Source organism: Massilia sp. Root133, from assembly GCF_001426525.1.
GTDB lineage: Bacteria > Pseudomonadota > Gammaproteobacteria > Burkholderiales > Burkholderiaceae_D > Telluria > Telluria orientalis.
Window position 1 is genome coordinate 1 of the sequence record NZ_LMEW01000010.1, and the last position, 56980, is coordinate 56980.

Sequence of the window (56980 nt, forward strand, 5' to 3'; positions counted from 1 at the left end):
CCCTGGCACGTCATTATTTGACCGATTGCGTACGACCTCAGTTGGATCACCACGCCTTCCAGCTCGCCCTACTTACACTGATCAATTTGGTGCAGGTTGTGAAAATTTGAGGGGAAGGGTCAGGGTCAGAGCCCATTTTTTGGCACGATCTCGGCAGCAACTTGTTGAGGGTGACGGTGCCGGCCTGCCCGTCCAGATGGGCAGGCCGGCACCTGCATTCGGCGACTCGTGCACATCAGGACATTGATCTGAAATGTGCTCTGACCCCGAATTTGAGGCCGTTCATTCTTCGCATATCGATAAAACTTTCCTGCTGGCTAACGCGCGCTGTTCAAGAAAACGCGGCGATACACTTTGCCACGGCCGTTGTCATTCAAACACGAGCTTGCGCACTGCGGCCCCCGCCAGGCGCCAACTTCATAACAGAGTTCAGGAGAGCGAAACATGCAGAACAAGAACACCTTGAAAGGGCTGCTGGCCGTTTCGGCAGTGGCAGCGATGTTCGCCACCGTCGGCGTACACGCCCAGACGGCGGCGGTCAGCCAGACCCCGAGCCAGACCGGCACCAGCAGCACGCCCGGCAAACAGAACACGTCCGGTAAAACCACCCGCGAAGGCACCATCGACAACACCAACAGCACCGGCATGGAAAACCGCAGCAAGCAGGCGGGTGCGGCCGGCATGACCAATAAGAACGCCACCTCGAGCATGGGCGCCAGCGGCGCCGGCCAGTCGGCGGCAGGTACGGCCACCGGCGCGAAGCTGAGCACTGGCGACGCGAAGATTCTCAAAGATATGGCAATGGCCAATATGGCCGAAGTCGAGGGTGGCAAGCTCGCCCAGAGCAAGAGCCAGAGCAGCGAGGTGAAAGCGTTCGCCCAGCAGATGATCGACGACCACACCGCCAACCTGAACGAGGTCAAGGCGCTGGCCCAGGCGCGCGGCGTGACCCTGCCGACCGAGCCGGACGCCAAGCACAAGGCCATGGCCGCCAAGCTGGAACAGATGAGCGGCGACGCCTTCGACAAGGCCTACATGAAGCAGGCCGGCGTCCAGGATCACAAGGCTGTCCACGCCAAGCTGATGGCCGCGTCGAAGAAGGCCAAGGATCCGGAAGTGAAGGCCCTCGTCGACAAGACCGAGCCGGTCGTCGCGCAACACCTCAAATCGGCCGAGCAGATGCCGATGGCCAAGACGGGTACGACGTCGGGCAAATAAGCCGGCAAATAAGCACTGCCAGCGTTATCCCATCGCAGCCAGCACGCGCGCCCGGTCCTCGGACGTGCGGTTCTGGCTCATCTTGAATTTTGCTTCGAGGCGTTCGATGACGATCTCGATGCCGACGGTCGTCCGCACGACCTTGTCGATGAATTCGCGCGGCGCATCCTCGACCTTCCATCCGGCGCGTGCATTTTCATGACGCCTCGTCAGCCGCGTCATCTGGCCGAGGATCCACGCCGGATCGTCGATCGCACGCAGCCGCCCGTGCGCGTGCACGGCCTGATAATTCCACGTCGGCACCACGCGTCCCCCGGCCGCCTCGACGTCGTACAGCAGCGGCGACACATAGCTGGACGCGCCCTGGAACAGCGCGAGCACGGACGCATCGTCCGCCTGCCAGATCGGATTCGCGCGTGCCACGTGGGCACGCAGCAGGCCGTGCGGCGCGGCTTCCGTGGGCGCCACCAGCTCGAACGGGATGTGATCTGCTTCCAGCCCGCCGGTGCCGAGGCGCACGAGCGCGCCCAGCGGATTGGCGGCGATCAGGTCCAGCATGTCGGCCTCGTCGGCCACGGCAAATTGTCTCGGCACATACATTATTCGAATCCCTCCACGACGACGTCTCCCTTCAGCGAATTGGCGATGTAGCAGCGGGCATGCGCTTCATGATGCAGCTCGGCCAGCGCCGCGCGATCCGGCTGCCGTTCGCCGCCGAACGCGATGACGGGATCGAGCACGACGCGGGTGATGGCCGCGCGGCCGTCCGGACCGGTGTCGAGCAGGCCGACGGCGCGGTCCTCGTAGCGGTCGACGACGTAGCCGCGCGTGGCCGCGAGCGACAGGAAGAACAGCATGTGGCAGCTGGCGGCGGCCGCGACGAGGGCTTCTTCCGGATCGACGGCTGCCGGGTCCGACAATGGCACGGGCACGGACAAGGGCGACGAGGAGGCCGGCACGTCCAGGCCGCCGTCGAAGCGCCAGCGGTGCGCGCGGCTGTAGCGCAGGTCGGTGAAGGCCTGGTCGCCGCGCTGCCAGGCCAGGGTGGCTTCGAATCGTTTCATCATCTCTCCGTGTGCGAACGAGCTGTCATCTTAAGTTCAAGGATGGCTTGCTCAAATGACCAATTATCTGGAAGATGGGCGTACCAATCCTGACCATGTCCCATGCACGTCCACGACATCCTCGCCGCCGCCACGCTCGAGCGCGATTCCCCGACACCGCTGTTCCGCCAGCTGTACGTCCACCTGAAGGACGCGATCCTCGACGGCCGCATCGCCGCCGGCGTGCGCCTGCCCGCCACGCGCACCCTGTGCGGCCTGTTGAACGTGTCGCGCCAGACCGTGCTCGCCGCGTACGAGCAGTTGATGGCCGAGGGTTATCTGCAGGGCACGGTGGGGAAGGGCACGTTCGTCAGCGCGTCGCTGCCGGCCGGTGCGCGTGCGGGCGATGCCGCCACGGCGCCGATGGTGCGGCCGCTGTCGGCGCGCGGAGAACTCATCGCGGGCGGCATGGCGCGCGTGCTGCACCACGCGGGGCCGCTGCGCGCCTTCCGCGCCAGCATGCCGGGCCTGGACCTGTTCCCGTTCGACGTCTGGCGCCGGCTGGAGGCGCGCCACTGGCGCCATTCGACCGGGGCGCTCGGCTACGGTCCCGGCGCCGGATACGAGCCCCTGCGGGAGCTGCTGTGCGCTTACCTGAAAGCGTCGCGCGGGGTGCAGTGCACGCCGGACCAGGTCGTGATCACGTCCGGCTCGCAGCAGGCGTTGTACCTGCTGGCCCAGCTGCTGCTCGCGCCGGGCGAAGCGATGTGGATCGAATCGCCCGGCTACCAGGGCGCGGTGGCGCCGTTCACGGTGGCCGGTGCGCGCGTGTGTCCGGTGCCGGTCGACGCCGAGGGCATGGACGTCGCGTACGCGGCAAGGCACTATCCCGATGCGCGCCTCGCGTTCGCGACGCCGTCGCACCAGCTGCCGCTGGGCGTGACCATGAGCCTGCGCCGCCGTCTCGAACTGCTGCGCTGGGCCGAGGCGAACCGCGCGTGGATCGTCGAGGACGACTACGACAGCGAATACCGCCACACCGGCCCGCCGCTCGCGTCGCTGCAAAGCATGGATCGCGCGAGCTGCGTGATCTACGTGGGCACGTTGTCGAAGGTGCTGTTCCCCGCGCTGCGGCTGGGCTATGTCGTGGCGCCGCCCGCGCTGGCCGCGGCGCTGGCGCGGGCGAAGGCCGTCGTCGACCGCCACAGCCCCATCGTGCCGCAGGCGACGCTCGCCGACTTCATCGCCGGCGGCCACTTCGCGCGCCACATCCGCCGCACGCGCGACGCATATGGCGAGCGCCGGCAAGCCCTCGTCGATGCGCTCGATGCACGCCTTGGCGGCCGGCTGCGCCAGGGGCCGTCGGACGCGGGTCTCGACCTGTGCGTGCATTTCACCGAGAGGCTGGACGAGGAAGCGGTCGCCCGGCACGCCCGCGATGTCGGCGTGGACGTGCGCACGCTGGGCTACTATACGAATCCGCAGGCGGGCGCCGCCTGCGCCATCGATCCCGGGCTGCTGCTCGGCTTTTCCGCGTTCACGCCGGACGTGATCCGCGCCGGCGTGGCCGACCTGGAACAGGCCATCCAGCGGGCATCAGTGTGACAGCAGCCAGGCGCTCATGTCGATCGCATCGCGTTCCGACACGCCCAGCACGGGCATCGCGGTGTGCGGGTCGATCGCCTGCGGATCGCGGATCCAGCGCACGAGGTTCGCCTGGTTGTTCGGCAGCGTGCCGGCGATGATGGGACGCTTGGCCATGTCTTCGAGCGGCCGCCCCACATAGACCTTCGATCCGGTCACGCCCGGGATCATGTGGCATGCGCGGCAGCCGTACTGGGCGAGGGCGATCCGGCCGCGCGCGGCGTCGCCCTGCAGGCCGGCGGGGGCGCGGTTCGCTTCGCCGCAGCCGGCTTGCAGGAGCGCCGCGAGTACGAGGACAAGGACGAGCGCGAGCCGGTTCATTTCTTCGCCTCCGCCGTCATTGCCCGGTAATCGTCCGCGCTCTGCGTGGGCAGCTGCATGATGAACGCCACCGTGGACCACAGCTCGTCCTCGCTCAGGTGGTATTCCCAGCCCGGCATGCCGCTCATCTTGATGCCGTGCCGCGTGATCCAGTACAGCTCGCGCGGCTTCCAGTGGCGCGTGGCGTCCACCAGCGGACCGGGCACGGGCTGCATGCTCAGGCCATGCTTGCCGGGCGCCGTGCCGGGACCGCCGTGGCACTGGGCACAGTTGTCGCGGTAGACGGCCGCGCCGCGCAGCACCTGCTCGTGGTCGCCCAGTGCGGGTTCGGCCACGCTCTGCGCATGGCGCCGCACCGAGTAATGCATGGCTTGTTCGAGCGTGCTGTAGACGAACGGGAAGTGCTGCGTGGTGGCGCCGATGTCGTACCAGCCGGCGCGCAGCACGACGAAGCCGGCGAGCGCGGCGACGACCCCCGATCCCAGTAGGGTGGCGATGACGGTCATCATGACCAGGCGGGTGCGCGTGGCGGGCATGCGGGATTCCCAAACGAATCGTGTTAAAAAAAATGCATCGTCTCCGGTATTATAAAAGCCAACTCAACGTCGTGGATTCAACCGTGCCGACCTCGCTGTCACGCTCTTCCATCGCTGGTGCCGCGCTCGTATTGACGTGCGCGGGGCTGCTGTCCGGCTGCGGTGATGACGACTTGCGCAAGCCGTACATCGGCGGCGACGCGAAAGTCGGCAAGCAACTGGTCACGCAATACCAGTGCGGCGCGTGCCACAAGATCCCGGACGTCCCGGGCGCGGGCGGCGAGGCCGGTCCGGACCTGGAAAAGTTCGGGCGCTCGAGCTACATCGCCGGCGGCATTCCCAACGTGCCGCCGCGTCTCGTCGCGTGGCTGCTCGATCCGCCCGCCCTCAAGCCCGGCACGGTCATGCCGGCCATGGGCATGACGGAACAGGAGGCCAGGCACATGGCCGCCTACCTGTACACGCTGCGATGAATGGGACGCTGCAATCCGTCCTCCACCCGGCCGGCGCGGACGCCGCCGTCATCAGCCAGTTCGCGTGGATCCTGTTCGGGGCCGCCACCGTCATCTTCGTCGCCGTGATGGCGCTGATGGCGCTCAGCCTGCGCGACAACGCGCGGCCGCTGCGGCCCGGCCTGTGGATCGCGGGTGCGGGCGTCGCGTTTCCCGTGCTCGTGCTGTCGGCGCTGCTCACGTGGAGCACGTGGCGCAGCGCGCAACTGGTTCCGCAAGGCTCGCAGGCCGCGCTGTCGATCTCCGTCACGGCGCGCATGTGGTGGTGGGAAGTGCGCTACCGCGACCCGGCCGGCGGGCGCGAGATCGTCACCGCCAACGAGATCCACATCCCGGTCGGGCAGGCCGTGTACGTGGGCCTGAACGCGGCCGACGTGATCCACAGCCTGTGGGTGCCGTCGTTGTCCGGCAAGCGCGACATGATTCCCGGCCGCGTCACCGGCCTCACGTTGCGCGCCGACCGGCCCGGGGTCTACCGCGGCCAGTGCGCGGAATTCTGCGGCGCCCAGCATGCGAACATGGCCTTGCACGTGGTGGCGCTGGCGCCCGACGCGTTCCGCGACTGGCTGCGGCGCCAGGCATTACCGGCCCGCGCACCGCAGGGCGCGCTGCTGGAGCGGGGCCGCGCCGCCTTCCTCGAACAGCGCTGCCAGACGTGCCACACGATCCGCGGCGTGGCCGAGACGGCGCGCCTCGGTCCCGACCTGACGCACGTCGGCAGCCGCGCGCACATCGGCGCGGGCCTCTTGCAGACGCACCAGAACACGCTGGCCGGCTGGATCGCGGATCCGCAGGCCGTCAAGCCGGGCGTGTTCATGCCCGCCGCCGCCGGCACCGACGGCGACACGCTGGGCGCGCTGGCGGCCTATCTCGAGCACCTGCAATGACGGCCCGGGACGACGACCTCGCGCGGTTGGAAGACGTCTGGAGCACGCGGCGCGGCTGGCGCTTCTTATCGTCCGTGAACAACACGAACATCGGCCTGCTGTACATCGGCACGGCGCTGCTGTTCTTCATCCTCGCCGGCGTGCTGGGCCTCCTGATGCGCGTGCAGCTGGCCGTGCCGGACAACGGCTTCCTCGGCGCCGAGACGTACAACCAGGTGTTCACGATGCACGGCTCGGTGATGATGTTCCTGTTCGCGATCCCGATCGTGGAAGCCATCGCCGTGTACCTGCTGCCGAACATGCTGGGCGCGCGCGACCTGCCGTTCCCGCGCCTGTCCGCGTACGCGTTCTGGGCCTACGCCATCGGCGGCCTCGCATTCTTCTGCACGCTGTTCGCCGGCCTCGCACCGGACGGCGGGTGGTTCATGTATCCGCCGCTCACGGGTCTGAAATATTCGCCGGGCCTCAACGCCGACTTCTGGCTGCTGGGCATCGGCTTCATCGAGATCTCCGCCATCGCCGGCGCCATCGAACTGATCGTCGGCATCCTGTTTACGCGCGCACCGGGCATGACGTTGGGACGCATGCCCGTGTATGCGTGGGCCATGCTGGTCGTGGGCGTGATGATCGTGTTCGCGTTCCCCGCCGTGATCGCGGGCACGGCGCTGCTGGAACTGGAGCGCGCGTTCGACTGGCCGTTCTTCATCGCCGACCGCGGCGGCGATCCGCTGTTGTGGCAGCACCTGTTCTGGTTCTTCGGCCACCCCGAGGTCTACATCATCTTTCTGCCGGCCGCCGGCATGGTGTCGACGATCGTGCCGACCCTTGCCGGCACGCCGCTCGTCGCGCGCCGCGCCATCATCGCGGCCCTCGTCGGCGTGGGCGTGTTCAGCTTCGGCCTGTGGGCGCACCACATGTTCACCGCGGGCCTCGGCACGCTGGAAATGGGCTTTGTTTCCGCGGCCAGCATGGCGGTGGCGGTGCCCACCGCGATCCAGGTGTTCGCGTGGATCGCCACGCTGTGGAAAGGGAAAGTCGAAGCGAACGCGCCCACGCTGTTCCTGCTCGGCTTCATGGCCATCTTCGTCCTGGGCGGCCTGACCGGCGTGATGGTCGCCGTGATCCCGTTCGACTGGCAGGTGCACGACACGTATTTCGTCGTCGCGCACTTTCACTACGTGCTGATCGGCGGGATGGTGTTCCCCGTGTTCGCCGCGCTGTACTACTGGCTGCCGCTCGTGAACGGCAACCGGTTGTCGGAAGGGCTCGCGCGCTGGGTGTTCGGCCTGATGTTCGTCGGCTTCAACGTCGCGTTCTTCCCGATGCACGTGACGGGATTGCTCGGCATGCCGCGCCGCGTCTACACGTATGCGGCGGACCTCGGGTGGAATGGCCTGAACATGCTGTCGACCGTGGGCGCGTTCACGTTCGCGCTCGGCGTGGCGCTGTTCGCGTGGGATGCGTGGCGGTCGCTGCGCAGGCCGGAACGCCCCGTCGGCAACCCATGGAACGCACCCACGCTCGAATGGCTGCCGTCCGGGGACTACGGCAACCGCAGCATCCCGCGCATCGATTCGATCGACCCGCTGTGGGACCGTCCGGAACTGGTGCGCGAGGTGGAGGAGGGCGGCCATTACCTGCCGCGCACGGCGACGGGCGCGCGCGAGACCATCGCCACGAGCCCCGTCGCGGCGGCCCCGCGCTATGTGCTGATCCTGCCCGGCGACAGCTGGCTGCCCCTGATCGCCGCCGCCGGCACGGCCGCCTTCTTCCTGCTGCTGACCGTGAAGCTGCACGTGCTCGCATGGATCTGCGGCGTGGCGGCCATCGCGGCGGTGCTCGGGTGGATGTGGCAGGCGGATCGCGCGAGCACCGTCGCCGACGTGGACATCGGCCACGGCGAGTCGATACCGGTCGGCGCCACCGGCACGGCATCGCACGCGTGGTGGGCCGCCATCGTGATGCTCGTCGTCGACCTCAGCATCTTCGCGTGCTTCGCGTTCGCCTACGTGCACGTGACGATGCGCCTGACGGTGTGCCCGCCGCCCGGCGCCACGCTGCCGTCGCAGGACCTCGCGCTCACATCCGCCGGCCTGCTGGTGCTGGGCTCATTGCTCGTGTGGTTCGCGACGCTCGCCGTCGGCACGCGGCGCCTGCCGTGGCTCGTGCTGGCGGCGCTGGGCTGCGTGCTCGCGTCATGTGCGGTCGACGTGGGCGGCCTGCTCGATGCCGGGCTGGACCCGACCGCCACCGCATGGGGCGCGGGCGTCGCGGCATTGGCCTCCTACCAGGGCCTGCACGTCGTGACGCTCGCCGTGCTGGCGCCGTATCTCGCCGCGCGCGCATGGTGCGGCCTGCTGGGTGAGCGCAGCCGCGCAGCGCTCGACACCATCGCGCTCGTGTGGCACATGACCACGTTGCAGGGCATCGCCGGGATGCTCGTCGTGCGGCTCGTGCCGCTGCTGATGGCGTGATGGCCATGATGCCGCGCACCCGCGAACCGTTCTGGCGCCGCCTGCTGGCGGGGACGCTGCCGCTGCTCGTGTGGAGCCTGCACTTCGCCTTCGCCTATGGCCTCGCGGCGGCCCAGTGCACGCCGGCCGGCATGCGTCCCGGCGGGCCGGACCGCGCGCTGCTGGGCGCTGTCACCCTGGCCGCCATCGGCGCGTGCGCATGGCTCGCGTGGCGCGCGCGCGAGGTGCCCCGGCGCGAGGATGCCGGCCTGCTCGATTGGGCCCGCCTGGTGCTGGCCGTGCTGGCCCTCGTGGCGGTGGCGTGGACGGGCGTGCCGCTACTCCTGGTCACCGGTTGCGCCTGAACGCCGTATTGACATCTCTTGTAAAGAAATTACAACCATCGTTCCATGAAAGGCAACCAATGCCTTTCACTTGGCTCATCTGTACCGAAAATGAACGTGTGCTGAAACTGCTGTCAACCGTTTTGGGCAACGTTTAATGCAAAAAAATTTACGTTTCTTATTAACGGCGAGCACAGCAAATGGCGTATAGTGCCCGATTCGTAGAGGAAAAATCCTCACGAAACACACTAAATAAGAACCGCGCGTGGCCTCCGTTGCCGTGACGACGAGTTCGAACACACGTCTAAAACTAGTTAGAACGCGCACAATCATGAGTATTGTCGACGTCGATGTCCTGCTCGAGGATTTGGAGGAGACCGCCCCTTGCGGACCGAATCTCGAGTATGACCCCGCCTTCCTGGAGCTCGAGCAGAGTGTGCTCGGCAAGCCAGAAGTCCAGTACGGGGACACGATCGTCCCCGCCGTCCCCCCTGAATGGAAGCAAGTCAAGAAGCAGGCCCTCGAGCTGCTCGGCCGCACGCGCGACCTGCGCGTGGCGATGCCGCTCGTGCGCGCGCTGCTGGCGCTGCATGCGCTGCCCGGCTTCGCCGACGGCACGCGCCTGCTCGAACGCCTCGTGACCGAGCGCTGGGACCGCGTCCATCCCGAACTCGATCCGGACGACGACGACGACCCCACGCTGCGCCTCAACTGCCTGGCCCAGTTGACCGACCCGGCGACGACCCTGCGCGAGCTGCGCGAGACGGCCTTCGTCATGCTGCCCGGCCTCGGCGCCCTGACCCTGCGCGTGCTGGAGCAGGCGCACGGCGAGGCCCCCGTCCCGGACGGACAGACCGCGCTGTCGCCCGAATCGATCGACGCGGCGCTGGCCGACGTGTCCGACGACGCGATGCAGGCCGCCACCGGCGCCGTCAACGGTGCGCTGGACAGCATCGTCAGCCTGGAGGCCGCGCTCGCGCACCACGTGGGCAGCACCCAGTCGCTGAACCTCACCCCGCTCACGCGCCAGCTGCGCCGCATGGCCGACCTGCTGGCCAGCCGTGCGCAAGCCGCGCCCGAGGCGCCGGCCGCTGCGCCCGATGGCGACGAGGCCGCGGCGCCGGGCGGCGGCACGGCCGCACCGCGCGCCGCCGGCATCACGGGCGACGTGACCAGCCGCGCCGACGTGGTCCGCATGATCGACAAGATTCTCGCCTACTACCAGCGCTACGAGCCGTCGAGCCCCGTGCCGATGCTGCTGGAGCGGGCCAAGCGCCTGGCGCCGATGAGCTTCATGGAAGTCATGGAGAACCTCGCGCCCGACAGCATGCAGCAGTTGTATGTGATCCGTGGACCCCAGCCGGGCGAGTCCAACGGGTCGGACGATTATTGAATCAGCAGGCCGGTAGTTCATTCAAGGAGGAGTAAACGTGGGCAAAGAAAGTAGCCAGAAGTTCATCGCACGCAATCGCGCACCGCGCGTGCAGATCGAGTACGACGTCGAAGTGTACGGCGCCGAGAAGAAGGTGCAGCTGCCGTTCGTGATGGGCGTCCTGGCCGACTTGTCGGGCCAGTCCGCCGAGCCGCTGGCACCGGTCGCGGAGCGCAAGTTCCTCGAGATCGACGTCGACAACTTCGACGAGCGCCTGAAGGCCATGAAGCCGCGCGTCGCGGTGCAGGTGCCGAACACGCTGACGGGCGAGGGCAACCTGGCCGTCGACATGACCTTCGAAAGCATGGACGACTTCACCCCGGCCGCCGTCGCGCGCAAGGTGGATTCGCTGAACAAGCTGCTCGAGGCACGCGGCCAGCTGGCCAACCTGATGACCTACATGGACGGCAAGACCGGCGCGGAAGAGCTGATCTCCAAGCTGCTCGCCGAACCCGCGCTGATGCAGGCGCTGACGTCCGCACCGAAGCCCACCGAATAAAGAAAGACGGGAGAACAGAATGTCCGAAGCGTTAGCACAAAGCCAGCAGGAGTCCGGTACGCTCGAGATGAGCGACTTCGGCGCGCTGCTGCAAAAGGAATTCAAGCCGCAATCCGACAAGGCCAAGGAATCGGTCGAAGTCGCGGTGCGCACGCTGGCCGAGCAGGCGCTCGCCGGCACCAACCTGATCACCAGCGACGTGCTGGGCACGATCCAGAGCCTGATCGCGGCGCTCGACAAAAAGCTCACCGAGCAGGTCAACCTGATCATGCACACGGAGGAGTTCCAGAAGGTCGAAAGCGCCTGGCGCGGCCTGCACTACCTGGTGAACAACACCGAAACCGACGAGATGCTCAAGATCCGCGTGATGAACATCTCGAAGAACGACCTGGGCAAGACGCTCAAGAAGTTCAAGGGCACGGCCTGGGACCAGAGCCCGATCTTCAAGAAGATGTACGAGGAAGAATTCGGCCAGTTCGGCGGCGAACCGTTCGGTTCCATCGTGGCCGACTACTACTTCGACAACAGCGCGCCGGACGTCGAGCTGCTGTCGTCGATGGCCAAGGTGGCTGCCGCCGCGCACGCGCCGTTCATCGCGGCCGCCGCGCCGTCCGTCATGCTGATGGAGTCGTGGAACGAGCTGGCCAACCCGCGCGACCTGACGAAGATCTTCCAGACCCCGGAACACGCCGCATGGCGCTCGTTCCGCGAGTCCGAGGATTCGCGCTACGTCGGCCTGACCATGCCGCGCTTCCTGGCGCGCCAGCCGTACGGCGCCAAGAGCAACCCGGTCGAGGAATTCGACTTCGAGGAAGACACCAGCGCGGAAGGCAGCAAGAACTACACGTGGGCCAACTCGTCCTACGCGATGGCCGTCAACATCAACCGTTCGTTCAAGGAATACGGCTGGTGCTCGCGCATCCGCGGCATCGAGTCCGGCGGCGCGGTCGAAGGCCTGCCGGTGCATGCCTTCCCGACCGATGACGGCGGTGTCGACATGCAGTGCCCGACCGAGATCGCGATCTCGGACCGCCGCGAGGCGGAACTGGCCGCCAACGGCTTCATGCCGCTGGTGCACAAGAAAAACACGGATTTCGCCGCCTTCATCGGCGCGCAGTCGCTGCACAAGCCGGCCGAGTACGACGACCCGGACGCCAGCGCCAACGCCGCCCTGGCCGCGCGCCTGCCGTACCTGTTCGCGACCTGCCGCTTCGCCCACTACCTGAAGTGCATCGTGCGCGACAAGCTCGGCTCGTTCAAGGAACGCGACGAGATGGAGCGCTGGCTGACCAAGTGGATCATGCAGTACGTGGACGGCGATCCGGGCAGCTCCAGCGAAGCGACGAAGGCCCAGAAACCGCTGGCCGCGGCCGAAGTGGTGCTGGAAGAAGTCGAAGGCAACCCGGGCTACTACACGTCCAAGTTCTTCCTGCGTCCGCACTACCAGCTGGAAGGCCTGACCGTGTCGCTGCGCCTCGTGTCGAAGCTGCCGTCGGCGAAAGCCTGACCGTTTTTTGAAGTCCCGCGCGGAACAAACCGTCCGCGCGTATTCGGAAGTACAACCAACAAGGAGAAGAAGACATGGCATTGGATATGTTCATCAACATGGGCGACAAGATCAAGGGCGAGTCGCGCGACAAGGTCCAGGGTCCGAAGGGCGACATCGACATCCTGGCCTGGAGCTGGGGCATGAGCCAGTCGGGCACCACCCACATGGGCGGTGGCGGCGGCGCCGGCAAGGCCAACTTCCAGGACATCTCGTTCACCAAGTACGTCGACAGCTCGTCCAACGCGCTGATGACCGCCCTGGCCAAGGGTTCGCACCTCGACAAGGCCGTGCTGATGGTGCGTAAAGCCGGCGAAGGCCAGCAGAAGTACATCCTGATCACCATGGAAGAAGTCCTGGTGACCTCGATCTCGACCGGCGGCAGCGGCGGCGAAGACCGCCTGACCGAGAACGTCACGCTGAACTTCGGCAAGGTGACCTTCGCGTACACCCCGCAGGACAGCAAGGGCACCGTGGCAGGCGACAAGACCTTCGCCTGGAACATCGCCGAGAACGCGGCCGTTTAATCGGACAGCCGCGCATGGCTTGCCGCCGCCCTCGCGCGGCCGGCAAGCCGGTTACAGAATTATCAAGGGGACGTGCGATGCTCGCGCAACAGCTGATTCGTGATGGAGACCTGGCCGGCGCCCTCGCCGCGCTGCAGGATGCGGTGCGCAAGAACAGTGGCGACGCGAAGCTGCGCGTGTTCCTGTTCCAGCTGTTGTCCGTGCTGGGCCAGTGGAACCGCGCCCTGACGCAGCTGAACGTCGCGGGCGAAATGGATGCCGGCGCGCTGCCGATGGTGCAGACCTATCGCGAGGCGATCCAGTGCGAAGCCCTGCGTGCCGAAATCTTTGCCGGCCGCCGCGCCCCCGTGATCTTCGGCGAGCCGCAGCCCTGGATGGCCCAGCTGGCCGAAGCCCTCAAGCTGGATGCCACCGATCCGGATGCCGCCGCCGGCCTGCGCGCCGCCGCGTTCGACGCCGCGCCCGCGTCGCCCGGCACCATCGACGGCACGCGCTTCGACTGGCTGGCCGATGCCGACGGCCGCCTGGGCCCCGTGCTGGAAGTGATCGTCAACGGCCGCTACGTATGGGTGCCGTTCATGCGCATCGCGCGCATCGAGATCGACCCGCCGGCCGACCTGCGCGACGCCGTCTGGACGGCCGCTACCTTCACCTGGACCAACGGCGCCCAGGCCGTCGGGCTGATCCCGACCCGTTACCCGGGGAGCGTCGACGCGTCCGACGACGCGCTGAAGCTGGCCCGCAAGACCGAGTGGACCGGCGAGTTTCCGCTCGGCCAGCGCATGTTGACGGACGGCGGAAACGACTTTCCGCTGATGGACGCGCGCCTGATCGAATTCGACCCGAACGACAATACCGGCGACCATGGCTGAACTGGCACCGCGCGAGCGCCTGCAACCTTCGCTGCTCGACCGCCTCACCGACGATGAACCCGACCAGGCGGTCGAGTCGCGCGAACGGCGCGTGTTGTCGGTGCGCAGCCTGCGCGAAGGCGTGCTGCGCGACCTCGCGTGGCTGCTGAACACGACCAACCTGCTGTCCGTTTCCGACGTGCCGCGCCTGCCGCACCTGGCGAGCTCCGTCCTCAATTACGGCATGCCCGACATGTCCGGCGCGTCGCTGGCGAACATGAGCGCGGCCGACCTGGAACGTGCGATCCGCCAGGCCATCTGGGATTTCGAACCGCGCCTGATCCGCTCGTCCGTGACCGTCAAGGTCGTGCCGCAGCAGGAATCGATCAGCAAGATCATGTTCGAGATCCAGGCCGACATGTGGGCCCAACCGTATCCCGAGCGCCTGTTCCTCAAGACCGAACTCGATCTCGATCTTGCGCAGATCAGCCTCACCGAATTTTCCGGCGCACGGACATGACCAACCCACGCCTGCTTCGCTACTACAGCCAGGAGCTGCAGCACCTGCGCGAGATGGGCGGCGAGTTCGCGGTCCAGTACCCGAAGATCGCCGGCCGCCTCGGCCTGGAAGGCTTCGAGTGCGCCGACCCGTACGTCGAGCGCCTGCTGGAGGGCTTCGCCTTCATGGCGGCGCGCGTGCAGATGAAGATCGACGCCGAGTTCCCGCGCTTCACCCAGCACCTGTCGGAACTCGTCTACCCGCATTTCCTCGCACCGACGCCGTCGATGGCGATCGTGCAACTGCAGCCCGATCTCGCGAACCCGGCGCTGAACGCGGGCTACCGCATTCCGCGCGGCGCAGCGATGCGCAGCGTCCTCGGCAAGGACGACGCCACCGCCTGCGAATACCGCACGGCGCACGAGGTCACCCTGTGGCCGATCGAACTCGTCGAAGCGAAATTCTTCACGAACGGCGGCCGCATCGAAGGCGTCGACGCGCGCCTGCCCGCGAACGTGAAGGCGGGGCTGCGCCTGCGCTTGCGTACCACCAACGGCATGCCGTTCGCCAAACTGGGACTGGACCGCCTCGCGCTGCACCTGCGCGGCAGCGACGAGATGCCGGGCCAGATCTACGAAAAGCTGCTGGGCGCCGTCGAAGGCGTCCTCGTGATGCCGGGCAGCCGTCCGGCCGGGCGCCACGCGCTGTTGCCGAAGACGGCCCTGCGCCCGCGCGGCTTCGTGGAGGACGACGCGCTGCTGCCCAGCGGCCAGCGCAGCTTCCAGGGCTACCGCCTGCTGCAGGAATACTTCGCATTCGCGCAGCGCTTCCTGTTCGTCGAGCTGGCGGGCTTGCAATCCGCGGTGGCCGCCTGCGCGGAGCAGGAGCTCGAGATCATCGTACTCCTGTCGCGCGGCGATGCCCGCCTGGAGCAAGCGCTCGACCACAGCAATTTTGCGCTGAACTGCACGCCTGTCGTGAACCTGTTCCAGCGCCGCGCCGACCGCATCAACCTGACCGGCGACCAGTTCGAATACCACGTGCTGCCCGACCGCACGCGGCCGATGGACTTCGAGGTGCACCAGGTCGAGAGCGTGACGGGCTACGGTACCGGCACCGACGCCGAACAGGAATTCCATCCGCTGTACAGCGCGCGCGACCTGGGCGCCGCGACCGTGGCGGGCCAGGCCTATTACCAGATCCGGCGCGAGCCGCGCCTGCTGTCGCAACGCCAGCGCCAGCGCGGTCCGCGCTCGTCGTACATCGGTTCCGAGACGTTCATCACGCTCGTCGATGCCAGGGAAGCGCCATACCACCATAACCTGCGCCAGCTGGGGCTTGTCGTATGGTGCACGAACCGCGACCTGCCGCTGTCGATGTCGCTCGGCGTCGGCAAGACGGATTTCATCCTGGAGCAGGGCGGGCCGGTGCAGTCGGTGCGCGTGCTGGGCGGCCCGAGCCAGCCGTTCCCGTCGTTCGCCGAGGGCGGCGTGGCATGGCGCCTCATCAACCAGCTGTCGCTGAATTACCTGTCGCTGGCGGACACCGACCCGGACCAGGGCGCGCGCGCCCTGCGCGAACTGCTCGCGCTGTACTGCCATCCGCTCGACCTGACGAGCCAGCGCCAGGTGGAGGGCGTGCGCTCGGTCTCGTCGAAAACCGTCACGCGGCGCATGCCGGCACCGGGACCGATCACGTTCGGACGCGGCCTGGAGATCACGGTGACGATGGACGACGGCGCGTTCGAAGGCGCCGGCGCGTTCGTGCTGGGCGGGGTGCTCAGCCACTTCTTCACGCAATACGTGTCGATCAATTCGTTCGCCGAGACCGTCGTGCGCACCGTCGGCCGCGGCGAGATCATGCGCTGGAAGGCGGCGGAGGGCGCATGCGCGATCCTGTAGACGTCGAACGCCAGCTCGAGGACGCGGGCGCCGCGCTGGACTTCTTCCAGGCCCTGCGCCTGCTCGAGAACGCGCATCCGGACAAGCCGCGCATCGGCGCGTCGCTGCGCCCGCGCGACGACGCCGTGCGCTTCGGGCGCGATCCGTCGCTGAATTTCGAGCCCGGCGCCGTGGCCGGATTCACGCCCGCCACGGGCGACGCGCGCGCGCGCCTGGCCGTCAACTTCTTCGGCCTGTTCGGCGCCAACGGTCCGCTGCCGCTGCACCTGACGGAGTACGCGCGCGACCGCGCCCGCAACCACAACGACCACACACTGGTGGCGTTCATGGACGTGTTCCACCACCGGATGGTGTCGCTGTTCTACCGCGCCCGCGCCTCGGCCGACCCGGCCGTCAGCCTGGACCGCCCGGCCAGCGACCGCTTCGCCGATTACGTGGGCAGCCTGTTCGGCATCGGTGCGCCGGCCCTGCGCGGGCGCGACGAGATCGGCGACTTCGCCAAGCTGCACTTCGCGGGCCTGATGGCCAACCAGCGCCGCCCGGCGGCAGGCCTCGTGACCATCCTGCGCGCGTACTTCAAGCTGCCCGTCGAACTCGAACAGTTCGTCGGCCACTGGATGAAGATCCCGCTGGACGGCCAGACCCGCATCGGCATGGAAGACCGCGGCAACCGCCTCGGCACGTCCGCCGTGCTGGGGACGAAGGTCTGGGATTGCCAGCACAAGTTCCGGCTCGTGATCGGCCCCCTCGACTACGACGACTACGAGCGCATGCTGCCCGGCGGCGCCAGCATGACGCGCGTCGTCGACTGGGTGAAGAGCTATGCCGGCACGGTGCTCGACTGGGACGTGCGCCTCGTGCTCAAGCGCCCCGAAGTTCCTCCGCTCACGCTGGGCGCGCGCCGCCTCGGCTGGACCACTTATCTCGCGAGCGGCCCGGCCGTGCGCGATGCCCGTCAACTCTTGATCAACCCGACTGCCCGCCAGGGCTGACCCCACGCGAAAGAACCGATCATGGCCGAAATCTCCCGTGTCGCACTGTTTGGAAAACTCAACGCGCTGTGCTACCGCGCGATCGAAAGCAGCACGGTGTTCTGCAAGCTGCGCGGCAATCCGTATGTGGAGATGGTCCACTGGATGCACCAGATCCTGCAGCTGCAGGACTCGGATCTGCACCGCATCGTCCGCCACTACGAACTGGATGCCGCCGTGCTCGCGCGTGACGTGACGGCCGCGCTGGACCGCCTGCCGCGCGGCGCCACGTCGGTGACGGACCTGTCGTCGCAGCTGGAAGAGACGGTGGAACGCGCATGGGTGTTCGGCACGCTGATGTTCGGCGAATCGTCGGTGCGCAGCGGCCACCTCGTGTTCGGCATGCTCAAGACGTCCAACCTGCGCAACGCGCTGTACGCGATCAGCCGCCAGTTCGAGCGGATCAAGGCCGATGACCTGTCCGACCGCTTCGGCACCTTGCTGAAGGATTCGCCGGAAGCGAAGATGGCGGCCAGCGATGGCTTCCAGGCCGCCGCACCCGGCGAGGCATCCGGCGCGATCGCCCCGGCGCAGATGGGCAAGCAGGAAGCGCTGAAGAAATTCACGGTCGACCTGACGGAACAGGCCCGCAGCGGCAAGATGGACCCGATCGTGGGCCGCGACGACGAGATCCGGCAGATGGTCGACATCCTCATGCGCCGCCGCCAGAACAACCCGATCATGATCGGCGAGGCCGGCGTCGGCAAGACGGCCGTCGTGGAAGGTTTTGCCCAGCGCATCGCGCGCGGCGACGTGCCGCCGTCGCTGAAAGAGGTGCAGCTGCTGGCGCTGGACGTGGGCCTGCTGCAGGCCGGCGCCAGCATGAAGGGCGAGTTCGAACAGCGCCTGCGTTCCGTCATCGACGAGGTGCAGGCCAGTGAGAAGCCGATCATCCTGTTCATCGACGAGACCCATACGCTGGTCGGCGCCGGCGGCGCGGCCGGTACGGGCGATGCGGCCAACCTGCTCAAGCCGGCCCTCGCGCGCGGCACGCTCCGCACGATCGGCGCGACCACGTTCGCCGAGTACAAGAAGCACATCGAGAAGGACCCGGCGCTGACCCGCCGCTTCCAGAGCATCCAGGTCGACGAGCCGAGCGAGGAGCGCGCGATCCGCATGATGCGCGGCGTGGCGTCGACGATGGAAAAGCACCACCAGGTACAGATCCTCGACGAGGCGCTGGAAGCGGCCGTGCGCCTGTCGCACCGCTACATCCCCGCGCGCCAGCTGCCCGATAAATCCGTGAGCCTGATCGACACGGCATGCGCGCGCGTGGCCGTGAGCCTGCACGCGACGCCGGCCGAGGTGGACGACAGCCGCAAGCGCATCGACGCGCTGAACGTCGAGATGGACATCATCCGCCGCGAAGGCGCGATCGGCATCGAAGTGGGCGCGCGCGCGCACGAGACGGAGGTCGCGCTGGCGGCCGAGAAGGAACGCCTGGCGGGCCTGGAACAGCGCTGGAACGACGAGCGTGCGCTCGTCGACGAACTGCTGGCGCTGCGCGCGCAGCTGCGCGACGGCGCGCAGCCGGTCGAGGGCACGGGATCGAAGCTCGAAACGGCTGCCGCGGAACCGGCGCAGAACGAGGCTGAACGCGCCGCATTGAAGGAACAGCTGCAAGCCGTGCAGGAGAAGCTGACCGCGCTGCAGGGCGAGAACCCGCTGATCCTGCCGACCGTCGACTACCAGGCCGTGGCGGCCGTCGTCGGCGACTGGACCGGCATTCCCGTCGGCCGCATGGCGAAGAACGAGATGGAGACGATTCTCAACATCGCTTCCACGCTGAGCCAGCGCGTGATCGGCCAGGACCATGCGATGGAGATGATCGCCAAGCGCATCCAGACGTCGCGCGCGGGCCTGGACAACCCGAACAAGCCGATCGGCGTGTTCATGCTGGCCGGTACGTCCGGCGTCGGCAAGACGGAAACGGCGCTGGCGCTGGCGGAGGCCCTGTACGGCGGCGAGCAGAACCTCATCACCATCAACATGAGCGAGTACCAGGAAGCGCACACGGTGTCGACCTTGAAAGGTGCGCCCCCGGGCTACGTCGGTTATGGCGAAGGCGGCGTGCTGACGGAGGCCGTGCGCCGCCGGCCCTATTCCGTCGTGCTGCTCGACGAAGTGGAAAAGGCGCACCCGGACGTGCACGAGATGTTCTTCCAGGTGTTCGACAAGGGCTTCATGGAAGACGGCGAGGGCCGCTTCATCGACTTCAAGAATACCCTGATCATCCTGACGACGAACGCCGGCACGGACCTGATCGCGGGCCTGTGCAAGGACCCGGACCTGATGCCGGACCCGGACGGCATGGCCAGTGCGCTGCGCGCGCCGCTGCTGAAGGTATTCCCGCCGGCGCTGCTGGGCCGCATCGTGACGATCCCGTACTACCCGCTGTCGGACGACATGCTGGGCAAGATCGTCAAGCTGCAGCTCGACCGCATCAAGAAGCGCGTGGAGGCGCGCTACAAGATCCCGTTCGGGTACGGCGACGACGTGGTGAAGCTGGTCGTGTCGCGCTGCACCGAGAGCGAATCGGGCGGCCGCATGATCGACGCGATCCTCACCAACACGATGCTGCCGGCGATGTCGCGGGAATTCCTGACGCGCATGATGGAAGGCGCGAGCGTCGCCGGCGTCACCGTCGGCGTGGCGGATGGCGAGTTCTCCTATTCCTTCGCCTGACATGACCGGACCGGGTACGCGGATCTTTAATAACAAGGACAACACTCATGAATAAAAGCGCTGATGATCGACTGAAGGAAATCAAGGCCACCATCAAGAAGACGAGTTCGTCGTACAAGGGCGTCTTGCTGACACGCCTGGACACGGAGCTCGGCAAATTGTCGACGCAGGCCCGGACGGCGTTGAGCAACAGCCTGCATATGAAAAAGGAAGCGACGAAGGAGATCCGCGACCTGATCCGGGCCATCGGCCTGCTCGAAGCCTTGTTCATCCCGGCCGACAACCGTCGTTCGTTCACGCAGATCGTCAACGATTACAAAGGGGACCTGTCGTACCTGGTGCTGTCGAGCCTGAACAAGCTGATCAAGAGTCTCGATCCAGCCAATCCAAGCCCGCCGGACCTGGCCCGCCACCGTCCCCTGCTCATCGGCGTGAGCATCAGCGGCGGCAACCATCCTGGCCCCGGGAGCATCGCCTGTTTTGTGTTGTGTAACAAGACCGACCGGCCGATGATCCTCGGGAACGAGCACGTGATGCGCGCCGAATTCGGTTCCACCAACAAGGACAAGCCCATCATCCTGCAACCGTCGAAAGGGAATGGCGCCAGCGCTTCCGACAAGGTCGCGACCTATGACCGCGGCATCCTCGATCACCGCATCGATGCCGCCGTCGCTTATCTGGAGCCGGGGGTCCTCTTTGCGAACAGGACGCCCGAAGGCACGGCACTGCGCCTGAGCTCCAGCGTCGTGCGCGTCGGCGACGAGGTATGGAAACGCGGTACGGCGTCGCGCGTGACGACGGGGCGCATCGTCGACATCGCGGCGAACAAGACCGTGCCGCACGCGCGTTTTGGCGGCGACATCAACTTCGCGAGCCAGCTGGAAGTGAAGGTCACCGGGTTGCGCGAGGAATTCCAGATTCCGGGCGATTCCGGCTCGGCATTGTTCAACGCCGACAACGACATCATCGGCATCATGCACGGCGGCGGGAAGGATGGTGGCGGCATCGCGACGCCGATCGATGTCGTGTTTGACCTGCTCGACGTGCGTCTGCCCTGATTCATTCGTGCCCACCTGATCTGGAGACCTGGATATGAACCTGTTGACCGTGGTCGAGAAAGTCATCGACGACTGTGCCCAAGAGTGGGAATTTCACCAATTCGTCTCGGCAGTCCATGACGGGGAAGGCTGGGAGTGGATCTTTGCGCGGCGCGGCCTCAAAGGCGTCGTGACGCTCCCCGCCAACCCGTTGGAGGAGGTTCAATTGTCCGGCCCCGAGGCCGAGTGGCTCGTGCACAGGCTGGTCGTGACCAAGGGATGGAGCATGCGGGACTATGACTGCAATGGTCACGCCATTTCCACGTTTGGCAACATCAACACGGGCCGGTCCTATTTCGTCCGCCTGCTGGTCACGGCGCTGGGAAAAGGCATCGCGGCGGCGCGGTATGCCACGACCAATCCCATGCCCGGAAGATCGCTGGCTTCGCTGCATGAGACGGGCATCACCCTCACCAGCATCACGCACGGCGGCGGTTACCCGGCGTTCCGGCTGGCGGGGGACACGTCGAGAAACTGGAGCGGCCTGCAAACGGCAGAACAACGTTTCCTCGCCTACCTCGACGAGGAGAGCCATGTCCCGCCCAGCAAGCGGCTCTCGAAGCTGAATAAAATCCAGGCCGACCAGAAATTCTTTACCCTTGACGTCGACTCGGGCGGTTCGTGCCTGCTCGGGGCGATGGTGGCGGATATCGCCAACGCGTTCGGCCAGGTCCTGCGCGTGGTGAGCTTCACGGGCAACATGATGCGGCATAAACAGGTGTACTCGGCCCAGACGATGCGCAAGCAGGAAGGCGACCAGACCCACATGGAGATTTTCCAGTTCGAGCGGCTGGGCGTCCTACTGCGTCAGATCCTTGTGGCAGATACCGTCAGCTCGATCGACATCGCCATTCTCGGACTGAAAACGAACAAGGTGGTCTCGGAGAACGCGATGTGCGATGCATGCCAGGGTGCGCAGGTGACGAATCTCGACAACGTCCTGCAGGGCAGGACCGACAAGATCAAACTGGACGTCAGTTTCCTGTCCATCGCGTGAGAGAAAGCGTATGCCCAACCAGGTGTCCATGGGTGCGATGATGACCTGCACGTTCGGTGCCGCACCGTCGTCGCTCGTCGTCCTGCCCAAGAACAAGGTGCTCGCGGAGGGCCCGCCCGCCGCCAACATCATGGACCACATCCCGCTCGTGAACATCATGCCGTTCGGGGTGTGCAACTCGCCGGCCAATCCGACGGTGGCCGCGGCCACCGCCGCGGCGCTGGGCGTGCTCACGCCCATGCCGTGCGTGCCGGCGACGTCCGCGCCGTGGGTGCCCGGCGCGCCCACGGTCCTCATCGCCAACATGCCGGCGCTCGACAACGTCTCCAAGTGCATGTGCAACTGGGGCGGCGTGATCGGCTTCACGAATGCCGGCACCGTCAAGACCATGATTCCCTAACCCGTCCGTTTTTCGCATGCCCATCCTGCCCAACCAGACCCACCGCGAAGTCGCCGTCAAGACCGCCCTCGGCGCCGACGTCCTGCTGTTCAAGCGCATGCAATGCAGCGAGGCGCTGGGCCGTCTGTCGGAATTCCGCATCGAGCTCGCCTCCGAGCGGAGCGACATCAAGATCGCCGACATCCTGGGCAAGGGCATGACCGTGAGCCTCGACCTGCCGGAGGGCGGGCAGCGCCATTTCAACGGCATCGTGACGCGCTTTTCCTACCAGGGCTGGCGCGATGGCAAACCGTCCTATCTCGCGATCGTCCGCCCGACCCTGTGGCTGCTGACGCGTGCCACCAACTGCCGCATCTTCCAGCAAAAGGACGCGCTCGGCATCGTCAAGGCCGTGCTGGAGGCGTATGGCGTCGCGATCGAACTGGACCAGGGTATGCTGGCGTCTGCGCCGGCCGTGCGCGACTACTGCGTGCAGTACCGCGAGAGCGACTTCAATTTCGTCTGCCGCCTGCTGGAGGAAGAGGGTATCTACTTCTACTTCACGCACGCGGAAAGCAAGCACACGATGGTGCTGGCGGATGGCTACGGCGCCCACGCGGCCGTGAGCGGCTACGACACCATCCTGTTCCGCGACGAGGAAGAGGGACGCGCTCCGCTGGAAGAAGCGGTGACGCGCCTGGTCCCCGGTGGCGAGATCCAGCCCAGCGCGATGGTGCTGAACGACTTCGACTTCGAGAATGCGTCGTCCAGCGTCAACGGCGCCCTTCTGGTCAAGTCCCAGCTGGCGGCGCCGTTTTCGCAGGCGAGCTACGAACACTACGATTACCCCGGCCGCTACCAGGAGGCGGGTACCGGCAACGGCTTCGCCCGCGCACGCATGGAGACACTGCATGGCCAGGGTGAACGGATCGAAGCAGCCGGCAGCGCGCGCGGCCTGACGACAGGTGCGCTGTTCACGCTGTCCGAACATCCGCGCGCCGACGAGAACCGCGCCTTCCTGATCACGTCGGCCGAGACCGAGATCGCCGGTAACGAATACCGCTCGGATGGCGTACGGGAAGGCATCGATTTCCGCTGCCGGTTCGAGGCGATCGGCAAGGAGCACAGCTACCGCCCGCCGGCGACGGCGCGCAAGCCCATCGTGCAGGGACCTCAGACGGCGATGGTGGTCGGCAAGGCGGGCGAGGAGATCTGGACCGACAAGTACGGCCGCATCAAGGTGCAGTTCCACTGGGACCGCGACGGCAAGTCGGACGAGACCAGCTCGTGCTGGGTGCGCGTGCAGCAGGGCTGGGCCGGCAAGGGCTGGGGCATGATGTTCGTGCCGCGCATCGGCATGGAAGTCGTCGTCAGCTTCCTCGAGGGCGACCCGGACCGGCCGCTCGTGACGGGCTGCGTCTACAACGGCGACAGCATGCCGCCGTACACGCTGCCGGCCGACCAGACGAAATCGACCATCAAGTCGAACACGTCGAAAGGCGGCAACGGCTTCAACGAGATCCGCTTCGAGGACAAGAAGGACAGCGAGGAGATCTTCGTCCAGGCCGAGAAGGATTACAACCGCGTCGTGAAGAACAACGACACGCTGAAGGTCGGCTTCGAGAAGAAGGACAAGGGCGACCAGACGATCGGGATCGCCAACGACCAGAGCCTCGACGTGGGCAACGACCGCAAGGTACACGTCAAGAACGACCAGACCGTCGCGATCGACAACAACCTGTCCACGACGGTCAAGAACGACGAGACCCGCAAGGTCGACAACAACCAGAGCGTCAAGGTCGGCAACAAGATCGTCATCGAGGCGAATACGTCGATCGAGCTGAAGGTCGGCGGCAGCAGCATCAAGATCGAGCCCGCCAAGATCACCATCAAGTCGGTGGAAATCGCCGTGCAGTCGGATGCGAACATGGAGATCAAGGCCGGCGCGATGATGCAGGTGAAGTCGGGTGCCGTGATGACCATCGAAGGCGCGCTCGTGAAGATCAATTGAGGCTGCCATGCGTTACCGATTTTTTTTCATCTGCCTGCTGCTCGCCGCCGCCGCCCCACGGGCCGCGGAGCCCGCGCCGCGCACCGTGCTGACCCTGGCCGACCAGCCGCTGCGCCTGATCCGCGGCGCGGCCGTGTACAAGGCCGGCAGCGGGGTCGCCGTGCAGAAGGACGACATCCTCGAGACGGAGACCGCCGGCGCGCAGGTGGAGGCGGGCGCGGATGCGATCGTCGCGCTGGGCCCGCAGAGCCGCGTGCTCGTCGCGAACCTGGCGCCCGACGGCAAGTCGCCCGTCGAGCTGGAACTGCTGCAGGGCTGGGCCAAGGTGTATGCGAAAGGCCGCCGCGCCGTGGTCGTCACGCCCGCGCTGCAGGTGACCGTGCCGTCCGGATCGACCATCGTGCATGCGGGCGCAGGCCTGGATGCCGTGTTCGCGGAAGAGGGCGAGCAGCAGGTGGCCAGGGCCGGCACGGTACTGAAACTCGCCACCGAACAATACGCGGGCATCGACGCCGACAAGCAGCAACTGGTGACGAGCCGCCCGCCGCGCGCCTTCGTGAGCGCCATGCCGCCGGCCTTCCGCGACCACCTGGCGCGCGTGCCCAGCGTCAGGAATGCCGGCAAGGCGGCGCCCGTGAAGGAACGCGACGCCGCGTATGCCGATGTCGACGACTGGCTGGCGTCGACCTTGCCGGCGCGCCGGCGCTTCGTGGCGCGGTTCAAGCCGCGCCTGTCCGACCCGGATTTCCGCAGGCAGCTCGACCGCAAGCTCGGCCAGAGCCCCGACTGGAAGCCGGTGCTGTACCCGGCCCGTCGTCCGGACAATGGACTGTTCTGACGCCGCGCCACCAAGAATTCAATCAGGAGAACACAACATGAAACTTTCGATCGCCGCCAAATTCAACCTGGTGTTCGTGTCGATCTTCGCCGTCGGCTTCCTCGCCGCCGGCGTCGTCGCGGACCGCCTGCTCAAGGAGAGCGCGCGCGAGGAAACCCTGCAGAACGCACGCCTGCTGCTGGAAGCGGCCAAGAGCGTGCGCGGCTACACCGCGAGCCAGATCCAGCCGCTGCTGAAGAACCAGATGAAGTTCGAATTCCACCCGCAGTCGGTGCCGTCGTATTCGGCCGTCGAAAACCTCAACGTGATCTTGAAATCCTACCCGGACTTCTCGTACAAGGAAGCGACGCTGAACCCGACCAACCCGCGCGACAAGGCGTCGGACTGGGAAGTGGACGTGGTGCAGACGCTGCGCAACAAGCCGGACATGAAGGAATTCGTCGGCGAACGCGATACCGCGACGGGCCGCAGCCTGTACATCGCGCGCCCGCTGCAGATCAAGGACCCGGTCTGCCTGGGCTGCCACACGACGGCCGCCGACGCGCCGAAGACCATGGTCGACATCTACGGCCCGAACAACGGCTTCGGCTGGAAGCTGAACGAAGTGGTGGGCGCGCAGGTGATCTCGGTGCCGATGGCCGTGCCGCTGGCGCGCGCCGACTCGATTTTTAAAACGTTCATGGCGTCGCTGTTCGGCGTGTTCGTCGCCGTCTTCATCGCGCTCAACGTGATGGTGCATTTGTTCGTCACGCGCCGCATCAAGCGTCTGGCGACGGTCGCGGATGACGTCAGCATGGGCAAGTTCGAGGCGGACGAATTCGACGTCAAGGGCAACGACGAGATCAGCGGCCTGGGTCGCTCGTTCAACCGCATGCGTACGAGCCTCAATAGCGCGCTGAAGATGCTGGAAGAGTAAGCAGGACAAAGTAAATGGCAACGATCGACAGGATAGGCAAGTACCGCATCGACGGCGTGCTGGGCAGCGGCGCCATGGGTGTGGTCTACAAGGCGTACGACGCCGACATCGCGCGCACGGTCGCGCTCAAGACGATCCGGCACGAATTGCTGGACGGCCTGCAGGAAGCCGACATCGTCGCCCGCTTCCGCAACGAGGCGCAGGCGTCGGGACGCCTCGTGCACCCGAACATCGTCGCCGTGTACGACTTCGGCGCGTACGGCGAGACGACGTACATCGCGATGGAATACGTGGACGGCACGCCGCTGAACGCCTTCCTCGTGAAGGACGTGCCGATGGACCTCGCGGCCAGCATCACCTGCATCACGCAGCTGCTGCGCGCGCTCGACTACGCGCATGCGCGCGGCGTCGTCCACCGCGACATCAAGCCCGCCAACATCCTCATCACGGGCGACGCGCAGGTCAAGATCACGGACTTCGGCATCGCCAAGATCGAGTCGTCGACCCTGACGCAGGTGGGCGCCGTGATCGGCACGCCCAGCTACATGTCGCCCGAACAGTTCAAGGGCGAGACCGTCGACGGCCGCTCCGACCTGTTCGCCGTCGGCATCGTGCTGTACCAGATGCTGACGGGCGTGCGGCCGTTCAGCGGGCCGGCGTCGACCGTCATGCACCAGATCATCCACGAGATGCCGCCGCGCCCGAGCGAGCGCCAGCCGTCGCTGAATCCCGCGTTCGACGCGGTGCTCGCGAAGGCGATGGCCAAGCGCATCGAAGACCGCTACCCGAATGCGCAAGCGTTCCTGGACGCGCTGAACGCCGCCTACATGCAGCAGACGGGCGGCGTGCCGCTCACCGACGAGGACAACGAGCGCACCGTGCTCGCGTTCCAGCGTCCGGCCGTGCCCGAGCCGGCGCGGCCCACGCATCCCACCGGTGCGTCGCAGAGCATGCCGGCGACGGGCAGTGCGTCCAGCCTGACCAGTGCCCCGGAATGGCTGCACGGCCTGGCCCCGGACCTGCAGACGGCGCTGTCGACGCAGATCGGCCCCGTCGCGAAACTGGTGCTCAAGAATGCGGCGCGCGATGCGGTCGACCTGGACGATTTGTGCAACCGGCTGCTGCCGCACATCGGTTCCGATGCGGGCCGCACGCAGTTCCAGGACAGCGTCCGCGAGATCAAGAAGAAGCACGGCCTGTCCACGCTGGCCACGATGAGCGGCCGCAGCCAGGCCGGTGCGCCCAAGACGCAACTGACGCAGATGACGGGCATGCCGACCCTGCTGCAACTGAGCCCCGAGCAGATGGAGGCGGCGCAGATGAAGCTGGCCGTGTACGTGGGCCCGATCGCGAAGGTGCTGGCCAAGCGCGCAGCCAAGATGACGGGCAATGCCGACGAGTTCTATCGCCTGCTGGCCGAAAACCTGCCGGATCCGCAGGAACGGGCGCGCTTTTTGAAGGACGTGGGGCGGAGTTGAGTCACCATGCAACTGTATAATCGATCGATTCCTCCAGGACCCCAATGCCCATCACACTGAGCGTCTACATGTACCGCAATGCGGCGCCGGCCCAGGCGCTGACGCGGCGCTTCGACCAGCTGGGCGGCGCCATCGGCCGCGCGCCCGGCAACGACCTGGTGCTCGACGATCCCGGCAAGTACATCTCGCGCCTGCATGCGCGCGTCGAATACCGCGACGAGGACTTCTGGCTCGTCGACGTCGGCAGCAATCCGAGCCTCGTGAACGACCGCCCCGTCGGCGCCGGCCGCTCCGTGCAGCTGGAAGACGGCGACCGCGTCACCATCGGCGACTATCAACTGCTCGCGAGCGTGGAGAGCGAGGCGACGGCGTTCATGCCTGCGGCACCACCGCCGTCGCCCCTTCAGGTCGCGCCGCCACCGCCGCCTGTCACGCCCGACCTGCCCATGAATCCGGACGATTCGCTGGCCAATGCCGGCATCCTGGACGTGGGCGGCGATCCGCTGAACCCGAGTTTCGATCCGCTCGGCCTGAACCTGTTCGGCAGCCCCGCACCGGCGCCCGCACAGAGCGTACCGGCCTGGCGCGGCGCCGAGAGCGATCACGTGCCGCCGGAGCAGTTGCCGTTTGCGCCGCCACCGGTCGTGGCGGCATCGCAGCCGCAGCCGCAGGCGCAGGCCGCGGCGGCGATGGCGATTCCGGACGATTACGATCCGCTGGCGGACTTCCTGCCGCCGCGCGTGCAGGCCGCAGCGGCGCCAGCGCCGGCGCCGGCGCCGCTGCCGGTTGAAGAAGCCGAAGCAACCGCGTTCGTGCCGGCCGAGCCGCCCGTGCCTGCGGCACCACCACCGCCATCACCGCCACCACCGTCACCACCGCCCGTGCAAGCCGCGCCGCGCGCCCCGGGCACCGCGGCCGCGGACGACCCCGTGATCCAGGCCTTGATGCGCGGCCTGGGCCTCTCCGAACTGAACACGAAGCGCAGCGCCGAGGAGATCGCGGAGCTGGCCGGCGCCATGCTGCGCGAAGCGACGGCAGGCACGATGGGCGTGCTGATGGGCCGCGCCATGACCAAGCGTGAGAGCCGCCTGGACATGACGATGATCTCGGCCGCCGCCAACAATCCCCTGAAATTCTTCCCGGACGCCGACAGCGCGCTGACGCAGATGATCAACGGGACGATGCCGGGCTATATGCAGCCGGCGCGCGCGTTCGCCAACGCGTTCGACGACCTGAAGGCGCACGAGCTGGCGATCATGGCCGGCATGCGCGCGGCGCTGGAAGGCGTGCTCGCGCGCTTCGACCCGGCCGCCATCGAGGCGCGGCTGCAGGTGCCGACCGTGATGGACAAGATGCTCGCGGCGAACCGCAAGGCCAAGATGTGGGACCGCATGGTCGAGCTGTACACACAGATGGCCAGCGAGGCGGACAGCGATTTCCACCGCCTGTTCGGCGAAGCCTTCGGCAAGGCCTACGAGGAACAGGTCGCGCGGCTGCGCCAGGCGCGCCGCTGACCTCCCATCAACCGATACTCCAACCACTGCCAACGAATGTCCTGGAATAGTAAAGTCATCTGGTCGGAGGGCATGCTGCTGCAGCCCCAGCACCTGCAACAGCACGACCGCTACCTGCACGGCGTGATCGAACAACGCGTCGCGGGCGTGCGCGCTTACGCGTGGGGTTTCACGAAGCTGGTCATCGACGAACAGCTGCTCGCCCAGGGCAAGCTTGCGCTGCTGGCGGCGAGCGCCGTGCTCCCGGACGGCACCACGCTGAACCTGCCGCAGGACGACGCGCTGCCCGAGCCGCTCGACATCCCCGAGGATGCGCGCGACGCGCTGATCGTGCTGGCGCTGCCGCTGCGCCGCATGGGCATCGCGGAGACCGGCGACGATCCGGGCCCCGACAACTTCGCGCGCCACCGCCCCGTCGACTACGAGGCGATGGACAGCAATGGCCTCGACAACAGCGCGCTGATGCAGGTGGGCAGCCTGCGCCTGCGCGTCGCGCTGGAGAAGGACGTCGTCAACGCGTACACGACCCTCGGCATCGCGCGCGTGATCGAGCGCCGGCCGGACAACCGCGTCGTGCTCGATCCGGCGTACTGCCCGCCGTGCCTGGACTTCCGCGTCGCGCCGCGCCTGTCGGCCTTCGCCGATGAACTGGTCGGCCTGCTGGGCCAGCGTGCGCAGGCGCTGGCCGGACGCCTGAGCCAGCCCGGCGTCGCCGGCGCCGCCGAGATCGCGGACTTCCTGATGCTGCAGCTCTTGAACCGCAGCCTGCCGCTGTTCGGCCACCTGGCAGGCATGACGGGCCTGCATCCGGAGCGGCTGTATGCGGAACTGGCGCAACTGGCCGGCGAACTGTCGACGTTCAGCCGCCCCGACAAGCGCGCCGCCGCGTATCCCGTGTACCGCCACGACCGGCTGAACGAAAGCTTCGCGCCGCTGATCGAGGACGTGCGTGCGGCGTTGTCGCTCGTCGTCGACCCGCGCGCCGTCGCGCTCACGCTGGAGGAGCGCCAGTTCGGCATCCGCGTGGCCGTCGTGCCGGACAAAGAATTGCTGCGCACCGCGACGTTCGTGCTCGCCGTGAACGCGCACATGCCGCCGGAAGCCGTGCGCAGCGGCTTCCCGGCCATGGTCAAGATCGGGTCGATCGAAAAGATCCGCGACCTGGTCAACCTGCAGCTGCCGGGCATCGCCCTGCGCGCGCTGCCCGTGGCGCCGCGCCAGCTGCCGTTCCACGCCGGCTATACCTATTTTGAACTCGACAAGGCGGGCGAGCACTGGACCCAGCTGCAGAACTCCGTCGGCTTCGCGATGCACATCCCGAACGAGTACCCGGGCCTGCAGATGGAGTTCTGGGCCATCCGCAAGTAAGCCAAGTAAGCCAAGTAAGCAAATGAGCAGGAGGACCGCTTGAGCGATCCCGTGAACCCCATGCAGGACCCCGACCGCACCGTGCTGGTCCCCGCACCCGGCGGGCGCCGCACGGCGCCAAGCCAGCCGCCGGCTTCCGAGCCGCCGCGTCCCCAACCTGCCGGCGCACCGGCGCAGCTGCACGGCGTGGGCCTGAATCCGCTCGTGCGCGCCGCGAATCCGCTGCTCGACCTCGTGCCGCCGCTGCGCCGCATGGCGTCGCATCCGGACGTGGAAGCCTTGCGCATGCAGTTGATTCAAGCGATCAAGACGTTCGAGACCAGCGCCAAGGCCGCTCACGTGAACCACGACCAGATCGCGGCCGCGCGCTATGCGCTGTGCACCCTGCTGGACGAGACCATCTCGTCGACGCCATGGGGCGGTGGCGGTGTGTGGGCCAGCCGCAGCCTGCTGGTCGCCTTCCATAACGAGGCGTTCGGCGGCGAGAAGTTCTTCCTGATCCTGCAAAAGCTGTCGCAGTCGCCGAAGGACAACGTCGACGCGCTGGAGCTGATGTACCTGTGTCTCGCGCTCGGGCTGGAAGGGCGCTACCGCGTCATCGACAACGGCCGCAGCCAGCTGGACGCGCTGCGCGAACGCCTGCAACAGCTGATCGCGCAGCAGAAGACGTCCGTCGAAACCGAGCTGTCGCCGCACTGGAAGGGCGCCACCGGCAAGGGCGAGCCGCTGTGGCGCATGGTCCCCGTGTGGATCATGGCGGCTGGCGCCGCCGTCATCCTGATCCTGCTGCAGCTCTTCCTCGGCCACCGGCTGGGCAACGCGTCCGACCCCGTGTTCGCGAACCTGCTGTCGCTGAAAACGGCGCCGCCGCCGGTCGCGACGCCGGCCGCACCTGCGCCTACCGTGCCGCGTCTCGCTGGGTTCCTCGCGCCCGAGATCGCGCAAGGCCTCGTCACCGTCGTCGACAGCGCCGACCGCTCGGTCGTCACCCTGCGCGGCGACGGCGTGTTCGCGTCGGGCAGCGGCGACGTCTCCGGGGCGTACCTCGGCCTGCTGGGCCGCATCGGCGCCGCGCTCAAAACGGTGCCCGGCAAGGTGATCGTCGTTGGCCATACGGACAACACGCAGCCCGGCCTGTCGGCGCGCTTCCCGTCCAACTACGAACTCTCGAAGGCTCGCGCCACTGCCGTGCGCGACCTGCTGGCAGAACGCGCCGGCCCGGAAGCGCGCTACAGCGTGGAAGGCCGCGGCGACTCCGAACCGCTCGGGACGAACGACACGCCGGCCGGCCGCTCGCGCAACCGCCGCGTGGAGATCGTCCTGCTGACGCCTGCCACCGCCCCTTGAGACCAACACGACAACCGCAATGAAAAAGTTCTTCACCTGGCTGATCAAGCCCGCCGTGCTGGCCTTCCTGGGCGCGCTGCTGCTCGCCCTGGTCATCTGGTTCGAGTTACCGCTGGTGTCCTACGACGGCCACTATCCGTTCGCATCGGAGACGGTGCGCTGGACCTTCATCTTCATCGTCTTCGCCCTGTGGGCCGGCTGGCTGGGCTGGCGCTGGTTCAAGGCGTGGCGCGCCAACCGCGAATTGATGAAGAGCGTGGCCGGCGAGGATGCGAAGCCGGCGCCTGCCCCCGAGGAGGGCACCGCCGAAGTGGCGCAATTAAATAAACGCATGCAGGACGCGATCGCGATCCTGAAAAAATCCAGGACGGGCGCCAAGGGCGGCCTGTACCAGCTGCCGTGGTATATGTTCATCGGCGCGCCGGGCAGCGGCAAGACGACGGCGCTGACGCAGTCCGGCCTGAAATTCCCGCTCGCGGACGCGCTGGGCAAAGGTGCCATTGGCGGCGTGGGCGGCACGCGCAACTGCGACTGGTGGTTCACGGACGACGCCGTGCTGCTCGATACGGCCGGCCGCTACACGACGCAGGACAGCAACGCCGGCGCCGACAAGGCCGCGTGGACGGGCTTCCTGCAACTGCTGAAAAAATACCGCCGCCGCCGTCCCATCAACGGCGTGATCGTCACCGTGCCCGTGAGCGACCTGCTGCAGGACACGGAAGCCGGCCGGCAGGCGCAGGCGCAAGCGATCCGCGACCGCCTGAAGGAACTGCACGACCAGCTGGGCGTGCGTTTCCCCGTCTACGTGCTCGTGACGAAGTGCGACCTGCTGGGCGGCTTCGTCGAATTCTTCGATGCACTGGGCCGCGAGGAGCGCGCGCAGGTGTGGGGCATGACGTTCCCGCTGCAGGACGGGATCGACGGCGACGCCGCGCTGGCCGCGTTTCCCGCCGAATTCGAGCAGCTGGAACAGCGCCTGCAGGAACGCGTGCTCGCGCGCATGCAGCAGGAGCGCGACCCGCACAAGCGCGCGCTCGTCTACAGCTTCCCGCAGCAGTTCGCCGGTATCGAGGATGTGCTGAAGCGCTTCCTGGACGACGTGTTCGCATCGAACCGCTACGAACGCCAGGCCCTGCTGCGCGGCGTCTACTTCAGCAGCGGCACGCAGGAAGGCAGCCCGCTGGACCGCGTGATGAGCGCGATGGCCGCGTCGTTCGGCCTGGAGAGACAAGCGCTGGCGCCGAACGCCGCCAGCGGCCGCAGTTACTTTATCACGCATCTGCTGCAGCAGGTGATCTTCCCCGAGGCCGAATTGGCCGGGGTGAACCACACGCTGGAAAAGCGCCGGCGCATGATCCAGTGGGGCGCGGTCGGGGCCATCGCCGTCGCGTTCGTGCTGCTGGGTGCCGGCATGATCACGAGCTATGTGCGCAACCGCGCGTACGTCGCGGACATGGAAGCGAAATCGGCGGACATCGCCAAACAGGTGGCCGCATTGCCCGCGCAGGGATCGACGGTGCAGTTGCTGCCCGTGCTCGACGCGCTGCGCACGCTGCCGGGCGGCTACGACGACCGCGACAAGGGTGCGCCGTTCCTGAACCGCTTCGGCCTGTACCAGGGCGACAAGCTGGGCGAGGCCGCGCGCATCGCCTACCGCAAGGTGTTGCAGGACACGCTGCTGCCGCGCCTGCAGCAGCGCATGGAAGACCAGTTGCGCAGGAGTGCCGCCAACAGCCCCGAGTACCTGTACGAAGTGCTGCGCGTCTATCTGATGCTGGGCGACGCGAGCCACTTCGATGCCGAATCCGTCGCCGCGTGGGCCGCGCTGGACGATGCGCGCAACCTGAAGGACGCGAACGACGATCAGAAAGCAGCGCTGGCCGCGCACGAGCTGGCGCTGATGGAAAACTTCCGCGACGGCCAGGCGATGCCGCGCCTCGATCCGCAACTGATCAGCGATACGCGCTTGACGCTGGCGCGCATGCCGCTCGAACAGCGCGTCTACAACCGCCTGAAACGCCAACTGGTGCGCGAAAAGCTGCCGGAATTCAGCCCCGCCAGCGCGGGCGGACGCGAAGCCGCGAACGTCTTCGTGCGCAAGAGCGGCGAGCCGATCACGCGCGGCGTGAACGGCATGTTCTCGCCCGCCGGCTACGCGAAGTTCCTCGAGATGAGCAACGAGGCCGTCGACGACGTCGAGAAGGAACGCTGGGTGCTCGCGCAGCAGGAAGCGACGCAGGCCGGCAACCGCGACCAGGTCCGCCAGGCCGTGCTGCGCCTGTACTACGACGACTACATCGCGCAATGGGATGCGCTGCTGGCCGACGTGAGCCTGCGTCCGTTCGGCACGCTGGAGCAGGGCGCGCGCATCACGAACCTGCTGTCCGGCGCGGAGTCGCCGATGCGTAAATTCCTTGTCGCGGCCAGCAAGGAGACGACGCTGGGGGCTACGCGCGCACCGCTGGCCGCATCGGTCACGGCCGCCGTCAAGGGCAAGCTGGACGCGTACAAGAAGAAGCTGGAAAGCGCGATGGCCAGCACGGACGATGCCGCGCCTGCCGCACCGGTGAAGGCCGCGAACCCGGTCGACGCGCACTTCGAAGACCTGCACAAGATGACGACGGGGACGCCGTCGCCGCTGGACCAGTCGCTGGGCATGCTGAAGGACGTCGCCGTCTACCTGGACAGCGCCGCCGCCGCCAAGCGCACGGGCTCCCCGCCGCCGCCGGGTGACGCGCTGGCGAAAGTGAAGCTCGAGGCGGACGGCAAACCGGCGCCGCTGGGCACGATGCTGAAGTCGATCGACAACGGCGGCGCGGGCCTCACGTCCGGCAGCGAACGCGAACGCCTGAACGCCTTGTGGACGGCGGGCCCGGCGCAGTTCTGCCGCCAGGCCGTCGCGGGCCGCTACCCGATCGTGAAATCCGCCGCGCAGGACGTCACCGCCGACGACTTCGGACGCATGTTCGCGCCGGGTGGCCTGATCGACGACTTCTTCGCGAAGAACCTCGCGCAATACGTCGACATGGGCGGCGCCCAGTGGCGCTGGCGCGCGACCGCGAACGACGGCACGCTCGGCATCCCGCAATCGACGCTGGACGAATTCCAGCGCGCCGCGAAGATCCGCGACGCGTTCTTCGCGAACGGCGGCCGCCAGGCATCGATGCGCTTCGACCTGAAGCCGGTGGCGCTCGACCCGGCCATCACGAGGTTCGTGCTCGACATCGACGGGCAAGCGCTGACCGCGGCGCCGGGCGCGCTGGTGCCGGCATCGTTCCAGCTGCCGAGCGGGAAGGGCGGCGGGCAGGTACGTCTCGACGTCACGCCCGCGAGCGCGCACGGCTCGCTGCACACGGAAGGGCCGTGGGCGTGGTTCCGCATGCTCGACAAGGCCACCGTGGCGCCGACGGCGCAGGGGGAGCGCTACAACGTGACGTTCGACGCGGACGGCCGCAAGGCCACGCTGGAACTGACCGCGAGCAGCGTCGTCAACCCGTTCCGCCGCGCCACGCTGGAGCAGTTCCGCTGCGTGGACAAGCTGTGACCGGGTACTTCGGCAAGGTCTCCACCCTGGGCGACTTCGTGTCGCGCGGGCTGCCCGATGGGCCGGTCGCGGCCTGGGATGCGTGGCTGCAGCAGTGCATTCATGCGAGCCAGCAGCAGTTGGGAGATCAGTGGCTCAATCACTATCTCACCAGTCCGGTGTGGCGGTTTGCGATTGCGCCCGGGGTGCTTGGGCCGGAAGGATTGGGCGGCGTGATGATGCCGAGTGTCGATCGCGTCGGGCGCTATTTTCCGCTGATGATCGGTGCTGTCGGCGCGCCGCCGCTGCTGGACTGGTTTCACAAGCATGTGGCCTGGTATGACGCGGTCGAGGATCTGGCGCGGGCGTCGCTGGATCCGGCGTTCGGGCTGGTGCAGTTCGATGGCATGCCGGAGCCTGGGGTGGCGAAGGATGCGCAGCCCGTGCCGGTGAATGGCACGTGGCGGTTTGCGCTGGATGCGAACGTGGGCGAGCGCGTCGCCGCGGCGGCGTTGCAAGGACATGGCCTGTGGTGGACGGCGGGTTCGCCCGGCGTTGAACCGACGATGCTCACGTGTGCCGGGATGCCGCGAGCGCAAGGATTTGCAGCGATGCTGGACGGTACCTGGCACTGAACCATTGAGTGGTTCCCTTGAGACGCCCCAACTGCCGCCAAGGGTGGACGAGCAAAATTATCAAACCGTATATCCGGTTTGATTGAGGAGTCCATCCATGAACAAGCAAAGCGCATCAATCTGCAGTGGACTGTTTCTGTGCATCGCGGGAGCGCTTTCCGGGTGCGCGACGAACGGCATGACGCGCTCGGGATTTCTCGACACGTATGAGACGCTTGCGCCGACGCGGTACAAGCATGTATTGATGTTCCGCGAGGCCGGATTCGACCCGGGACGTTACGCCGAAGTTGTTGTGGAACATCCGTTGATCAAGACGAGTTCCGGCCGCATCGAAGGACTCGACGATGCGCAGCAGCGCGAAGTCCTGGATTATGTCGACACCGAACTGCATCGTCAGGTGAGCAAGATCCAGGCGGCGCCAGGTGCGGCAGGCCGGGTGCGGCTGCGCGTGGCGGTGACCGAACTCCAAACACCCAATCGGATGGTCAACGCGATAACGCTGCTGCTGGTCGGGCCAGTCACAACCGGCGGCGCGAGTCTGGAGTTCGAGGCCGTCGACGACAGCACCGGCCGCCGCATTGGCGCGGCGACCTGCTTCGATCACGGCAACGTCCTCACCGAATTCTTCGCCTCATACACGGTGCTCGGTCACGCCAAGGCGGCGATCACGACGTGCATCGAGCGTATCGATGGCGCGTGGCGGGATACAACACCCGTGAATACTGCACAGATATAATTCCTGGATTTTCACCGGAGAATTCATGTTCACGCGCGGTTTAGTTTCGACATCCATCGCCATGCTCGCCATGGCATCCACCGTCGCGCTGGCCCAGCCGGCAGCCGATACCGCATGGGATGCCGGCGCACGGGCCGCCGACAAGGCCTATTGGGAAGCCTATAACCGCGCGGATCCGGATGGCATGAACGCCTGGCTGGCGTCGGACGTCGAGTTTTATCACGACCGTGGCGGCAAGGTAATCGGCAAGAAGGCGCTGTCCGCGGTGAACGACGGCATGAAGAGCGCGCCGGTCAAATTGCGTCGCGAAGCCGTGCCGGGAACGATCCGCTTCTTCCCGATGCGCCAGGGCGAGACGCTGTATGGCGCGATCGTCACCGGCGAACACCGGTTCTATGCGCGGCCTGCGGGCGCACCCGAGACGCTGGCGGGGCATGCGAACTTTTCGCATCTGATGCTCTTGCAGGGAAAGCAGTGGCGCATCTCACGCATTTTCAGTTATGAGCACGTGGATGCGCCCGCACCAGCGAAGTAAACAGCCGGATTAGAACTCGTAGGCGCCGATATCGATGGCCGCGCCGCGGGGGCGTGCCACCAGCATCAGGTCGACCCGCGGTGCCGACGTCGACGTACCGCGGTCGATCGCCGGCGAGCTGCTCGACAGGCGATAGTTGCCGGTGCCGTTGGCCTGGTAGGCCACGAACAGCGGATCCGACGAAATCGTGCCGCTGACGCTGCCCGCCACGCGCATGGCGGTGCCGCTTTTTGCCACCAGGTTGTTCACATAACGGTTGTTACCGGCCATTTTGCCCAGTTCGACGATGCCGTAGGTCGTGTTGTCATACACGACATTGTTGGCGACGTAGTTGTTGGCCGAACCCGTGGTCGTGCCGGCATCGCCCTGGCCCAGCAGGATACCGTCCTTGCTGTGGAAGACCGTGTTGTTGACGATCGTCGACGCGGTCGCGCCGTGCCACTGTTGAATGCCGGCCATGGCAACGCCCGAGACGAGGTTGTTCGTGACGACATTGTTTGCATTCGCGATGTAGATGCCCTGCACCGTGTTGCACTTGCCGATCATCGAGGCGCCGATGTTGCGCACCACGTTGCGGTCGATGACGACACCGCCGACCGGGCCATAGGTATCAATGGCCGCGCCGCCGCTGCCGTTGCAACCGCCGCTGATGGTCAGGTCATGGATGAAGTTGTTGGTCATCGTGAGGTTCGCGCCGGCGGCCAGGATGCCGTGACGGCCCGAGCCGGAGATGTCGAAACCGTCGATATCGACGTAGCTGCCGCGCGAATCCCACGTGATGCCGGTGCCCGACACGATGATCTTCGCGCCCCATTTCACGTCCGAGACGAATTTGATACGGGCGGTTGCGGTACCGCTCTTGCTCGTTTTGATGCCGGCGTTGTCCAGCGCGGGCGCGGAGACGCGATACGTGCCTGCGGCAACGTGGATGACGGTGCCGGCGCTGGCGAGCGCATCGGCACGCGCGATCGACTTCACCGGCGCGGTTTGCGTCCCGGGGTTCGAGTCGGAGCCGGTCGTGGAAACATACAAATCCTTGGCGACGGCGGAAGCCATCGGGGCCGCTGCGAGCAGCACGACGGCGCCGCAGGACAGGAGAACGTTTGCACGGATGTTGGAAGCGAAAACAGCAGTTTTTTTCATCGGGAGAAGCCTGACTCAGCAAGTTAATGAGTAAGCTTTGAGGCAGGGAAACTTCCTAAGTTCACTTTTTTTAGCGAAAAATTTCTGTAGCGTAGCAATCCTTCAAGAAAGAAATCGTCGGGTAGTGAGACAATCTTTGCGAACACACCAACATCACCAGGAATTTGGAATGAATGACCGTATGACCCCAGCCCCGGACCAGGGCCTGCCGGCCCCATTGCTGGCCGAACTGCAAACCCGCTTCGGCCCCCGTTTCTCGACCGCCGCCGCGGTGCGCGAACAGCATGGCCGCGACGAATCGTCGTTCGTGGACGTGAATCCGCCGGACGCGGTGGTGTTCGCCGAGGACGTCGCGGACGTCCAGGCGCTGCTCGCGCTGGCGGGCCGGTACGCGGTGCCGGTGATCCCGTTCGGCGCGGGGTCGTCGCTGGAAGGTCATCTGCTGGCGGTACGGGGCGGCATCAGCCTCGACGTGAGCCGCATGAACCGCGTGCTTGCCATCGATACCGCGGACATGACGGCGACCGTGCAGCCGGGCGTGACGCGGATGCAGCTGAACCAGGCGCTCAAGGGCACGGGACTGTTCTTCCCCGTGGATCCGGGCGCGGACGCGTCGATCGGCGGCATGTGCGCCACGCGTGCCAGCGGCACGAATGCCGTGCGCTACGGCACGATGCGCGAGAACGTGCTCGCGCTGCAGGTCGTCACGGCCGCGGGCGAGATCGTGCATACCGGGACGCGTGCGCGCAAGAGCAGTGCGGGCTACGACCTGACCCGGCTGATGGTGGGCAGCGAAGGCACGCTCGGCGTGTTCACCGAGATCGTCGTGCGCCTGCACCCGCTGCCGGAAGCGCAGTCGGCGGCCGTGTGCTCGTTCCCGGGCATCGCCGACGCGGTAGGCGCCGCGATCGACATCGTCCAATCCGGCATTCCGATCGCGCGCATGGAGCTGATCGACGCGAACACCGTGCGGATGGTGAACCGGTACAGCAAGCTCGATCTGCGCGAAGAACCGATGCTGCTGATGGAATTCCACGGCACGCCGGCTTCCGTGCGCGAACAGGCGGAAACGGTCGAGGCCCTGGCGGGGGAGCACGGCGGCGCGGCGTTCGCCTGGGCGACCGACCCCGAAGCGCGGTCGCGGCTCTGGACGGCGCGCCACCATGCCTATTTCGCGGCCATCGCATCGATACCCGGCTGCCGCGCGATCAGCACCGACACCTGCGTGCCGATCAGCCGCCTGGCGGAATGCCTGCTCGAGTCGGTGCGCGAAGCGGACGAGATGGGCGTGCCGTATTCGCTGGTCGGGCACGTCGGCGACGGCAACTTCCATTTCGGTTACCTGATCGATCCGCACAAGCCCGAGCAGCGCGAACGCGCGGAACTGCTCAACGCCCGGCTGGTGGCCCGTGCGATTCGCCTCGACGGCACGTGCTCGGGCGAGCATGGCATCGGCATGCACAAGATGGATTTCCTGGTGCAGGAAGCGGGGCTGCCCGCGGTGGAACTGATGCGGGCCATCAAGCGGGTGTTCGACCCGCAGAACATCCTCAACCCCGGCAAGGTGTTGTGGGGCGCGGCCGGGCAGGGCGCGTTGCGGCGCAGCTGGGCTACGTCCGTGGCAACGCCACCCTGAACACCGTTCCCTTGCCGACTTCGCTCTTCACGGCGATCGTGCCGCGGTGCCCCTGCACGATCCCGTACACGATCGACAGCCCGAGCCCGGTCCCTTTGCCAACGGGCTTGGTCGTGAAGAAGGGTTCGAAGATGTGATCGAGGTGCGCCGGCGCGATCCCGCATCCGTTGTCCTCGATCTCGACCCAGACGACCTTCTCGTCATGGCCGGTGCGCACGATGATCGTGCCCTTGCCCTCGATCGCATGGGCCGCGTTGATGAGCAGGTTCAGGAAGACCTGGTTGATCTGCGAGGGCAGGCAATAGAGCTCGGGGACGCCGGCGTATTCCTTGACGACGTCCGCCTTGTACTTGATTTCGTTCCAGGCCACGTTCAGGGTGCTGTCCAATCCCTGCTCGAGATCGGCCATTTCCTTTTCCGTGCCGCCGGGCCGGGAGAAATCCTTCAGGTTCTGCACGATGTGTTTTACACGCTGCAGGCCTTCCCGCGATTCGGCGAACAGCGCGTCGAGGTCCTGGCGGATGTCGTCCAGCCCGATGTCTTCCTTCATGAAGGCGACCGGTGCGCGCGCGTCGCCCGGCAGCAGCCCTTCGACGCCTTCGAATGCGCTGATGAGCTTCAGGATGTCTTTCGCGTCGCGTTCGAGCGCGCCGAAATTCGAACTGATGAACGCGAGCGGATTGTTGATCTCGTGGGCGACGCCGGCGGCCAGCAGGCCGATCGAGGCCATTTTTTCGGACTGCAGCAGCTGGCCCTGCATGTCGCTCAGCTTGCGGATCAGGACCTGCTGCTGTTCCTTCTCCGCTTCCAGCCGCGCATTGGCCTCTTCCAGTTCCTGCGTGCGCTCGCGCAGGCGCTCTTCCATGAGCTTGCGCTGCGTGACGTCGTAGCCGATGCCGACGATGCCGTTCACCGCGCCGTCTGCGCCGCGCAGCAACACCTTGGTCGTGACGGTCCAGCCCAATTCGCCCGTGTCCTGGTCCTCGACCAATTCTTCGTAATCGAACAGCGACCGGCCGGAATCCATGACCTGCTTTTCGTCGGCGAAGTATTTGGCCGCCAGCTCGGCCGGGAAGAAATCGTAGTCGGTCTTGCCGATCAGTTGCGGCGGCGTTTCGACGCCGGCCAGGCGGGCCATGCGGTTATTCCCGAACAGGAACCGGCTTTCGCGGTCCTTGGCGTAGATGCGGAAGGGGATGTTGTCGACGAGGGTGTGCAGCAGCGTGCGTTCGAACGCCAGTCCTGTCGTCGACTGGTCCTGCCGGCTCTGTTCCCGCAGGGCCGCGTTCGTCAGCGCGATGGACGCCGCGGTGGCGAGGATGTCGAGCAGCGCGGCGTCGACTGCCTGCGCATGCTCCAGCACGACCATGCCGTCGCCTAGCGCGAAACAGGTCGTGTCTCCGATACAGGCCGTCTCGCCGGCGGCCGCCCAGTATCCACGTTCGGCGCCGCACAGCGACACCGCAACGGCCACCGTTTCCTGCTGCAGTGTCTCCACACTGGCGTCCGCGGCGAGACGACGTAATCCTTGCGCCAGCGCTGCGAGCACCGGCTCTTCGGATTTGCTTTCGGAGAACTTTAATTTCGACATGGTAATTTATTCTTGCAGGTTCCTCCCCGTAACTACAAATGGTTTCGACACGATGGGACAAATAGCCACACTCATGCGCCAAATCGATGACGATCTGTTCACACCTTGGCCGCGACAGTCTCCGCGCCTTGCTGGCGACGGCCGGCAGCCCGTTTGACCCAGTAATCGGCGCGCTCGATGCCCAGCGCGGCTGGATCGAATTCCGGATCCTTGCCGGCCGCGCGCTGCGCTTCGTAGTCGCGCAGGCATTTGAAGGCCACATTACGCAGCAGCAGGATCGCGGCGATGTTCAGCCAGGCCATCAGGCCGACGCCCAGGTCGCCCAGCGCCCAGGCCACGTCGGCCGTCTTCACGGCGCCGTACACGGTCGCGCCGATCATGCACACCTTGAGCACGAGCGTCATCCACGGGCGGTGCACGGTGCGGTTGATGTAGGCGATGTTGGTTTCGGCGATGTAGTAATAGGCGACGATCGTCGTGAAGGCGAAGAACAGCAGGGCCAGCGCGACGAACAGCGAGCCGAAGCCCGGCATCACGTTTTCCAGCGCGGTCTGCACGTAGCCCGGGCCCGAGGCGACGCCGTGGACGCCCGTATGGATCGCGGTGCCGTCGGGGCCTTCGACGTTGTACTGGCCGGTGATCAGCAACATGAAGGCGGTCGCCGAGCACACGAACAGCGTGTCGATGTAGACCGAGAAGCCTTGCACGAGGCCCTGCTTGGCCGGGTGGCTGACTTCCGCGGCGGACGAGGCGTGCGGTCCGGTGCCCTGGCCCGCTTCGTTCGAATAGACGCCGCGCTTGACGCCCCACTGGATCGCCAGGCCGACGATGGCGCCGAAGCCGGCATCGAGGCCGAAGGCCGAGCTGAAGATCAGCGAGAGCACGCCCGGCAGCTGCTGCCAGTTCAGGAAGATGATGACGCAGGCGACGATGATGTAGGCGAGCGCCATGAACGGCACGACGATTTCGGCGAAGTGTGCGATGCGCTTGACGCCGCCGAAGATGATGAAGCCGAGGGCGATGGCGAGCAGCGCGGCGGTGACGTTGGCGTCGATGCCGGTGGCGTTGCGCAGGCCCTCCGCGATCGAATTCGCCTGCACGCCCGGCAGCAGCACGCCGGTGGCGAACACGGTGACGACGGCGAAGATCCAGGCATACCACTTCATGCCCAGGCCCTTCTCGATGTAGAACGCGGGCCCGCCGCGGAACTCGCGGTCGATCTGTTCCTTGTAGACCTGGCCGAGCGTGGACTCGACGAACGCGGAGCTGGCGCCCAGGAAGGCCACGGCCCACATCCAGAACACGGCGCCGGGGCCGCCGAACGTGATGGCCGTCGCGACGCCCGCGATGTTGCCGGTGCCGACGCGGCCGGCCAAGGTCATGGCCAGCGCCTGGAACGACGATACGCCCTCGGCCGAGCTTTTCCCTTCCATCATGAGGCGCACCATCTCCCGTAGATGGCGCAGCTGCAGGAAGCGCGAGCGCACCGAGAAATACAGGCCGGCGCCCAGGCACAGGGCGATCAGGGCCGGGCTCCATACGATGCCGTTGATGGCGTTCACCAGGTCGTTCATTGCTTGCGTCTCCAGGTCAGGGATCAGAGGAAGTGCAGGGCCGCCACCGCGATCAGCGTGGGCGGTGTTGCGGCGGCGAGCAGCCCGAGGGGACTGATCGCGCGGTCGGGGAAGCTGTCTCTCAAAATCGCGGCGCCGGCCGGATTGGGCGCGTTGGCGATGAGGGTCAGGCCGCCGCCCGCGACGGCGCCGCCGACGAGGGCGGTCTTGTACGCGAGGCTGAGTCCGGGCACCTGGGCGCCGAGGTAGGTGAGGGCGGCATTGTCGGTGATGGCCGTGAGCGCGGTGGTGCCGAAAAACACGGCGTCGGCGCTCATGCTGGTCAGCAGCGGTGCGAGCCACCAGGCCTGCAGGCCGCCCAGCACCACGAGGCCGGCCAGGAAGAAGGCGACGAGCAGCGCCTCGCGCAGGATCAGGTTGTCCTGGTAGCGCTGGTAGGCGGCCGTGAAGCCGAGGAAGAACAGGAAGATGCCCATGAAGACTTGCGGATGATGGGCGAAGACGACGATCAGCACGAGGAACAGCAGGTGCGTCGCGATGACCGGCAGCGGCACCGGATCGGCCGCGGCATCCGCCGCATCGCCCAGCGCGAGGAAGGGGCGCCGGAACACGACGAGCAGCAGGATCGTGTTGGTCACGACGGCCAGCGCGGACTTCCAGCCGAAGGTCTGCAGCATGAAGCCGAGGTCCCAGCCCCACGTGGACGCGACCATCAGCACGGGCGGCGCGGCGAACGGCGTCAGGGTGCCGCCGATGGAGACGTTGACGAACAGGACGCCGAGGATGGCGTATTTCAGGCGCGGACCCGTGGCGCGCGCGAACACGCTGTCGCGCAGCAGCAGCGCGGCCAGCGTCATCGCGGCCGGTTCGGTGATGAACGCGCCCAGCAGCGGCACGAGGGACAGCACGACGAAGCACAGGGCCATCGTCCGCGGCAGCGGCAGCAGGCGCGCGCCGCTGCGCACGAGCAGGTGGGCGAAGTCGAGGATCGGCCGGCTCCCCGCCACGACCATGATCGCGAACACGAACATCGGCTCCGTGAAGTTGCGTGACTCGAGGTAGGCCACGGACTCGTGGCGGCCGGCGACGCCGAACATGAACAGCATCAGCACCATCGCCCAGAACCCGAACACGACTTCCACTTCGCCGAGCAGGTGCCAGATGCCGGCATGGCGCGGGTGCGTGTGCGCGAGGCGCTCGAAATACTTGACGGAGAAGGTGTGGAGGACGGCCACGCCGAACAGCGCGGCACCGATCATTTGCAGGGTCGTGGGTATGAACATAGGGTCGTGACAAGGCCGCGTGGCGGCCCGACCAGCGCGTAACACCTGTCACGCCGACATGGCGTGAACACCCCTTATCCCGCGAGTATAACGCACGGCTTGTAAATCTTGCAGCTGCGCGATGACAGCGCTACCATTCCCTGAATAACAATCAGGAGACGCCATGACACACCCGTTCGTCCGGCTGACGGCCGTGCTGCAATTCTCTGTATTGACGCTCGTGGCCTGCGCCGCGCATGCTGCCGCGCACTCTACCGATTCTGTCGACGTCCAGCTCGCCGGCCAGCCATCGAAGGCGGCCCGCGCTAGCAGCCTGATGGCGCCCACGCAGAACATCTACGCCCGCAGCCACGTGAGCCTGGACGGCCGCTGGAGCTACATCATCGACCCGTACGAGAACGGCTATTACGACTACCGGCACATGCCGTTCGACCAGTCGGACAGCGGCAAGGGCGGCTTCTACGACGACCGCAAGCCGAAGGACAAGACGGAGTGGGTCGAGTACGACTTCGACCACGCGCCCACGATGAAGGTGCCGGGCGACTGGAACTCGCAGGCGGAAAAGCTGCAGCTGTACGAGGGCACCGTGTGGCTGCGCCAGGCGTTCCAGGCCGATCCCAAGCCGGGCAAGCATTACGCGCTGTACTTTGGCGCCGTCAACTACGAGGCGCACGTCTACCTGAACGGTAAAAAACTCGGCATGCACAAGGGCGGCTTCACGCCGTTCCAGTTCGACGTGACGGACAAGCTGGCGAAAGGCCGCAACGTGGTCGTCGTCAAGGCCGACAACACGCGCCACCAGGACGAGATCCCGACCGTGAACACGGACTGGTGGAACTACGGCGGCATCACGCGCGACGTGCTGCTGGCCGAGCTGCCCGCCACGTACATCGCCGACTACAAGGTGCAGCTGGCGAAAGGCGACGCCCGCCGCGTCGAAGGTTTCATTCAAATGGCGGGGGACAGCAAGGCGCAGCAGGTGACCGTCAGCATTCCCGAGGCGGGCATCAGGACGACCGTGCGCACGGACGCGAACGGCCGCGCGGCGCTGAACTTCCCCGTCAACAAACTGACGTACTGGTCGCCAGAACAGCCGAAGCTGTACACGGTGGAACTCAGTGGAGGCGGCGACAGGGTCGTCGACCGCATCGGCTTCCGCACCATCGAGACGCGTGGCCAGGACATCCTCCTGAACGGCAAATCCGTGTTCCTGCGCGGGATCTCGATGCATGAAGAGAATCCGCTGATCCCGGGCCGTCCGCGCGGCGCCGGCGACATGCGCATGCTGCTGCAGTGGGCCAAGGAGATGAACTGCAACTACGTGCGGCTCGCGCATTACCCGCACAGCGAAGAGATGATCCGCCTGGCCGACGAGATGGGCCTGATGGTGTGGGCGGAAGTGCCCGTGTACTGGACGATCTCGTGGACCAATCCCGACACCTACGCCAACGCGAACGCGCAGCTGACGGACCTCGTCACGCGCGACAAGAACCGCGCGAGCGTCGTCGTCTGGTCGGTGGGGAACGAGACGCCGATCGGCGGCCCGCGCAATACGTTCATGAGCAATCTCGCCAAGACGGCGCGCGCGCTGGACGACACGCGCCTCGTGGCGGCCGCGCTGGAAATCCATCGCAAGGGCAGTGACATCACGGTCGAGGATCCGCTCGCGGACTACCTCGACCTCGCCAGTTTCAACGAGTACGCCGGCTGGTACTGGGCGAGCAACGCGGAGATGCTGAATTACCGCTTCGACGTCCGCTACAACAAGCCGGTCGTCGTCACGGAATTCGGCGCCGAGGCGCTGGGCGGCTACCACGCCGACGCCGACACGCGCTGGAGCGAGGAATACCAGGACACCTTGTACCGCAACCAGTTCAAGATGCTGTCCGCGATCCCGGGCTTGCGCGGGATGACGCCGTGGGTGCTCGTCGACTTCCGCTCGCCGCGCCGCCAGCATCCGTACTTCCAGGACTTCTGGAACCGCAAGGGCCTGGTCACGGACGCCGGCAAGAAGAAGCTCGCGTTCTGGACCATGAAGCAGTTCTACGACGACGTCCAGCGCAAGTACGCGCATTGAATCAGGCTCACGCCAGGCGCCGCACGAGGAGGGCGCCGGCCAGCGCGCAGCCGGCGCCGAGCAGGTAGACCGCGCCGTAGCCGAAGCGGCCCGCCACGATGCCGGCGGCCGGGCCGGCAAGGCCGTAGGCGATGTCGAGGAAGGCGACGAAGGCGCCCATCGCGCTGCCGCGGTTGGCGGGCGGCACGCGCTTCAGCGCTTCCACGCCGAGGGCCGGGAACACGAGCGCGCAGCCGAGGCCCGTGACGAGGGCGCCCGCCAGTGCCGCCGCCTCGGTCGGCGCCTGCCACAGCATGACCTGGCCGGCGGCTTCCACGGCGAGCGACCACAGGGCCACGCGGTAGCCGCCCATGCGGTCCGGCAGGTGGCCGAGGACGAGGCGCACGGCGATGAAGCCGATGCCGAACGCGGTCATCACGAGCCCCGCGTGACCCCAGCCGCGCAGCGCGAAGTACAGCGAGGCGAATGCGGTCAAACCCGCGATGCCGGCACCGGACAGCATCAGGCCCGCGCCCTCGCGCCAGATCTGGCCCAGCACGCGGTGGAACGGCAGCCTAGGCCCGGCCGCCATTGCGTACGGCTGCGCAGCGAGTGCGATGGCGCCGCCCAGCAGCGGCGACAGCACGCACGCCAGCATCGTGGCGCCCGCACCGGAGCGCGTAAACAGCGCCATGCCGGCCGGCGCGCCGACGGCCAGCGCGGCGAAGATGGCGATCCCCGTCCACGACATCGACATGCCGGCGCGCTGCGGCCCGACCGACGCGATCGACCACGCCACGCACCCCGTGACGAACTGGCTTTCGCCGAACCCCGCGGCCAGGCGGCCCAGGATGAGGATGGCCAGGCTGGCGCCGGCGGACAGCCCGTGCAAGGTCGCGACGAGGTACAGCAGCCCGCCGAGCGCCCACCACAGCGCGCCCTGCAGCGCGGCGCGGCGGCCGCCGTGCACGTCGGCGACGCGGCCGGCGTAGCCGCGCGTGGCCACCGTCGCGAGGAACTGGATGCCGATGGCCAGCCCGACGACGGCGCCGCCGAAGCCGAGACTGTCGTGGATGAACAGGGGCACGACGGGCAGCGGCAGGCCGACGGCCAGGCAGCCGCAGAACAGCGCGGCGATGACGGCCGGCGCCGGACGGTCGCGGCAGGCCGACGGCATCGGCAACGTTTCAGAGACCGGCATGCATGCCTCCCGCGGCCAGCAGATGGTCGCGCGACGCCGTGACGTCGGCGGCGAGGCGGTCGAGGTCGGCGCCGAGCAGCGTGCCGTTGCGCTTGCGCAGCCGGCCCGCGACCATCACCGTGTCCACGTCCGCCCGCTCGACCGCCTGCACGATCGTGCCGACGGCATGCGTCACCGGGAACACGGCGGCGCCGTTCGTGCGCACCATGATGATGTCGGCCTGCTTGCCCGGCGCCAGCGTGCCGGTGATGCCTTCCAGGCCGGCGGCGCGGGCGCCGTTGACCGTCGCCGCTTCCAGCACGGCGCGCACCGTGATCGGGGCCGGCACGTCCTGCTCGCCCCGGAAGCGGCGGTTGCGCATGGCGGCGCGCTGCTGGTGGAACAGGGCGTGCATCTCACCGAACATGTCGCTGCCGAAGGCGGTATCGAGGTCGATGCCGAGCGCCGGCGCCAGGCCGTGGTCGACCGCGCGCTGGTACGCGAAGCTGTCGTCGTCGAAGCCGAACAGCGCGTCCGAGCGCGGATTCACGGTGACGTTGACGCCGGCGTCCGCGAGCCGGCGCCACGTCGTTTCCGGCAGCCGCGTGCAGTGGTTGAAGATGTTGTGCGGGCCGAGGATGCCGGGTTCGGAAAACTCGGGGCCGAGCGTGGCGAGGTCGCCGATGAACTCCGTCAGGATGCGCATGTCGAGGCGGCGCGCGGCCCGCCACCATTCGAGATTGAACTGGCCGAACAGGCCCACGCGTACGAGGCTGTTATCGCCGTTCCACGTGCGCGCGAGGCGTTCCAGGTCGCCCGGCAGGTGGGCGGAGGATGCGCCCTTGTCCATCGCCGGACCGACCATGTGCAGCGCGCGGATGCCGCTCGCGGCGAGTGCGTCGAGGGCGGCGTCCGTGTGGTCCGGGCTGCGCGAACCGTGGCAGGCGTCGACGATCGTCGTGATGCCGGCGTCCAGCGACGCGATGGCCGTCAGGTGCGTGGACAGGTACATGTCGCGCGGGCGGTAGTGCCGGCCCAGCGTCTCGGCGACGACGCCGATGTAGGCGAACAGGTCATCCACGTCCGGCATCAGCCGGCGCAGGGCGCCCAGCCACGCATGGTGGTGCGCGTCGACGAGGCCGGGCAGCACGATGCAGCCGGTGGCGTCGATGATCTCGGCGTCGCCGGCCGGCAGCGCGGGCGCGATGGCGGCGATGCGGTCGCCGTCGACGAGCACGTCGCCGGTCGCGAGGTCGGGGACGGTGGCGTCCATCGTCACGATGGTGCCGTGTTTGAAGAGGATGGGGCGGGTCATGTCGGGCTCCTTGATCGGGCCGCGCGGGGTGCGCGGCATCCACGACAAGATAGGGCGCCATCGATTTTTGATTAAGATGGTGGCATGCAAATCATTTATGACGAAATTCAAAGGTGAGCCATGGATGGGAGATTGCTGGCGGAGATGAGCGTGCTGGCGGCCGTCGTCGAGACGGGCAGTTTTACGCGCGCGGCGGAGGTGCTGGGGTTGTCGGCGTCGGGCGTGAGCCGCTCGGTGGCGCGGCTGGAGGCGAAGATCGGCGTGCGGCTGCTGGAGCGGACGACGCGCGCGCTGCGCCTGACGGGCGAGGGCACGCGCCTGTACGAACTGGCGGCGCCGCACCTGTCGGGCATCGAGGAAGCGGCGGACGCGGTCGCGGGCGCGGCGGCACAGGTGCGCGGCGTGCTGCGCGTCAGCCTGAATCCGCTGTTCGTGCGCTACGTGCTGGCGCCCCGCCTGCCCGAATTCCTCGCGCGCCATCCGGAACTGGAAATCAGGATGCTGCCGGTGCCGGATGCGGCCGACCTGGTGGCGGAAGGCGTCGACGTCGCCGTGCGCTTCGGGCCGCAGCCGGCATCGAGCATGTCGTCGCGGCTGCTGCTGAACACACGCGTGCTGACGGTGGCGGCGCCCGCCTACCTGAAACGCCACGGCCGGCCGAAGGTCCCGCAGGACCTGGCGGGACACGAGTGCCTCCAGTACATCAACCCGCAGGACGGGCGCGTGTTCGACTGGGAGTTCCATCGCGGGAAGGAGGTGCTCGTCGTCGAGACGCGTGGCCGGCTGACGCTGACGGACGGCGACGCCCTCGTGCGCGCGTGCGTGGCCGGCGCGGGCGTCGCGCAGATGCTGGCGCTGGGCTTCGAATCCCTGATCACGGGCGGCGCCCTCGTCGACCTGTTCCCGGACTGGCCGGACGAGCGATTTCCCCTGTACGCGATCCGGCCGTCGCGGCGCCTGCCGCCGGCGGCCGTGGAAGCCTTCCTCGATTTCTGCACGGAGATCTGCCGCGGCCACGCGTGACTGTTGCGTAGCGGGCAACACGGTGCGCCCGCCCGCATGGCTTCTGGCCCGCGGTCTTCGTCTCTACGATGCATCCATGCCCGACCCCCGGGCCTCTTCCAGGAGACCATGATGCTTACCGTAGATTCCCCATTGCGCCCCGCCAGCCACGGCCCCGAAGAACTGGTACCGTCCCGTTACGCGCTGAAGGTCGGCGACATCGACGTGATGGTGGTCAGCGACGGCGTGCTGCCGCTGCCCGCCACGACGATGGCCACGAACGCCGATCCGGCCGACCTGGCGGACTGGCTCGATCACATGTTCCTGCCGCCCGATAAATTCGACTGGCCGCTGAACGTGCTCGTCGTGCGCAGCGGCGACCAGACCATCCTCGTCGACGCCGGGGTGGGCACGCAGTTCCCGGGCTTCCCGCGCGCCGGCCAGTTCCCGGCGCGGCTGGAGGCCGTCGGCATCGATCTCGCGTCCGTGACGGACATCGTCATCACCCACATGCACATGGATCACGTGGGCGGACTGCTGGCGCCCGGCGTAAAGGAAAGACTGCGTCCGGACGTGCGCATCCACGTGACCGACGCCGAAGTGAAGTTCTGGGCGTCGCCCGATTTCTCGCTGACGGTCATGCCGGAAGCGGTGCCGCCCGTGCTGCGCTCGACCGCCGCGCGCTTCCTGGCCGAATACCGCGACCGGCTGCTGGTCTTCAAGGAGCGCCGCGAGGTCGCGCCGGGCGTGGTGGCTCGCCGCACCGGCGGCCACACGCCCGGTCATTGCGTGGTCGACCTGGCGTCCGGCGGCAAGCGATTGATGTTCGCCGGCGACGCCGTCTTCCCCGTCAACTTCGAGCATCCCGGCTGGCAGAACGGTTTCGAACACGATCCGGAAGAAGCGGCCAAGGTGCGCGACCGCCTGTTCCGTGAGCTGATGATTGATGGCGGGCTGCTGGTCGCGGCGCACCTGCCGTTCCCGTCCATCGGGCGGGTGATGGCGGATGGCGACGCATACCGCTACGTGCCGGTGTTCTGGGATTACTGACGACGGCGTTCAGTCGCGCTCAGTCGCGGTCGGGTGCGCCCAGCGGGAACAACGGGCGGTAAGACCGCGCCTCGTCCACCGCGCGGGCAAACGACGGCCGCGCCAGCAGGCGCGCGCGGTAGGCGCGCAGCGTCGGGTAGTGCGGCCCGATCGCATGCGTCCAGTCCGCGTAGAACAGCGCGGGCGCCGCGGCGCAATCCGCGAGCGAGAACGCGTCGCCCGCCGCCCAGGTGCGCCCGGCCAGGTAGCCTTCGAGCCATTCGTAGGCGAGTTCCAGCTTTTCCGTCGCCGTCGCGACGGCGTCCGCGCGTTTGGCCGCATCGCCCGTCAGCGCGCCGTTCACCGCGTGCTGGACCATATTCATCACGTGCAGGTCGAAGAAGCGGTCCATGAAGCGCACGTCCAGCGCCGCGAGCGGATCGTCGGGCAGCAGGCGTACGGGCCCCGGATGCGTCAGGTGCAGGTATTCGATGATGATGCTCGTCTCGACGACGTTGCGCGCGCCGTCGACGAGGAGCGGGAATTTGCGCAGCGGCCAACGTTGCAGCCATTGCGCCGCGTGCTGCGGCGTGTCCGGCCCGAGGCAGCGGAACTCGAAAGGCGTGTCGTTCTCATACAGCGCGACGAGCACTTTTTGCGTGTACGACGAGAAGGGATGACCGTAGAGTGCGAGCGTCATGGAAGTTCTCAGCCGTTGCCCACGGCGCAGGGCATCCCGGGTTGGCGGGACTGTTCGGGGGGGGGCCAGTATCCCGGTGTGCTAACTTGTCGTCAATACAAATGTGTGACGCGGCAGGGACAACATGACGGACTGGAAGCCGATGACGGAACTCGAGTTATGGGACAAGATCATGGAGGCCGAGGGCCGGATGAGCCCTCGCGTGTTCCGCTTGTGGGAGACCATCCGGATCGTCCCCGAGAAGTGGCGCGAAGCGGCGTTTGGCGATCCCGGCGGGGGATTCTGGGTCGTGGCGATCATCGGTCGCAAGGCGCTCTGGTACAACGATATCGAAGACGGTTTCAATTGCTCGTCGTATTACGTGGTCGGGACGCTTGCGGAATACTGGTGCAACCAGGACGGACTCGAAGTCGCCGTCCAGAACCTGTTGTCGACGCTAGACGCCGGAGTCGATCCGGCCCTGCGGCTCGGCCTGCCCGTTACCGGTCCCTACCTGTCGGAGTGACGTCATCCTTTCAGTATCATGAAGGATTACATTACCGGTTTCATGCATGAATCGCCTGATAAACAGCCTGCCGTTGTTGCTTGCCGCACTGGCTTGTTCGTCGGCGTCGTCAGCTTGCGCAAGGACCTGGTCGGCAGGCGGGTGACGGTCGAGGTGGCGATCGAGCGGAATGCCGGCCGTATTGCCGGACCAGGCGACGGTGAGCGGATTCCTTTCGTTAAACACATCAAGTTGTTGAAATAAGAGGCCGTATGGATCATCAAGAATGGACGCCCGTTACCCACGCATCCTGCGACAACGTCCCGGGCCCTTTCTACCACGGCACCAGAATCCGTTTCCAGCCGGGCGACGTGTTAATCCCGGGCCACGCCTCCAATTTCGAGGAAGGCCGCGTCTCCAACAACGTGTATTTCAGCGCCTCCATGGAGGCCGCGATCTGGGGTGCGGAACTGGCGACGGCGCTCGGCGGCGCCGAGGGGCGGGGGCATGTCTATATCGTGGAACCCACGGGGACGTTCGAGGACGATCCCAACCTGACGAATAAACGCTTTCCCGGTAATCCCACGCGCTCGTACCGCACGCGGATGCCGCTCAGGATCGTCGGGGAGGTGGCGGATTGGCAGGGGCACCCGCCGGAGGTGATCCGGCAGATGCTCGACCACCTGGAAGAATTGCGGCGCGCTGGGCGTGCCGTGATCGAAGACTGATCAGTCGCGCGGGCGCTTCTTCGCGCGGCGGGCCGCCAGCAGCGCGGCCACGCCGGCGCCGGCCAGCCACAGCGTGCCCGGTTCCGGCACGTCGCCGTGCGGTTTGGTCGGGCTTTTGCCTGGATTTTTGCCCGGATCGTTGGGTTGGCCAGGCTGATCCGTCGGCAGCAGCGTGCCGGGGATCGTCGGGTTTTTCGTGCCCGGATCGGTGTTCGGTTGCGTGTCGCCGCCGCTGGGCGTCGTTCCGTCCGGTGTCGTTCCACCCGTCGTGCCGCCAGGCGTCTTGCCCGGATCGCCGCCACCGCCGGAACCGCCGGCGCCCGTGTCGGTCGGGATGCCGCCGTTGCCCGTGCCGCTGTCGGTACCGGTCGGCGTAGTGTCGCTCGACACCTTGGCCAGCGATACCGGCAAGGTGCCGCCATCCCAGATCGGGCCCATGCCGGCACCCTGGATGCCGTTCGGGCCGAAGCTGGTGCGCGTGGGCCCCGTGCCGCCGGTCTGCGCCGTCTCGCCGTTACCGAAGGTCTGCAACTGGTAGCCGTGGCCGGCGGGATTCGTTTCGGCCGCGTAGCCGACCTGTTCCATCGTGCCTTCGTCTTGCTGGGCCTCTTCGACGGACGAATCGAGTTCTTCCTCGCTCGGGCCCTTGGCTTCGACGGGCAACTGGGGCACGTCGGAAATGCGGTTGCCGCAGCGCGTGCGGATCTCGTTCTGGCCGTCGGACAGCAGCGTTTCGCCTTTGGCCAGCTGGAGTCGCTTCGCCGTCCAGAACACCTTGTCGCCCTTGCGGTACGAGACGTACACGGCGCGCGGCTTGTCGACGGTCCTGACGGTGGTCTTGCTTGCCTCGAACGCCGCGTAATGCGCCGCCACGACCTGGTCCACGGCGACGGCATGCGTGAGTTCCTTGCGGTCGAGGACGCCGCCGGGCACGATCGAATACGGATAGACGCGGCGCGTCTTCTTCGTCTCCACCTGGGCCGCGATGCGCAGCACGGCCGGCGCCGGCGTCGTGGCTGCAGCCGGCGCATGCGCCTGCGCGGACACCGTCGGCGCCGTGGACTCGTGCATCGCGTACGCGTACAGCGCGGCGCACGCCACCACGCCCAGCACGCCGACAGCGGCCAGGCGCTGCTTCAGACGCGACCCCTTTCTGCTTCGGCGAATGTAGGCGCTGCGGTAGTCCATACGAGGTTCGGGAGGGTGATAGTAGGAGATCTCCTACAGAGTATCATCTTTCCTCGTATCAAATCTACATTATTCTAGAGAAATTCTATTTGCATAGTGTAAATAACGACACTTTGCCGGTCAGCGTTCGACGAGCGCCAGCACGGCCGTGATGTTGTCGCGGCTGCCATGCGCCTTGGCGAGGGCGATCAGCTCGGCACAGCAGTGCTCCAGCGCTTGCGCATGCGCGCCGGCCAACGCCCGCTCGATGGCGGCGTGCGGCGTGTTGCCGTACAAGCCGTCGCTGCACAGCAGGTACAGGTCGCCGGGATGGGGCGTGCATGCCTTGACGTCGGGCGTGATGGCGGCCGTGGGGCCGATCGCCTGCAGCAGCAGGTTACGCGGCGGGAAGTCGCCGGAGACGCCCGCTTCCAGCGCCTGCTGGTACATCGTCTGGTCGCGCGTGAGCACGGCCAGTTCGCCGTCGCGGTAGCGGTACAGGCGGCTGTCGCCGACGTGGAAGATGACGAGCGGGCCGCCCGGCAGGCTTTGCCAGAACCCCGTCAGTGTGGTGCCCATGCCGCTGCCTTCGCCGCGGCCGCCTTGCACATTCGCGCCGTACACGCGCGCATTGGCGGCATCGACGGCTTCGTGCACGGCCACGACGGCGGGCATGTGCTCGTCCTGCCAGGTCGCGTCCGGGTCGGCCGCATCGCCGGGCGAGGATTTTTTCGGGTCGGCGGCCGCGAGCGCGTCGCGCACGGTTTCCAGGGCCAGGCAGGCTGCGATTTCGCCGCCGTCGTGGCCGCCCATGCCGTCGGCGACGGCCACCAGGCGAAGCGCGGGATCGATGAGGAAGTTGTCTTCGTTGGACTGGCGCACGAGACCGACGTCGGTCAGTCCGTACGCGCAGCCGAAGGCGAGGCGGTGGTAGATGCTCGGGGTTAGCTGCTTCCAGGTGCTCATCGAACGCGGTGGATATCAATACAGGTGCGGCATGCTAGCACGCTGCCCTGCAGGGTTGGCGATTTTCACGGCAGCCGCAGGACGCCGCTGACCGTGAAGCGGATCTCGCCCGGCCTGTCGCCCGGCGCCGTCTCGATGCGCAGGTCGGACAGGCCCTCGCGGTGGCTCCCCGCGACGAGCGCCGCGACGGTGTCGACGAGCCTGTCCGCACGCTCGGGCGGCAACGCCGCGGGTGCCGTGGCCGGGCCGAAGTACTGGTCGAGCAGCGCCGCGAAATCGCGCCGCGTCGTCACGCAGAACACGGGGCGGGATTGCGGAAACAGCGTGGCGACGGCATTGTCCGCCCTGACTTTGTCCGGGTCGATGCAGACGACGTACAGCGCATGCTCGTTGCGCTCCACCGGCAGCCACTGGCGCACTTCGGCGGCCGCGCGGTCCATGCCGTCGAGGAGTTCCGCCGGCACGCGCCGTCCGGGGTGGAAGGCGAGATAGGGCACGGCGAAATGGTCCGCGAGGGCGCGCCCGACGACGGGCAGTTTCACCTTGAAGTCGTCGAGCAGCACGTCCTCGACGTCGCGGCCCTGGGCGCGCGCCTGTTCCACCGCCTGCTCGACCTGTTCGCGTCCCAGCGCGCGCGATCCCAATGCGCCGACGAAGCCCGTGCGTTCGCGCCTGGCTTCCTGCCGGCGCTGGGCGAACGCAATGGCGAGCGTGTCGCACAGGTAGCGCGCGCCTTCGACGATCGTGCTGTCGAACGGACCGCCGCGCAGGTTGTTGATCAGCTGGAGGACGCCAATGACTTCGCTGTCGTGCATGATCGGGACGACCAGCATCTGCGTCGTGCGGTAGCCCGTGCGCCGGTCGACGCCCTGCTGGAAGCGCAGGTCGGCCGCGTAGCGCTGCAGTTCGGCGGCATCGTAGACGTCGTTCAGGTTGAGCAGCCGGCGCGCCAGCGCGGCGTAGCCGGCCACGCTCTGCGCGGAGATCGGCAGGCGCAGCTGGCGGAACGACGCCATCCCCGTCTTGATCTTGGAGACGAGGCTCGCCTTGTCCTCGCCGACCGTATAGATCGTCAGGCGGTCCGCGCCGAACAGCGTGCAGATGCCTTCGGACAGGTCGAGCATGATCTCGTCGACGTTGCGCGTGGCGTGGATGCGCGTCGTGAGCTGCTGCAGGTGGCGGAAGAAGTCGCCGTTCGCCACGATCGTGGAATCATTCATGGCCGCGTCATGGGCGCGAGGCGCGTCGCGTCAACGTCGCCAATTCGGGTCGCGTCGTCATCTTCCTGCACATGGCGCACGATGTCGGCAGGGGAGCGCGGCGTGACCGTATCGAGCGGCCGCCATGGGGAAGAGGCGAGCGTGTCGCCGTCGAGCGCACGGCGCAGATCGTCGCGGAACGCTTCGGCGCTGGGATAGCGATGTTCCGGGCGCTTGGCGAGGGCGCGCAGCACGACGCGGTCGAAGGCCGGGCCGAGCAGGGGATTCAGCAGGGTCGGCGGCACGGGGTGGTCGTGCAGGATTTTCTGCTGCACGGCGAACATGCCGGCGCCGCGGAATGGCCGCTCGTTGGTGAGAAACTGGTACAGGATGATCCCGACGGCGAAGATGTCCGACTGCGGGCCGACGGCCTGGCCCGTGATCTGTTCGGGCGCCATGAAGCTGGGCGTGCCGACCATCTCCGCGCCGTCCGCATCCTGTACGGCCGCGTTCAGCGCGGCCATGTGGGCGACGCCGAAGTCCGTCAGTTTCACCGAGAGGTCGTGGCTCAGCATCACGTTGGCCGGCTTGATGTCGCGGTGGATCACGCCGTTGCGGTGCGCG

Annotated in this window: 51 protein-coding genes (1 of these 51 cut by a window edge); 36 read left to right on the forward strand and 15 right to left on the reverse strand. The window is 67.0% G+C overall.

Annotated features, from left to right (window positions below):
• Positions 1-444: 444 nt before the first annotated feature.
• Positions 445-1218: a DUF4142 domain-containing protein gene (locus ASD28_RS09665; RefSeq protein WP_056126734.1), complete on the forward strand. Its 774-nt coding sequence runs from the start codon at positions 445-447 to the stop codon at positions 1216-1218.
• 24 nt (positions 1219-1242) lie between these two features.
• Here the strand turns inward: ASD28_RS09665 and ASD28_RS09670 are convergent, their stop codons facing one another.
• The gene (locus ASD28_RS09670) at positions 1243-1818 is read right to left on the reverse strand and encodes an FMN-binding negative transcriptional regulator (RefSeq protein WP_056126735.1); all 576 of its coding nucleotides are present in this window, start codon (positions 1816-1818) and stop codon (positions 1243-1245) included.
• A complete protein-coding gene (locus ASD28_RS09675; protein WP_056126736.1) occupies positions 1818-2282 on the reverse strand; it encodes an OsmC family protein in 465 nt (154 codons plus the stop codon). The genes ASD28_RS09670 and ASD28_RS09675 overlap by 1 nt, the downstream gene beginning before the upstream one ends.
• A 102-nt stretch (positions 2283-2384) precedes the next feature.
• On the opposite strand from ASD28_RS09675, the gene ASD28_RS09680 reads away from it, so the two are divergent.
• Positions 2385-3866, forward strand: coding sequence for a PLP-dependent aminotransferase family protein (locus ASD28_RS09680; RefSeq protein WP_056126737.1), 1482 nt, complete (start codon positions 2385-2387; stop codon positions 3864-3866).
• Here the strand turns inward: ASD28_RS09680 and ASD28_RS31745 are convergent.
• Positions 3858-4226: a cytochrome c family protein gene (locus ASD28_RS31745; protein WP_056126738.1), complete on the reverse strand. Its 369-nt coding sequence runs from the start codon at positions 4224-4226 to the stop codon at positions 3858-3860. The two genes, ASD28_RS09680 and ASD28_RS31745, sit on opposite strands and share 9 nt — an antisense overlap.
• Positions 4223-4762, reverse strand: coding sequence for a cytochrome c (locus ASD28_RS31750; protein WP_056126739.1), 540 nt, complete (start codon positions 4760-4762; stop codon positions 4223-4225). The genes ASD28_RS31745 and ASD28_RS31750 overlap by 4 nt, the downstream gene beginning before the upstream one ends.
• Positions 4763-4845: 83 nt before the next feature.
• Here ASD28_RS31750 and ASD28_RS09695 point away from each other — a divergent pair, with 83 nt between their 5' ends.
• From ASD28_RS09695 to ASD28_RS09825, 27 genes are all read left to right on the forward strand, one after another.
• Positions 4846-5235: a c-type cytochrome gene (locus ASD28_RS09695; protein ID WP_229412266.1), complete on the forward strand. Its 390-nt coding sequence runs from the start codon at positions 4846-4848 to the stop codon at positions 5233-5235.
• Positions 5232-6161 (forward strand): c-type cytochrome, encoded by a 930-nt coding sequence (locus ASD28_RS09700; RefSeq protein ID WP_056126741.1) that lies wholly within the window; start codon positions 5232-5234, stop codon positions 6159-6161. The genes ASD28_RS09695 and ASD28_RS09700 overlap by 4 nt, the downstream gene beginning before the upstream one ends.
• Positions 6158-8635: a cytochrome c oxidase subunit I gene (gene ctaD, locus ASD28_RS09705; protein WP_056126742.1), complete on the forward strand. Its 2478-nt coding sequence runs from the start codon at positions 6158-6160 to the stop codon at positions 8633-8635. The genes ASD28_RS09700 and ctaD overlap by 4 nt, the downstream gene beginning before the upstream one ends.
• A 5-nt stretch (positions 8636-8640) precedes the next feature.
• Complete coding sequence (locus tag ASD28_RS09710) at positions 8641-8979, forward strand: hypothetical protein (protein ID WP_229412267.1); 339 nt, start codon at positions 8641-8643, stop codon at positions 8977-8979.
• A gap of 310 nt (positions 8980-9289) precedes the next feature.
• A complete protein-coding gene (gene tssA, locus ASD28_RS09715; RefSeq protein ID WP_056126743.1) occupies positions 9290-10351 on the forward strand; it encodes a type VI secretion system protein TssA in 1062 nt (353 codons plus the stop codon).
• A gap of 37 nt (positions 10352-10388) precedes the next feature.
• Positions 10389-10889, forward strand: a complete 501-nt coding sequence (gene tssB / locus ASD28_RS09720; protein ID WP_056126744.1) for a type VI secretion system contractile sheath small subunit — start codon at positions 10389-10391, stop codon at positions 10887-10889.
• Between the two features lie 19 nt (positions 10890-10908).
• Positions 10909-12396, forward strand: a complete 1488-nt coding sequence (gene tssC / locus ASD28_RS09725; protein ID WP_056126745.1) for a type VI secretion system contractile sheath large subunit — start codon at positions 10909-10911, stop codon at positions 12394-12396.
• Positions 12397-12470: 74 nt separating this feature from the next.
• Complete coding sequence (locus ASD28_RS09730) at positions 12471-12962, forward strand: type VI secretion system tube protein Hcp (protein WP_056126746.1); 492 nt, start codon at positions 12471-12473, stop codon at positions 12960-12962.
• Between the two features lie 77 nt (positions 12963-13039).
• A complete protein-coding gene (locus tag ASD28_RS09735) occupies positions 13040-13834 on the forward strand; it encodes a type VI secretion system accessory protein TagJ (protein WP_056126747.1) in 795 nt (264 codons plus the stop codon).
• Positions 13827-14333: a type VI secretion system baseplate subunit TssE gene (gene tssE / locus ASD28_RS09740; protein ID WP_056126748.1), complete on the forward strand. Its 507-nt coding sequence runs from the start codon at positions 13827-13829 to the stop codon at positions 14331-14333. Before ASD28_RS09735 ends, tssE begins: the two co-directional genes overlap by 8 nt.
• Positions 14330-16213 (forward strand): type VI secretion system baseplate subunit TssF, encoded by a 1884-nt coding sequence (gene tssF, locus ASD28_RS09745; protein ID WP_056126749.1) that lies wholly within the window; start codon positions 14330-14332, stop codon positions 16211-16213. Before tssE ends, tssF begins: the two co-directional genes overlap by 4 nt.
• A complete protein-coding gene (tssG, locus tag ASD28_RS09750; protein ID WP_056126750.1) occupies positions 16198-17205 on the forward strand; it encodes a type VI secretion system baseplate subunit TssG in 1008 nt (335 codons plus the stop codon). The genes tssF and tssG overlap by 16 nt, the downstream gene beginning before the upstream one ends.
• A gap of 21 nt (positions 17206-17226) precedes the next feature.
• Positions 17227-19929 carry a type VI secretion system ATPase TssH gene (tssH, locus tag ASD28_RS09755; protein WP_056126751.1) on the forward strand — a complete coding sequence of 901 codons (2703 nt, stop codon included), beginning with the start codon at positions 17227-17229 and terminating at the stop codon, positions 19927-19929.
• A gap of 47 nt (positions 19930-19976) precedes the next feature.
• A complete protein-coding gene (locus ASD28_RS09760; RefSeq protein WP_056126752.1) occupies positions 19977-20987 on the forward strand; it encodes a hypothetical protein in 1011 nt (336 codons plus the stop codon).
• 34 nt (positions 20988-21021) lie between these two features.
• Complete coding sequence (locus ASD28_RS09765) at positions 21022-22023, forward strand: hypothetical protein (protein WP_056126753.1); 1002 nt, start codon at positions 21022-21024, stop codon at positions 22021-22023.
• Between the two features lie 10 nt (positions 22024-22033).
• Positions 22034-22423, forward strand: coding sequence for a DUF4280 domain-containing protein (locus ASD28_RS09770; RefSeq protein ID WP_056126754.1), 390 nt, complete (start codon positions 22034-22036; stop codon positions 22421-22423).
• A gap of 16 nt (positions 22424-22439) precedes the next feature.
• Positions 22440-24413 carry a type VI secretion system Vgr family protein gene (locus ASD28_RS09775; protein ID WP_056126755.1) on the forward strand — a complete coding sequence of 658 codons (1974 nt, stop codon included), beginning with the start codon at positions 22440-22442 and terminating at the stop codon, positions 24411-24413.
• Between the two features lie 7 nt (positions 24414-24420).
• Positions 24421-25251: a hypothetical protein gene (locus tag ASD28_RS09780; protein WP_056126756.1), complete on the forward strand. Its 831-nt coding sequence runs from the start codon at positions 24421-24423 to the stop codon at positions 25249-25251.
• 37 nt (positions 25252-25288) lie between these two features.
• Complete coding sequence (locus ASD28_RS09785) at positions 25289-26167, forward strand: DUF3365 domain-containing protein (protein ID WP_056126757.1); 879 nt, start codon at positions 25289-25291, stop codon at positions 26165-26167.
• A 14-nt stretch (positions 26168-26181) separates the two neighbouring features.
• Positions 26182-27645 (forward strand): serine/threonine-protein kinase, encoded by a 1464-nt coding sequence (locus ASD28_RS09790; protein ID WP_056126758.1) that lies wholly within the window; start codon positions 26182-26184, stop codon positions 27643-27645.
• A 44-nt stretch (positions 27646-27689) separates the two neighbouring features.
• On the forward strand, positions 27690-29159 hold the full coding sequence (tagH, locus tag ASD28_RS09795; protein ID WP_056126759.1) for a type VI secretion system-associated FHA domain protein TagH: 1470 nt from the start codon (positions 27690-27692) through the stop codon (positions 29157-29159).
• A gap of 36 nt (positions 29160-29195) precedes the next feature.
• Complete coding sequence (gene tssK / locus ASD28_RS09800) at positions 29196-30527, forward strand: type VI secretion system baseplate subunit TssK (RefSeq protein WP_056126760.1); 1332 nt, start codon at positions 29196-29198, stop codon at positions 30525-30527.
• A 39-nt stretch (positions 30528-30566) separates the two neighbouring features.
• On the forward strand, positions 30567-31874 hold the full coding sequence (locus ASD28_RS09805) for a DotU family type VI secretion system protein (protein ID WP_082577566.1): 1308 nt from the start codon (positions 30567-30569) through the stop codon (positions 31872-31874).
• A 19-nt stretch (positions 31875-31893) separates the two neighbouring features.
• A complete protein-coding gene (gene tssM, locus ASD28_RS09810) occupies positions 31894-35418 on the forward strand; it encodes a type VI secretion system membrane subunit TssM (RefSeq protein ID WP_056126761.1) in 3525 nt (1174 codons plus the stop codon).
• A complete protein-coding gene (gene tagF / locus ASD28_RS09815) occupies positions 35415-36032 on the forward strand; it encodes a type VI secretion system-associated protein TagF (protein ID WP_056126762.1) in 618 nt (205 codons plus the stop codon). The genes tssM and tagF overlap by 4 nt, the downstream gene beginning before the upstream one ends.
• Positions 36033-36129: 97 nt before the next feature.
• On the forward strand, positions 36130-36768 hold the full coding sequence (locus ASD28_RS09820) for a DUF3313 family protein (RefSeq protein WP_056126763.1): 639 nt from the start codon (positions 36130-36132) through the stop codon (positions 36766-36768).
• A gap of 25 nt (positions 36769-36793) precedes the next feature.
• On the forward strand, positions 36794-37303 hold the full coding sequence (locus tag ASD28_RS09825) for a nuclear transport factor 2 family protein (protein WP_056126764.1): 510 nt from the start codon (positions 36794-36796) through the stop codon (positions 37301-37303).
• 9 nt (positions 37304-37312) lie between these two features.
• Here ASD28_RS09825 and ASD28_RS09830 read toward each other — a convergent pair whose 3' ends face one another.
• Positions 37313-38446 (reverse strand): choice-of-anchor Q domain-containing protein, encoded by a 1134-nt coding sequence (locus ASD28_RS09830; protein ID WP_082577568.1) that lies wholly within the window; start codon positions 38444-38446, stop codon positions 37313-37315.
• Positions 38447-38615: 169 nt separating this feature from the next.
• On the opposite strand from ASD28_RS09830, the gene ASD28_RS09835 reads away from it, so the two are divergent.
• Positions 38616-40082 (forward strand): FAD-binding oxidoreductase, encoded by a 1467-nt coding sequence (locus ASD28_RS09835; RefSeq protein ID WP_082577569.1) that lies wholly within the window; start codon positions 38616-38618, stop codon positions 40080-40082.
• Here ASD28_RS09835 and ASD28_RS09840 read toward each other — a convergent pair.
• From ASD28_RS09840 to ASD28_RS09850, 3 genes are all read right to left on the reverse strand, one after another.
• On the reverse strand, positions 40057-41673 hold the full coding sequence (locus tag ASD28_RS09840) for an ATP-binding protein (RefSeq protein ID WP_082577570.1): 1617 nt from the start codon (positions 41671-41673) through the stop codon (positions 40057-40059). The genes ASD28_RS09835 and ASD28_RS09840 overlap by 26 nt on opposite strands.
• Before the next feature lie 98 nt (positions 41674-41771).
• Positions 41772-43247 (reverse strand): sodium:alanine symporter family protein, encoded by a 1476-nt coding sequence (locus ASD28_RS09845; protein WP_056126767.1) that lies wholly within the window; start codon positions 43245-43247, stop codon positions 41772-41774.
• Between the two features lie 23 nt (positions 43248-43270).
• Positions 43271-44530 (reverse strand): putative Na+/H+ antiporter, encoded by a 1260-nt coding sequence (locus tag ASD28_RS09850; protein WP_056126768.1) that lies wholly within the window; start codon positions 44528-44530, stop codon positions 43271-43273.
• A gap of 163 nt (positions 44531-44693) precedes the next feature.
• Here ASD28_RS09850 and ASD28_RS09855 point away from each other — a divergent pair, with 163 nt between their 5' ends.
• Positions 44694-46607, forward strand: coding sequence for a glycoside hydrolase family 2 TIM barrel-domain containing protein (locus ASD28_RS09855; protein WP_082577571.1), 1914 nt, complete (start codon positions 44694-44696; stop codon positions 46605-46607).
• Positions 46608-46614: 7 nt separating this feature from the next.
• On the opposite strand, the gene ASD28_RS09860 is transcribed toward ASD28_RS09855, so the two are convergent.
• Complete coding sequence (locus tag ASD28_RS09860; protein WP_082577572.1) at positions 46615-47787, reverse strand: arabinose transporter; 1173 nt, start codon at positions 47785-47787, stop codon at positions 46615-46617.
• On the reverse strand, positions 47774-49081 hold the full coding sequence (locus ASD28_RS09865) for an amidohydrolase family protein (RefSeq protein ID WP_156403946.1): 1308 nt from the start codon (positions 49079-49081) through the stop codon (positions 47774-47776). Before ASD28_RS09865 ends, ASD28_RS09860 begins: the two co-directional genes overlap by 14 nt.
• 120 nt (positions 49082-49201) lie before the next feature.
• Here ASD28_RS09865 and ASD28_RS09870 point away from each other — a divergent pair, with 120 nt between their 5' ends.
• Together ASD28_RS09870 and ASD28_RS09875 are read left to right on the forward strand one after the other, a co-directional pair.
• The gene (locus ASD28_RS09870; RefSeq protein ID WP_056126771.1) at positions 49202-50104 is read left to right on the forward strand and encodes a LysR family transcriptional regulator; all 903 of its coding nucleotides are present in this window, start codon (positions 49202-49204) and stop codon (positions 50102-50104) included.
• A gap of 111 nt (positions 50105-50215) precedes the next feature.
• On the forward strand, positions 50216-51133 hold the full coding sequence (locus tag ASD28_RS09875; protein WP_056126772.1) for an MBL fold metallo-hydrolase: 918 nt from the start codon (positions 50216-50218) through the stop codon (positions 51131-51133).
• Between the two features lie 19 nt (positions 51134-51152).
• Here the strand turns inward: ASD28_RS09875 and ASD28_RS09880 are convergent, their stop codons facing one another.
• Positions 51153-51812: a glutathione S-transferase family protein gene (locus tag ASD28_RS09880; RefSeq protein WP_056126773.1), complete on the reverse strand. Its 660-nt coding sequence runs from the start codon at positions 51810-51812 to the stop codon at positions 51153-51155.
• 124 nt (positions 51813-51936) lie between these two features.
• Here ASD28_RS09880 and ASD28_RS09885 point away from each other — a divergent pair, with 124 nt between their 5' ends.
• From ASD28_RS09885 to arr, 3 genes are read left to right on the forward strand one after another with little or no spacing between them, the layout of a single operon-like run.
• The gene (locus tag ASD28_RS09885) at positions 51937-52317 is read left to right on the forward strand and encodes a hypothetical protein (RefSeq protein WP_200949003.1); all 381 of its coding nucleotides are present in this window, start codon (positions 51937-51939) and stop codon (positions 52315-52317) included.
• An 18-nt stretch (positions 52318-52335) separates the two neighbouring features.
• Positions 52336-52560: a hypothetical protein gene (locus ASD28_RS09890; RefSeq protein ID WP_056126774.1), complete on the forward strand. Its 225-nt coding sequence runs from the start codon at positions 52336-52338 to the stop codon at positions 52558-52560.
• An 8-nt stretch (positions 52561-52568) separates the two neighbouring features.
• Positions 52569-53024, forward strand: coding sequence for an NAD(+)--rifampin ADP-ribosyltransferase (arr, locus tag ASD28_RS09895; RefSeq protein ID WP_056126775.1), 456 nt, complete (start codon positions 52569-52571; stop codon positions 53022-53024).
• Here the strand turns inward: arr and ASD28_RS09900 are convergent, their stop codons facing one another.
• The 4 genes from ASD28_RS09900 to ASD28_RS09915 all read right to left on the reverse strand — a co-directional run.
• Positions 53025-54212: a PEP-CTERM sorting domain-containing protein gene (locus tag ASD28_RS09900; protein WP_056126776.1), complete on the reverse strand. Its 1188-nt coding sequence runs from the start codon at positions 54210-54212 to the stop codon at positions 53025-53027. It lies immediately after the preceding gene.
• 120 nt (positions 54213-54332) lie between these two features.
• A complete protein-coding gene (locus tag ASD28_RS09905; protein WP_056126777.1) occupies positions 54333-55157 on the reverse strand; it encodes a PP2C family serine/threonine-protein phosphatase in 825 nt (274 codons plus the stop codon).
• Between the two features lie 65 nt (positions 55158-55222).
• A complete protein-coding gene (locus ASD28_RS09910) occupies positions 55223-56377 on the reverse strand; it encodes a GAF domain-containing protein (RefSeq protein WP_056126778.1) in 1155 nt (384 codons plus the stop codon).
• Positions 56374-56980: the 3' portion of a serine/threonine-protein kinase gene (locus tag ASD28_RS09915; RefSeq protein WP_082577573.1), read on the reverse strand. The gene runs 392 nt beyond the window's last position; the window shows 607 of its 999 coding nt (coding positions 393-999); its start codon lies beyond the right edge, outside the window — the gene reads right to left on this strand; it ends in the stop codon at positions 56374-56376. Before ASD28_RS09915 ends, ASD28_RS09910 begins: the two co-directional genes overlap by 4 nt.

What these genes read in the sequence shown, in the direction of transcription:
- ASD28_RS09765 (WP_056126753.1), top strand. Translation starts at nt 21,022, where the DNA reads ATGAACCTGTTGACCGTGGTCGAGAAAGTCATCGACGACTGTGCCCAA.
- ASD28_RS09760 (WP_056126752.1), top strand. Translation starts at nt 19,977, where the DNA reads ATGAATAAAAGCGCTGATGATCGACTGAAGGAAATCAAGGCCACCATC.
- tssF (WP_056126749.1), top strand. Translation starts at nt 14,330, where the DNA reads ATGACCAACCCACGCCTGCTTCGCTACTACAGCCAGGAGCTGCAGCAC.
- ASD28_RS09830 (WP_082577568.1), bottom strand. Translation starts at nt 38,446, where the DNA reads ATGAAAAAAACTGCTGTTTTCGCTTCCAACATCCGTGCAAACGTTCTC.
- tssG (WP_056126750.1), top strand. Translation starts at nt 16,198, where the DNA reads ATGCGCGATCCTGTAGACGTCGAACGCCAGCTCGAGGACGCGGGCGCC.
- tssM (WP_056126761.1), top strand. Translation starts at nt 31,894, where the DNA reads ATGAAAAAGTTCTTCACCTGGCTGATCAAGCCCGCCGTGCTGGCCTTC.
- ASD28_RS09840 (WP_082577570.1), bottom strand. Translation starts at nt 41,673, where the DNA reads ATGTCGAAATTAAAGTTCTCCGAAAGCAAATCCGAAGAGCCGGTGCTC.
- ASD28_RS09675 (WP_056126736.1), bottom strand. Translation starts at nt 2,282, where the DNA reads ATGAAACGATTCGAAGCCACCCTGGCCTGGCAGCGCGGCGACCAGGCC.
- ASD28_RS09670 (WP_056126735.1), bottom strand. Translation starts at nt 1,818, where the DNA reads ATGTATGTGCCGAGACAATTTGCCGTGGCCGACGAGGCCGACATGCTG.
- ASD28_RS09855 (WP_082577571.1), top strand. Translation starts at nt 44,694, where the DNA reads ATGACACACCCGTTCGTCCGGCTGACGGCCGTGCTGCAATTCTCTGTA.
- ASD28_RS09870 (WP_056126771.1), top strand. Translation starts at nt 49,202, where the DNA reads ATGGATGGGAGATTGCTGGCGGAGATGAGCGTGCTGGCGGCCGTCGTC.
- ASD28_RS09710 (WP_229412267.1), top strand. Translation starts at nt 8,641, where the DNA reads ATGATGCCGCGCACCCGCGAACCGTTCTGGCGCCGCCTGCTGGCGGGG.
- ASD28_RS09835 (WP_082577569.1), top strand. Translation starts at nt 38,616, where the DNA reads ATGAATGACCGTATGACCCCAGCCCCGGACCAGGGCCTGCCGGCCCCA.
- ASD28_RS09865 (WP_156403946.1), bottom strand. Translation starts at nt 49,081, where the DNA reads ATGACCCGCCCCATCCTCTTCAAACACGGCACCATCGTGACGATGGAC.
- ASD28_RS09820 (WP_056126763.1), top strand. Translation starts at nt 36,130, where the DNA reads ATGAACAAGCAAAGCGCATCAATCTGCAGTGGACTGTTTCTGTGCATC.
- ASD28_RS09880 (WP_056126773.1), bottom strand. Translation starts at nt 51,812, where the DNA reads ATGACGCTCGCACTCTACGGTCATCCCTTCTCGTCGTACACGCAAAAA.
- ASD28_RS09665 (WP_056126734.1), top strand. Translation starts at nt 445, where the DNA reads ATGCAGAACAAGAACACCTTGAAAGGGCTGCTGGCCGTTTCGGCAGTG.
- ASD28_RS09770 (WP_056126754.1), top strand. Translation starts at nt 22,034, where the DNA reads ATGCCCAACCAGGTGTCCATGGGTGCGATGATGACCTGCACGTTCGGT.
- ASD28_RS09780 (WP_056126756.1), top strand. Translation starts at nt 24,421, where the DNA reads ATGCGTTACCGATTTTTTTTCATCTGCCTGCTGCTCGCCGCCGCCGCC.
- ASD28_RS09885 (WP_200949003.1), top strand. Translation starts at nt 51,937, where the DNA reads ATGACGGACTGGAAGCCGATGACGGAACTCGAGTTATGGGACAAGATC.
- ASD28_RS09730 (WP_056126746.1), top strand. Translation starts at nt 12,471, where the DNA reads ATGGCATTGGATATGTTCATCAACATGGGCGACAAGATCAAGGGCGAG.
- ASD28_RS09845 (WP_056126767.1), bottom strand. Translation starts at nt 43,247, where the DNA reads ATGAACGACCTGGTGAACGCCATCAACGGCATCGTATGGAGCCCGGCC.
- tssA (WP_056126743.1), top strand. Translation starts at nt 9,290, where the DNA reads ATGAGTATTGTCGACGTCGATGTCCTGCTCGAGGATTTGGAGGAGACC.
- ASD28_RS09860 (WP_082577572.1), bottom strand. Translation starts at nt 47,787, where the DNA reads ATGCCGGTCTCTGAAACGTTGCCGATGCCGTCGGCCTGCCGCGACCGT.
- ASD28_RS09785 (WP_056126757.1), top strand. Translation starts at nt 25,289, where the DNA reads ATGAAACTTTCGATCGCCGCCAAATTCAACCTGGTGTTCGTGTCGATC.
- ASD28_RS09700 (WP_056126741.1), top strand. Translation starts at nt 5,232, where the DNA reads ATGAATGGGACGCTGCAATCCGTCCTCCACCCGGCCGGCGCGGACGCC.
- ASD28_RS09910 (WP_056126778.1), bottom strand. Translation starts at nt 56,377, where the DNA reads ATGAATGATTCCACGATCGTGGCGAACGGCGACTTCTTCCGCCACCTG.
- ctaD (WP_056126742.1), top strand. Translation starts at nt 6,158, where the DNA reads ATGACGGCCCGGGACGACGACCTCGCGCGGTTGGAAGACGTCTGGAGC.
- tagH (WP_056126759.1), top strand. Translation starts at nt 27,690, where the DNA reads ATGCCCATCACACTGAGCGTCTACATGTACCGCAATGCGGCGCCGGCC.
- tssK (WP_056126760.1), top strand. Translation starts at nt 29,196, where the DNA reads ATGTCCTGGAATAGTAAAGTCATCTGGTCGGAGGGCATGCTGCTGCAG.
- arr (WP_056126775.1), top strand. Translation starts at nt 52,569, where the DNA reads ATGGATCATCAAGAATGGACGCCCGTTACCCACGCATCCTGCGACAAC.
- ASD28_RS31745 (WP_056126738.1), bottom strand. Translation starts at nt 4,226, where the DNA reads ATGAACCGGCTCGCGCTCGTCCTTGTCCTCGTACTCGCGGCGCTCCTG.
- ASD28_RS31750 (WP_056126739.1), bottom strand. Translation starts at nt 4,762, where the DNA reads ATGCCCGCCACGCGCACCCGCCTGGTCATGATGACCGTCATCGCCACC.
- ASD28_RS09735 (WP_056126747.1), top strand. Translation starts at nt 13,040, where the DNA reads ATGCTCGCGCAACAGCTGATTCGTGATGGAGACCTGGCCGGCGCCCTC.
- ASD28_RS09825 (WP_056126764.1), top strand. Translation starts at nt 36,794, where the DNA reads ATGTTCACGCGCGGTTTAGTTTCGACATCCATCGCCATGCTCGCCATG.
- tssC (WP_056126745.1), top strand. Translation starts at nt 10,909, where the DNA reads ATGTCCGAAGCGTTAGCACAAAGCCAGCAGGAGTCCGGTACGCTCGAG.
- ASD28_RS09790 (WP_056126758.1), top strand. Translation starts at nt 26,182, where the DNA reads ATGGCAACGATCGACAGGATAGGCAAGTACCGCATCGACGGCGTGCTG.
- ASD28_RS09875 (WP_056126772.1), top strand. Translation starts at nt 50,216, where the DNA reads ATGCTTACCGTAGATTCCCCATTGCGCCCCGCCAGCCACGGCCCCGAA.
- ASD28_RS09890 (WP_056126774.1), top strand. Translation starts at nt 52,336, where the DNA reads ATGAAGGATTACATTACCGGTTTCATGCATGAATCGCCTGATAAACAG.
- ASD28_RS09850 (WP_056126768.1), bottom strand. Translation starts at nt 44,530, where the DNA reads ATGTTCATACCCACGACCCTGCAAATGATCGGTGCCGCGCTGTTCGGC.
- ASD28_RS09900 (WP_056126776.1), bottom strand. Translation starts at nt 54,212, where the DNA reads ATGGACTACCGCAGCGCCTACATTCGCCGAAGCAGAAAGGGGTCGCGT.
- ASD28_RS09680 (WP_056126737.1), top strand. Translation starts at nt 2,385, where the DNA reads ATGCACGTCCACGACATCCTCGCCGCCGCCACGCTCGAGCGCGATTCC.
- ASD28_RS09905 (WP_056126777.1), bottom strand. Translation starts at nt 55,157, where the DNA reads ATGAGCACCTGGAAGCAGCTAACCCCGAGCATCTACCACCGCCTCGCC.
- tssH (WP_056126751.1), top strand. Translation starts at nt 17,227, where the DNA reads ATGGCCGAAATCTCCCGTGTCGCACTGTTTGGAAAACTCAACGCGCTG.
- tssE (WP_056126748.1), top strand. Translation starts at nt 13,827, where the DNA reads ATGGCTGAACTGGCACCGCGCGAGCGCCTGCAACCTTCGCTGCTCGAC.
- ASD28_RS09775 (WP_056126755.1), top strand. Translation starts at nt 22,440, where the DNA reads ATGCCCATCCTGCCCAACCAGACCCACCGCGAAGTCGCCGTCAAGACC.